Below are 55,652 nucleotides of genomic sequence, written 5' to 3' on the forward strand. Positions count from 1 at the left end.
CCGCGCTGCAGGTCCAGGGCCGTGAAGCCTGGCTGCCCGGCCGCGACCAGGCCTACCTGGGCGTGCTGGTCGACGACCTGATCACCAAGGGCGTGACCGAGCCCTACCGCATGTTCACCAGCCGGGCCGAGTTCCGGCTGCAGCTGCGCGAAGACAACGCCGACCTGCGCCTGACCGAGGCCGGCCGCGAGCTGGGCCTGGTGGACGACGCCCGCTGGGACGCCTTCAACCGCAAGCGCGATGCTGTTTCACGTGAAACAGAGAAGCTGAAGTCGAGCTTTGTTCACCCGGGCATCCTGCCGGCGGCCGACGCCGAGCGTCTGGTCGGCAAGGCGCTGGAGCGTGAATACACCTTCATCGACCTGCTGCGCCGACCCGGCGTGGGCTACGACACCCTGGCCGAGGTGGCCGCCATCGCCCGCCCGGAAATGCGGATCTCTCGCTCAGCCCTGCATGAAGAGCTGGGCCAGACCCTGGCCGATGCCGTGGTCGAGCTGGTCGAGACCAGCATCAAATACGCCGGCTACATCAACAAGCAGGTCGAGGACGTGGCCCGTGCCGCGCACTACGAGCACCTGAAGCTGCCCGAGGACCTGGACTACGGCCAGGTCAGCGCCCTCTCCATCGAGGTCCGCCAGAAACTCAGCAAGCACCGGCCCGAGACCCTGGGCCAGGCCTCGCGGATCTCGGGCGTGACGCCGGCCGCGATCTCGCTGCTGCTGATCCACCTGAAGAAGGGCCGCTTCAAGGGCTTCGACGGCGCCCCGAGTGCCGCCTCCAACGACGACGACAGCGCTGCCGCATGAGTCCCGCTCGGCCGCCCGAAGGGACTCATTCCCGCTTGGCGGGATGGCGCGCAGCGCCAAGGGTGCAAACATGACCGATTTCGACTCCCTGCGCCCGCCACTGGCGGCGGCCGCGCAGTCGCTGGGCCTGGGCCTCAGCGACTCCCAGCTGGACCAGCTGCTCGCCTACCTGGGCCTGATCCAGAAATGGAACAAGGTCTACAACCTGACCGCCGTCCGCGACCCGCAGGCCATGCTGACCCAGCATCTGGTGGACAGCCTCAGCCTGATTCCGGCCTTGCGCCGCCAGGCGGCTGGCAATCCGCTGCGACTCATGGACGTGGGTAGTGGTGGCGGCCTGCCCGGCGTGGTCGTCGCCATCTGCGAACCCAACATCGATGTCACCTGCGTCGATGCCGTCGCCAAGAAGGCCAGCTTCATCAAGCAGGTAGCCGCCGAGCTGGGCCTGAAGAACCTGCATGGCGAGCATTCGCGGGTCGAGGCACTGAAGGTCGAGCCCTTCGACCTGATCACCTCGCGCGCCTTTGCCTCGCTGCTGGACTTCACCACGCTGACCCGCCAGCACCTGAAGCCCGGGGCGATCTGGCTGGCCATGAAGGGCCAGCACCCGGCCGACGAACTGACCGCCCTACCCTCGGACCTGGACGTGTTTCACGTGGAACAACTGCAGGTGCCGGGCCTGGATGCCCAGCGCTGTCTCATCTGGATCAAACCGCGCGCCTGAGCCGCAATTGATCCACGGGCCGGGCGCCCTTCCCGGCTACCATCGCTGCCTGACAAGAATGACCAGACTGATGGCCAAGATCTTCTGCATTGCCAATCAAAAGGGCGGGGTCGGCAAGACCACTACCACCGTCAACCTGGCCGCCGGCCTGGCCCAGGTCGGCCAGCGCGTGCTGGTGGTGGACCTGGACCCGCAGGGCAACGCGACCATGGGTTCGGGCATAGACAAGCGCAAGCTGGAACTCAGCATCTACGACGTGCTGCTGGAGTCGGCCTCCATCGCCGAGGCCAAGACCCGCAACGACAAGGTCGGCTATGACGTGCTGGGCGCCAACCGCGAACTGGCCGGCGCCGAGGTCGAACTGGTCGAGCTGGAGCGCCGTGAGAAGCGGCTCAAGGCCGCCCTGGCCGAGGTCAAGAACGACTACGACTTCGTGCTGATCGACTGCCCGCCTTCGCTCTCGATGCTGACGCTGAACGGCCTGTGCTCGGCCCATGGCGTGATCGTGCCCATGCAGTGCGAGTACTTCGCGCTGGAAGGCCTGTCCGACCTGGTCAACACCATCAAGCAGGTCCACGCCAACCTGAATTCGGACCTGGAGATCATCGGCCTGCTGCGCGTGATGTTCGACCCACGCATCACCCTGCAACAGCAGGTCAGCGAGCAACTCAAGGCCCATTTCGGCGACAAGGTGTTCGACACCGTGATCCCGCGCAATGTGCGCCTGGCCGAGGCGCCCAGCTACGGCCTGCCCGGCGTGGTCTTCGACCCGGCCTCCAAGGGCGCCCAGTCCTTCGTCGAATTCGCCCGCGAGATGGTGCGGCGGATCGGCAAGTAAGCAACCCGGCACCGCAGTACCCACATGACCCTGCTCGCCACCCTCGCGAAACGTGCCGAGGAGGCGGGCCTGAATGCCAGCGCCCCGCCGCAAGAAGCGCAGATCGATGGCTGGCTCTTGAGGCTGTCGCCGGGCAAGGCCAAGCGCTCGCGCTGCGTCAATGCCCTGGCCCAGGGCAGGCTGCCCCTGCCCCAGCTGCTGGACCGCTGCGAAGCCGCCTTCGCCAAGAGCGGCCTGCCGCTGATCATTCGTATCACGCCCTACTCCCAGCCGCCCGACCTGGACCTGCAGTTGCAGCGCCTGGGCTGGTTCGAATTCGACGCCGCCGACGTGATGGTGCGCGCCTCGCTGGACCACTTGCCCCAGCGCCACTTGCTGCGCGCCATAGACAACCCGGCCTATGCGCGGCTGGTCGGCCGGTTGCGAGGCTCCAGCGAGACCGAAATCCTGGCCCATGCCGAGCGCATGCAGCATGCACCGCGGCCCTACCAGGGCTATCTGCTGGAAGGGCCCGACGGCGAGCTGCAGGCCTGCGGCCAGATCGTGGTCGACGAGGACATGGTGGGCCTGTTCGACATCTTCACGCCGCCCGAGAAGCGCGGCCAAGGACATGCCAAGGCGCTGTGCGAGGCCCTGTTGCGCGAGGCCCGGGCCCAGGGCGCCTACCGGGCCTATCTGCAGGTCGGCACCGACAACAAGGTGGCCCAGCGGCTCTATGCGAGCCTGGGATTCGAGTTCGCCTACCGCTACCACTACCGCAGCAAGGACCCGTCGGCGGCCGACTGAGTCGACCGAGACCGGCCAGGCATGCAACCGGCTCGCTCAGCCGCGCGGCTTCCAGACCTTGATCAGGATGTGGCGGGTGAAGCCCGGCAGGTAGTCGTGCACATGGGCCACGCAAGTGAAGCCCAGGCTTTCGAACCACTCGGCCGTGCGGTCGGACAGGGTCTCGACCAGGGCATCGACACAGCCCAGGCGCAGCGCCTCGGCCTCGGCCCGGCGCAGCAGGCCGGTGCCCAGGCCGCCGCCCCGCCAGTCGTCCTCGACCCAGACCTGGTCGATGAACAGTCGGTGGAACTCGGTATGGCCGGTCAGGCCGGCGATCAGGTCCTCGCCTTCGTACAGGCCCAGTGAAAAGGCCTGCGGCCGGCCACCCGCCGACTGGGCCTGGCGATAGCCATGCTCGCCTTCGGCGACCCGTGCAGCGTCTTCGGCGGGCAGGCCCAGCTGCCAGCGCCGGTTGTCGGCTGCGCTCAAAGCCCCAGGGCCTCGTCGACGCCCAGGTGCACGTTCATCGACTGCACGGCGGCGCCGCTGGCGCCCTTGCCCAGGTTGTCCAGGCGGGCCATGACCAGCACTTGCGTCTCACTGCCGAACACGAAGAGGTCGACCCGGTTGCTGTCGTTGCAGGCCTGCACGTCGAAGAAGCCCTCGGCCAGCGTGCCGGCATCGCGCAGCGGCATCACGCGGATGAAGCGCTCGCCCTCGTAGTGGCGGCTCAGCGCCTCGTGCAGATGCTCGGCCTTGGTGCCGGCCTTGAGCAGGCTCAGGTGCAGCGGCACGGTCACGGCCAGGCCCTTGTAGAAGTTGCCGACTATGGGCATGAAGACCGGCGCGGTTTTCAGTCCGGTATGGGCCATCATCTCGGGCAAATGCTTGTGCGCCAGGCCCAGGGCATAGGGCCGCGGCGACGTGAGCTTGGGCTCACTTGCTGCCTCGTACTCGGTAATCATGGACTTGCCGCCGCCGGAATAGCCGGTGATCGAGGTGGCAGAGATCAGGGCCTCGGGGCTCAAGAGGCCGGCATCGACCAATGGGCGCACGGCCAGGATGAAGGCGCTGGCATGGCAGCCCGGGTTGGCGATGCGCTTGGACTGGCGGATCGAATCGCGCTGGCCCTTGCAAAGCTCGGGCAGGCCGAAGCTCCAGCCGGCCACCGTGCGATGGGCCGTGCTGGCGTCGATCAAACAGGTCTTTGGATTGGTCACCATGGCCGCCGCTTCGCGCGAGGCGGCGTCGGGCAGGCACAGGAAGGACACGTCGGAAGCATTCAGCAATCGCGCCCGCTCGGCCGGGTCCTTGCGCTTGTCGGCATCGATCTTCAGCACCTCGATGTCGCTGCGCTGGGACAGGTATTCATGGATGCGCAGCCCGGTCGTGCCTTCCTGGCCGTCCACATACACCGCGTAAGTCATTTCAATCGCTCCAGCACAATGCCAACAAAGAGGTTGCGAAGCATAAGGCCAACACCATGTCCCACGTCCCCCGTGTGCTGATACTGCCCGGCTGGCAGAACTCCGGCCCCGAGCATTGGCAGAGCCGCTGGGAGGCCCTGTACGGCGACGAGCGGGTCGAGCAGGACGACTGGCAGCATCCGCGCCGCGGCGACTGGATGGCCCGGCTGGAGGAGGTGCTGCTGGCCGACGAGCGCCCCGCCCTGCTGGTGGCCCACAGCCTGGGCTGCCATCTGGTGGCCGGCTGGGCCGAGCATTCGCAGCACACCGGGCGAGTCCAAGGCGCGCTGCTGGTGGCGCCGCCGGACTGCGAGCGCGAGGACTTTCCGCCGCAGCTGCACAACTGGCGCCAGGTCCGCCGTGGCCGCCTGCCCTTTCCCAGCCTCGCGGTGCTGGCCACCGACGACCCCTATGGCAGCCTGGAGCGCGGCACGGAACTGGCCCAGCAATGGGGCTCGGACCTGGTCATCGCCGGCGCGCGCGGCCACCTGAACGCCGCCTCGGGCCTGGGCGACTGGCCCGAGGGCCGGGCCCTGCTCGATCAGCTCTCGCGTTCGACGTAGGCCCAGAGGATGGCCAGGCCGGTCAGGCCCAGCACGGCGGCGGCCAGCAGCGCCGGCTGGGTCGGCAGGCCGGTCACGCTCAGCTGCAAAGCCAGCAGGCCGGTGCCCATGGCTGCGCCTATCACCGGCCCGCGCCGGGCCCAACTCCAGCGCCGCTGCTGCCTGGTCAGGCGCTGCATCACCGAAGCCGTGAAGCCCTCGTCGGGCACCGGGTCCAGTCGGCCCTGGGCCAGCCAGGCTTCCAGTTCTCGTTCGTCCTTGTTGCTCATGCAACCTCCTTCCAGGCTTGCAGCCATTCGCGCAGCTTGGCTTTGCCGCGCTGCACATGGGACTTCAGCGTGCCCAGCGGCAGATCCATCACCTGGGCCGCTTCCTCGTGGCTCAGACCCAGCTCGGCGCAGTGCATCAGGGCCTGGCGCTCCATCCTCGGCAGCCGGTCCAGCGCCCGTGCCAGGTCAAGCTTGAGGCCCGGAGCGGATGCGGCTGCCGCCAGTTGCTCTAGCGCCGCCTCGTCGTCCTCGGTCTCAAGACGGCCACGGCGATGGGATTCCAGGAACACCGAGTAGGCCAGGCGGAACAGCCAGGTCGAGAAACGCGACTCGCCGCGGAACTGGTCCAGCTTGCGCCACAGCCGCAGAAAGACCTCCTGCGCCAGCTCGTCTGCCCGGGCCCCATCGCCGTGCACCAGCCGCCTCAGCTGGGCCCGGACCAGGCCCTGATGGCGCCGCACCAGCTGTTCGAAGGCACGGGCGTCGCCGCTGAGCTGCACGCGCTGGACCAGGAGGGCGTCGAGCCTATCTTCCTGATCCGCTCGCGCTTCAGCCATGCTGGCGCGGCCCCCGGCTGGCCATCCACCAGCTCAGCAGATAGCCCAGGCCGATCATGGCCGGCAGCAGGGCCAGGCCCCAGAGCTCGCCCAGGCGATGGCCCTCGGTGTACTCCAGCGGCAGGGCCACCAAAGTCAGCCACAGGCCGATGGCACCGCACAGCAGCACGAAGCCGTGGCGCCGGTCCGCCTCGGCCGGCGCGCGCTGCGTCAGCATTTGCGGCGGCAGCGGCTGGTTGCGGTCGGCCAGCTCCAGCAGAAAGGCGTAGCGCCGCTCCTGCAGTCGGGCATGGTGGCGCAAGGCCGCGATCAGCACGATCACCGGCCCCGCGGCCATCGCCAAGGCCATGGCGACAAAGCCCAGTCCCTCGAACAGTTCTCTCATGATGCTTTCTCCTTCCTCACATCCAACGGCTTCGCCTTGTAGCAGGCCAGTTCAGAGGCCCAGACGCTCGACAACCCGGTCCAGCCGCTCGAGCAGCTCGGCTCGCTCGCCCGGCATGACCGAGGGCGCCTTGGCCGCTTCCAGGTCCTTCAGGGCCAGCGCAAAGGCCTGTCGCCGCGCCGCCGACGCCTCGGCAACCAGGTCGGGCTTGACGCCCGTTCCTTCCCAGTTGCCACCGGTCACCGGGCTGACCGACCGAGCCCGCGAAACCCACAGCGCAAAGCCCGGATGGACCGGCACGAAGCCGCCCGGGTTGGCACCGCCGCCGCTGGCCTCGCCGACCACCTGCGCACGACGGGTCTGCTGCAGGTCATAGGCCAGATGCTCGGCCGCCGAGAAGGTCTGGCGGCTGGTCAGCAGGTACAGCGGCACCTGGGTCAGTTGCGGGCCGGGCAGGCCGGCCTCGGTCGTCATGGTCTCGGTCTCCTTGTCGCGGATCGAGACCACGCTGCTCATTGCGGTCTTGGGCGGCAGGAAATGGCTGGCCAGCCACTGCACCATGGCCGGGCTGCCGCCGTTGTTGCGGCGCAGGTCGATGATCAGCGCGTCGGCACCCGCCACGACCTGCAGCGCGGCGGCCATGGTGGCGGCGCACAGCCGCGGAGGCGGCATGCCATCCAGGCGCAGATAGCCGATGTTGCCGGGGTAATGCTCGACCCTTTCGACTCCGCAGTTCAGGTGCCGGTACAGCGCCTCGCGCGACGGTGGCGGGCCGTCGGGCTTCTCGTCCCGGGCCCCGGGCGGCGGTTCGCTCTGGAAGACCACGCGGGCATGGGCGTCCTGCAACGCCGGTTGCAGCAGCTGGGTCAGCGCCTGGGCCAGGGCCTCGGGCTCGGCCGGCAGCGTGGCCTGCTTGAGCGCCTTCAGCGCCGCCGGCACGCGGGCCGGATCGTGGAACTCCTTGTCCAGCTGCTGGCCGATCTGCTCGACCAGGGCGGCGCGCTCGGCCGGCTTCAGCGGAGGGGCGGCCGCAGCCAAGCCACTTGCTGCCATCAAGGCTGCGGTCGCCACCCGGCTCACTTTGTTCTTAATCATCCTGCTTCTCCTCACTACGGCCTCCTCCACATGGGAGTCCTGTCTGCTTGGATGCAGGTTTCGGCGATTTGGATGCAGGCCGGCGCAAAAAATGGGGCGCTCCGGCTGTCGGCGACAATCCCGCCCCATGGTCACCAAAAAACCCAAGGGCCTGGGCATGGGCCTGGAGGCCCTGCTCGGCCCCAAAGTCTCGGACACGCCCGCCGCCGCCCGCGAAGGCGAGCCCAGCACGCTCAAGCTGGAGCAGATGCAGGCCGGCAAGTACCAGCCGCGCACCCGCATGGACGAGGGCTCGCTGTACGAGCTGGCCGAGAGCATCAAGGGCCAGGGCATCATGCAGCCGATCCTTGTGCGCCCTCTGGGCGCACAAGGCCGGCAAGCCGGAAAGAACGAGTCGCAGGGGCCCTCCCCTGCGACGGCCGCTTCGACCAACGGTAGCGGCCTGCCGATGTACGAGATCATCGCCGGCGAACGCCGCTTCCGCGCCGCCAAGCTGGCCGGCCTGCGCGAGGTGCCGGTGCTGGTCAAGCATGTGCCGGACGAAGCCGCGGCCGCCATGGCCCTGATCGAGAACATCCAGCGCGAGGACCTGAACCCGCTGGAAGAAGCCCAGGGCCTGCAGCGCCTGGTGACCGAATTCAAGCTGACCCATGAGCAGGCGGCCCAGGCTGTCGGCCGCTCGCGCAGCGCTGCCAGCAATCTGCTGCGCCTGCTGCAACTGGCCGACCCGGTGCAGAACCTGCTGATGGCCGGCGACATCGACATGGGCCACGCCCGTGCGCTGCTGCCCCTGGATGGTGCCCACCAGATCACCACGGCCACCGAGATCGTGGCCAAGAAGCTCAGCGTGCGCGAGGCCGAGAAGCTGGTGCAGCGCCAGGGTGCCGGACGTCAGACGCCCTTGCTGCGCGTCAAGAACGCCAAGAGCCGCGATGTAACCCGGCTGGAAGACGAGCTGTCGGACCTGCTGACCGCCCAGGTCGAGATCCGCGTGAAGAAACGTACCAAGCGCGGCGAGCAGGGCGAGCTGGCGATCCAGTTCGGCTCGCTCGACGAGCTGAACGGCCTGCTCGACAAGCTCCGCGGTCCGCAGTGATCACAGGGCCTGTGGTCCCATGAGAAAAGCCGTGCAACATGCACGGCTTTCTTCTTTGCGCGCCTGGCAAGCAGCGGCCAGCATGCATCATCGTTGCACAGTCGCCAGCCCCATGAACAGGTGCCAGGTCTTGTCATCGCCGCAGGCTTCCGTTCGGCGTAGCATGGTGTCAACGGTTGAGGGATCGTTGCTGTTGAAGGGCCAGGCCTGGGCTTTTCGCCGCATCACCCGACAAGCCCTGTACGAAGCTTGAAGAGAGCCGCCTGCTGACTCCCGGAAAGCTCTGATGACGCCCCCGGCACGCCGGGTCGAGGACGCCATCAGAACTTCCCAGACGACGCCGGATCCATCCTGGCCGGTGCCGCCTCACGGGATACCCCTGGAGGTCAGCATGGATGTGATCAAGAACTTCAGCGCCCGCTACGAACGCACAAGGGTCGAGGAGCTTTCGCTCGAAGACTATCTGGCGGAATGCAAGCGCAATCCCCTCGCCTACGCCACGGCCCCCGAGCGCATGCTGCAGGCCATAGGCGAGCCGCAGATGGTGGACACGCGCAACGACCCGCGGCTGTCGCGCCTGTTCGCCAACAAGACCATCAAGATCTATCCGGCCTTCGCCGAGTTCTTCGGCATGGAAGACTCGATCGAGCAGGTGGTCTCCTACTTCCGCCATGCGGCGCAGGGCCTGGAAGAGAAGAAGCAGATCCTCTACCTGCTGGGACCGGTGGGGGGCGGCAAGAGTTCGATCGCCGAGCGGCTCAAGCAGCTGATGGAACAGGTGCCCTTCTATGCCCTGGCCGGCTCACCGGTGAACGAGTCGCCGCTGGGCCTGTTCGATGCGATGGAAGACGGCCCGGCGCTGGAGCGCGAGTTCGGCATCCCGCGCCGCTACCTGAACCGCATCATGAGCCCCTGGGCGGTGAAGCGGCTCGAGGAATACGGCGGCGACATCCGGCGCTTCAAGGTGGTCAAGCGCTTCCCCAGCGTGCTCAAGCAGGTGGGCGTGGCCAAGACCGAGCCGGGCGACGAGAACAACCAGGACATCAGCTCCCTGGTCGGCAAGGTCGACATCCGCAAGCTCGAGACCTATGCCCAGGACGACCCCGATGCCTACAGCTACAGCGGCGGCCTGTGCCTGGCCAACCAGGGCCTGCTGGAATTCGTGGAGATGTTCAAGGCGCCGATCAAGGTGCTGCATCCGCTGCTGACCGCCACGCAGGAAGGCAACTTCAAGGGCACGGAAGGCTTTGGCGCCATCCCCTTCGACGGCATCGTGCTGGCCCACAGCAACGAGAGCGAATGGAAGACCTTCCGCAACAACAAGAACAACGAGGCCTTCCTGGACCGCATCTACATCGTCAAGGTGCCCTACTGCCTGCGCGTCAGCGAGGAGGTGAAGATCTACGAGAAGCTGATACGCGGCTCGTCCCTGGCCCAGGCCAAGTGCGCCCCGGGCACGCTGAAGATGATGAGCCAGTTCGCCATCCTGACCCGGCTCAAGGAGCCGGAGAACAGCTCGCTGTTCAGCAAGATGCAGATCTACGACGGCGAGAACCTCAAGGACACCGACCCGCGCGCCAAGAGCTACCAGGAGTACCGCGACTACGCCGGCGTGGACGAGGGCATGAGCGGCATCAGCACGCGCTTCGCCTACAAGATCATCTCCAAGGTCTTCAACTTCGACTCCAGTGAGGTGGCGGCCAATCCGGTGCACCTGATGTATGTGCTGGAACAGCAGATCGAGCGCGAGCAGTTCCCCAAGGACGCTGAAGATCGCTATGTGTCCTTCATCAAGGAGCAGCTGGCCCCGCGCTATGCCGAGTTCATTGGCAAGGAAATCCAGACCGCCTACCTGGAGAGTTATTCAGAGTACGGCCAGAACATCTTCGACCGCTACGTCACCTATGCCGACTACTGGATCCAGGACCAGGAGTACCGCGACACCGACACCGGCGAAGTGTTCGACCGCTCGGCCCTGAACGGCGAGCTGGAGAAGATCGAGAAGCCGGCCGGCATCAGCAACCCCAAGGACTTCCGCAACGAGATCGTCAACTTCGTGCTGCGGGCCCGTGCCAACAACAATGGCAAGAACCCGACCTGGACCAGCTACGAGAAGCTGCGCACGGTGATAGAGAAGAAGATGTTCTCCAACACCGAGGAGCTGCTGCCGGTGATCAGCTTCAATGCCAAGGCCAGCGCCGACGAGGCCAAGAAGCACGAGAACTTCGTCCAGCGCATGGTGGACAAGGGCTACACGGCCAAGCAGGTGCGGCTGTTGTGCGAGTGGTACTTGAGGGTAAGGAAGAGTTCCTGAACCGCTGAACAAGGGCTTCCATGTCGTTGCAGCAGATCATCGACCGCCGCCTGTCGGGCAAGAACAAGTCCATAGGCAACCGCGAGCGCTTCCTGCGCCGTCACAAGGAGCAGATCCGCGAGGCGGTGCGGCGCGCGGTGGATGGCCGCGGCATCCGCGACATGGAGCGCGGCGAGGATGTACACATCCCCAAGAAGGACCTGAACGAGCCGGTCTTCGGCCATGGCGACGGCGGCGTGCGCGAGGTGGTGCGGCCGGGCAATTCCGAGCATGTGAAGGGCGACCGCATCGCCAAGCCCAAGGGCGGCCAGGGCGGTGGTGGCGGCAGCCAGGCCAGCGACTCCGGCGAGGGCGAGGACGACTTCGTCTTCCACCTCAGCAAGGAGGAGTTCATGCAGGTCTTCTTCGAGGACCTGGCCCTGCCCAACCTGGCCCGCACCACGCTGGCCGAGACGCCCGAGTACAAGACCCATCGCGCCGGCTATGTGTCCGATGGCACGCCGACCAACCTGCACATCGTCCGCTCCATGCGCGGCGCGCTGGGCCGCCGCATCGCCCTGGGCATGGACAAGCGCCGCGAGCTGCACGAGCTGGAGGAACGCCTGGCCCTGCTCAAGCGCGAGGACGCGGCCAAGCCCGAGGTCCAGCTGGCGCTGAAGGAGACCGAGCAGCGCATCGCCGAGCTACGCCGCCGGCTGGAGAACATCCCCTTCCTGGATCCGATAGACCTGCGCTTTCGCAACCGGGTCAAGGTGCCGGTGCCGACCACGCGGGCCGTGATGTTCTGCCTGATGGACGTATCCGGCTCCATGGACGAGAGCCGCAAGGACCTGGCCAAGCGCTTCTTCATCCTGCTCTACCTGTTCCTGACCCGGCACTACGAGAAGATCGACGTGGTCTTCATCCGCCACCACACACAGGCGCAGGAAGTGGACGAGCAGAACTTCTTCCATGCCACCGAGACCGGCGGCACCGTGGTCTCCTCGGCCCTGGTGCTGATGGAGCAGGTGATACGCGAGCGCTACTCGCCGAGCGAGTGGAACATCTACGGTGCCCAGGCCAGCGACGGCGACAACTGGCACCACGACAGCGGCAAGTGCCGAGACATCCTGCAGCAGCAGCTCTTGCCACTGTGCCGCTACTTCGCCTATGTGCAGGTGGCCGAGGCCGAGCAGAACCTGTGGGAGGAATACTGCAAGCTGGCCGACGAGGTGCCGCACTTCGCGATGCGCAAGGCGGTCGAGGTGGCCCAGATCTACCCGGTCTTCCGCGACCTGTTCCGCAAGGAAGGGGCCAAGTCATGAGCAGTCCGGAAAACCGCCGCAACATCGGCATCGCCCATGCCACCGGCGAATACGGCGGCCGCCGCGGTGCGCCGCCGCTCAAGCAGATGAAGCCGCTGGAGCAGCGACCGTCCCAGCCCCTGCCCTCGCCCAGCGACTGGAGCTTCGAGCTGATCGACGACTACCACGACGTGATTCGCCAGACGGCAGAGCGCTACGGCCTGGACACCTATCCCAACCAGCTCGAGGTCATCACGGCCGAGCAGATGATGGACGCCTATGCCTCGGTGGGCATGCCGGTGAACTACCGCCACTGGAGCTACGGCAAGGAGTTCATCGCCACCGAGCGCAACTACAAGCGCGGCCAGATGGGCCTGGCCTACGAGATCGTCATCAACTCCGACCCCTGCATCGCCTACCTGATGGAAGAAAACACCATGGCCATGCAGGCCCTGGTGATCGCCCATGCCTGCTACGGCCACAACAGCTTCTTCAAGGGCAACTACCTGTTCCGCATGTGGACCGATGCCTCGTCCATCATCGACTACCTGGTCTATGCCAAGAACTTCATCGCCGAATGCGAGGAGCGCCATGGCGTGGATGCGGTGGAGCAGCTGCTGGATTCCTGCCATGCACTGATGAACCACGGCGTGGACCGCTACCGCAGGCCGGCCAAGCTGTCGCTGGCCCAGGAGCGTGCCCGGCTGCACGACCGCGAGATGCATGCGCAGCAGCAGGTCAACGAGATCTGGCGCACCCTGCCCCGCGGCAAGGACAAGGCCGGTGAAGGCAAGGAGGCGCGCCGCTTCCCCGAGGAGCCGCAGGAGAACCTGCTGTACTTCATCGAAAAGAACGCGCCGCTGCTGGAGCCCTGGCAGCGCGAGGTGGTGCGCATAGTCCGCAAGATCGCCCAGTACTTCTATCCGCAGCGCCAGACCCAGGTGATGAACGAGGGCTGGGCCACGTTCTGGCACCACCGCTTGCTCAACACCATGTACGACGACGGCTACTTGAGCGACGGCATGATGATCGAATGGCTGAAGTCGCACACCAATGTGGTGGCCCAGCCGCCGATGGCCAACCTCAACCCCTATGCGCTGGGCTTTGCGATGTACACCGACATCAAGCGCATCTGCGAAAACCCGACCGAGGAAGACCGCCGCTGGTTCCCCGACATCGCCGGCAGCGACTGGCTGCCCACGCTCAACCATGCGATGCGCAACTTCAAGGACGAGAGCTTCATAGGCCAGTACCTGAGCCCGCGCCTGATGCGCGAGTTCCGGCTGTTCTCCATCATCGACGACGAGGCCGAGAGCGAGTACGAGATCTCGGCCATCCACGATGAGCCCGGCTACCAGCATGTGCGCGAGGCGCTGTCCCGCCAGTACGACCTCTCCACGCGCGAGCCCAACATCCAGGTCTGGAACGTCAACCTGCGCGGCGACCGCTCGCTGACGCTGCGTCATACCCAGCACCTGAACCGCCCCTTGCACGACAGCGGCCAGGAAGTGCTCAAGCATGTGGCCCGGCTGTGGGGCTTCGGGGTTCACCTGGAGAGCGTCAACGACAAGGGCGACACGACCAAGCGCTGGAGCGTGCCGGCCCCGGCCCACTGAGCGCACGACAGCCGATGGGCCGCCTGCTGCCCTTGCTGCTGGTGCTGCTGATGGCCCAGGCCATGGCGCAGCCGACAGCGCCGCTGCGCATGCTGGTCTCGACCAGCTACAGCCTGCCCTTTGCCGACATCGCCAACGCGCCGACCGGCCCGCAGCTGCGCGGCGGCATCCTGCTGCTCTGGGGCCAGGCCCTGGCCGAGAAGCTGGGCCGGCCCGTGCAGTTCATGCTGGTGCCACCGCGGCGCGTGGCCTCGCAGGTCCAGCAGGGCAGCTTCGACCTGCAGTGCTTCGAAAGCCCGGATTGGTTTGTCGCCAGCTCCATGCCCAAGGTCGACTGGCTGAGCCAGCCGCTGATGGACTATGAGGAAATCCTGGTCGGCGGCCCGGATGCCCCGCTGGTGCGCCAGCTCAGCGAGCTGGAGGGCCGCACCGTGGGCGTGGTCAACGGCTACAAGCATCCGCTGCTGGAGCCATTGTTCGCCAGCGGCAAGCTGATACGAAGCCTGGCACCCAGCGAAGACCGGCTGCTGCAGATGCAGCGCGTGGGCCGCACCGACTACAGCGTGCTCAACCCCCTGCAGCTGGCCTATGCCCAGTCTCGCGACGCCTCGCTGCGCAGCCTGCAGGTCTCGCCGCTGCTGGTGGCCCGCACGCCGCTGTACTGCCTGCGGCACAAGCAATCCCGGCTCAGCCTGCGCGAGCTGGCCGAGGCCCAGCAGAGCCTGCTGAGCGAAGGCCGGCTGGCCGACATCCTGCGCCGCTTCCGCTGAAGCAACGCGAGCTCAGAGCGAAAAGATCTTGCCCGGGTTCATGATGTTGCGCGGGTCCAGCGCCCGCTTCAGCGAACGCATCATCGCCACCGCCGCTTCGCCGGTTTCGTCCACCAGAAAGCCCTGCTTGTGCAGGCCTATGCCGTGCTCGCCGGTACAGGTGCCTTCGAGCTTCAGCGCCCGAGCCACCATGCGGGCGCTCAGGGCCTCGGCCAGCTCGCGCTCGGCCGGCATCGCCGGGTCGGTCAGATAGCCCAGGTGGAAATTGCCGTCGCCCACATGGCCGACGATGAAATAGGGCAGGCCGGCCTCTTCCACCTCGCGCACCGACTCGTTGATGCTCTCGGCCAGGCGCGAGATCGGCACGCAGGTGTCGGTGGTGACGCAGCGGCAGCCCGGCTTCATCTGCAGGGCCGACAGATAGGCATGGTGGCGCGCGGTCCAGAGCCGGGTCCGTGCCTCGGGCGTGGTGGCCCATTCGAAGTCCTCGCCGCCGAACTCGCGGGCGATCTCCTGCACCGTTTGCGCCTGCTCGGCCACACCACTCTCCGAACCATGGAATTCCATCAGCAGCATGGGCGCCTCGCGCAGGCCCAGCCTGTCATGGTGATTCACCGCGCGGACCGAGTTGGCGTCCAGCAGCTCGCAGCGGGCGATGGGAACGCCGAGCTGGATGATCTGTATCGTGGTCTGCACCGCGGCGTCGATGCTGGGGAAGAAGCAAACCGCGGCCGATACCGCCTCGGGCAGCGGAAAGATGCGCAGGCTCAGCTCGGTGATCACGCCCAGCGTGCCCTCGCTGCCGACGATCAGCCGCGTCAGGTCGTAGCCGGCGCTGCTCTTGCGGGCGCGTGAACCGGTGCGCACCCGCTCACCGTTCGCGGCCACCAGCTCCAGGCCCAGCACGTTCTCGCGCATGGTGCCGTAGCGCACGGCATTCGTGCCGCTGGCCCGCGTGGCCGCCATGCCGCCCAGCGTGGCATCAGCACCCGGGTCTATGGGAAAGAACAGGCCGGCGTGCCGCAGCTCCTCGTTCAGCTGCTTGCGCGTGACGCCGGGCTGCACGCTCACGGTCAGGTCTTCGGCATCGACACGCAGGATGCGGTTCATCCGCGTCAGGTCCAGGCTCAGCCCGCCCTGCACGGCGAGCAGATGACCCTCCAGCGAACTGCCGGCGCCGTAGGGGATGACCGGTACGCCATGCTCGTTCGCCAGTCCGACCACCAAGGCGACCTCGTCGGCGCTCTCGGCGAATACCACGCAGTCGGGCGGCGGCACGTCGAACGGCGACTCGTCACGGCCATGCTGCTCGCGCAGCGCCAGCGCCGTTGAGCAACGGTCGCCGAAGCGCTCGGCCAGCGCGGCCAGCATCGGCGGCGGCACCGGGCGGGTTTCAAAGGACGTGTTCATGTCGCGGCTCAGGAAAGAAGCGATTCAAGGATAACGCCACCCCTTGCCAGCCGGCCCGGCCGGTGCCAGCATGCTCGTCAGCTCAATCATTCGCCCGAGGGTGGTCGCCATGCAGCAATGGATAGAGCAGAACCTGGTCTGGCTGGCCGTGGGCCTGATGCTGGTCGTCGCCCTGCTGGGCGCGTTCAGCAAAGAGTTGCCCAGGCTGCTGAGCCGCGAACTGATGAGCAAGCTGGGCCGGCCGCGCGTCAGCGAGGCGACGCCGCCACCGGAGCATGGCAGGCACGGCCGCACCCATGGCATGCACGACGCCCCCGCGCACAAGCCGGCCTTCCACCGCAGCGGCCGGCGCCATTGACTGCCGCAAATCGGGGGCTGGCTGGCCCCGCCGCTGAAACCTAGACTTTCCAAACAAGCTGAACCCCGGCCCGGACCGCGCGCCAGACGCGGCCAGGAAGGAAAGCCGCCGATCGGCCTGTCGTCATCAAGCCTATTGCTCAAAGGAGGACTCCATGAGCATGCTGAGTCGACTGTCCATCCGTCGCAAGCTCCTCTTGCTGACCCTGCTGGTGCTCGTGGCCATCAGCATCCCGGCCGCCTTCCAGGTGCGCCAGTCGCGCGAACTGGCACAGGCCGCGCAAGGCGAGCTGGACGGCCTTGCACCGGCCCGCCAGCTCGTAAAGCTGACCCAGCTGACCCAGCAGCATCGAGGCCTGTCGGCCGCCTTCCTGGGCGGCAATGCCCAGGTGACGGCCAACCGCGAGGCCAAGAATGCCGAAGTGGCCCAACAGTTCAAGTCGGTGGACGCGCTGCTGAGCCACTCGGTGCTGACCGAGGCCATGCGCAAGACCTGGCAGGAAGCGATCGGCCAATGGACCAGCCTGTCCAGCGAAGTCGGCAGCCGCTCGCTCAAGGCCGGCGAGAGCAGCACCCGCCACGCCCGCCTGATCGCCGTCTACTTCAAGCTGCTGGACCAGCTGGTCGACAGCTCGGGGCTGATTCTCGATCCGGAGGCCGACACCTATTTCCTGATCACCGCCACCCTGGTCAAGCTGCCGCTGGCCACCGAGGCCCTGGGCCAGACTCGCGCCCGTGGCGCCGGCTTCCTGGCCGAGCGCAAGATCGGTGCTGATGGCCGCGCCACGCTGGCCGGCCTGGCACAGCAGGCCTCGGACCAGCATGTCAGCATGGTCGCGGCCTTCGACAAGTCCTTCAACGTCAATGCCGAGCTGAAGCGCCGGCTGGCCGACAAGGTCAGCGCCCTGGGCTCGCAGATCGAGGGCTCGCTGAAACTGACCCGGCAGGAACTGATACTCAAGGAAGAAGTCGACTATCCGGCGCCGGAGTACATCGGCAGCTACACGCGCACCATCGACGCCACCTTCGTCGTGGCCGAGGCCGCGATGGACGCGCTTGGCGAGCTGCTGTCCGCCCGAGTCGCCGATCTGCAGCGCGGCAGCTGGCTGGTCTTCGGCCTGCTGCTGGGCCTGCTGGTGATCATGCTGCTCACCACCCGCGGCATTGCCCGCAGCATCACCATGCCGCTGGAGAAGGCGGCCTCGCTGGCCCGCCAGATCGCCGGGCGTGATCTCAGCGGCGAGTCGACGCGCTTCAGCAGCGACGAGATCGGCCAGCTGAATCAGGCCCTGCAGACCATGCGCGACAGCCTGCGCGGTGTCATCGGCGAGGTGCGCGGCAATGCCGGCCAGCTGGCCCAGGCCTCGCAGGAGCTGGCCATGGGCAACCTGGACCTGTCGCAGCGCACCGAGCAACAGGCCTCGGCGCTGGAACAGACGGCCAGCTCGATGGAGGAGCTCTCGAGCACGGTGCGCAGCAATGCCGATCAGGCCGGCGATGCCAGCAGCCTGGCCCAGCGCGCCTGCGAGGTCGCCACGGCCGGGGGCCAGGCGGTGCAGCAGATCGTCCGGACCATGCAGGGCATAGAGAGCAGCAGCCGGCGCATCGAGGAAATCATCGCGGTGATCGACGGCATCGCCTTCCAGACCAACATCCTGGCGCTCAACGCCGCCGTCGAGGCCGCCAGGGCCGGCGAGCAGGGGCGCGGCTTCGCCGTCGTGGCCTCGGAAGTCCGGGCCCTGGCCCAGCGCAGCGCCGAGGCCGCCAAGCAGATCAAGCAGCTGATCTCGACCAGCGTCAGTCAGGTCGAGGACGGCGCGCGCCTGGTCCAGGGAGCCGGCACGACCATGCAGGACACGGTGGCCGCCATAGGCAGCCTGGCCGAACGGGTGGCACAGATCAGCCGCGCCTCCAGCGAGCAGAGCGGCGGCCTGCAGCAGATCAGCGAGGCCGTGGCCCACATGGACCAGCTGACGCAGCAGAATGCCGCCCTGGTCGAGGAGACGGCCGCAGCCGGGGCCAACCTGCAGCAACAGGCAGCGCAGCTGTCCGAACTGGTCAACACCTTCCGCATGAGCTAGCGGCACGCTGGATGGGGCAAGATGCGGTCTTTCTCGCATCTGCCCCTGCACCCCATGGCCAACCGACTTTCACAGATCGCCACCCGCACCGGCGACAACGGCACGACCGGTCTCAGCGACGGCTCGCGCGTGCCCAAGAACCATCTGCGCGTGATGGCCATGGGCGACGTGGACGAGCTCAATTCCAACCTCGGCGTGCTGCTGGCCGAGCCGCTGCCCGAGGACATCCGCGAGTTGCTGATCACCATCCAGCATGAGCTGTTCAACCTGGGCGGCGAACTGTCCTGGCCGGGCGGCCAGCTGCTCAAGGAATCGGCCGTGCTGCGCCTGGACGAGGCCCTGGCCCACTACAACGCCGACCTGCCCCGGCTCAAGGAATTCATCCTGCCGGCCGGCACCCGGCCCGCCGCCCTCGCCCATGTCTGCCGCACCGTGGCCCGGCGGGCCGAACGCAGCGTGATCACCCTGGTCGGCAGCGAGCCCATCCACGAGCCGCCACGGCAGTACCTGAACCGCTTGTCCGACCTGATGTTCGTGCTGGCCCGTGTGCTGAACCTGGGCCAGGAGGTCTACTGGAACAGCGAGCGGCTCAAGCGCTACGAAGCCGACGACAACAAGGCCTGAGACCTACAAGCGCGCGGCTGCTTCGCGCAGCCTTTTCGCGAAAGCCCCGCGCAGCGCTGCGGGCGCCAGGACCTCCACATCGCCGGCGTGGCGCAGCAGGTCCATCAGCAGCTCGGTGGCGTCGACGAAGGGCAGCTCCAGCCGCCAGCGGCCGTCATCCAGCCACTGGCTGCGCTGCTGCGGATGCCATTCCTCGTGCGAGACCCAGGCGGCGGCCTCGGCACTGAACACCAGCTCGGCCCATTGCTCCTGGCCGCCGGCGAAGATGCCGTAGCCGCGGTCCAGTTCGGCCTCAAGCTGCTTGACCGACAGGGTCTTGGCTTTCTCGTCCAGCGGCTCGGCGGCTTCCATCGCATCCAGCGCAAAGCGGCGCAGGCCGTCGCTGCGGTGGCACCAGGCATCCAGGTACCAGGTATTGCGGTAGTGCACCAGGCGCTGCGGTGAGACCTCGCGTTCGCTGGCGCTGCCTCCACCCGGACCTCGCTTGAGATAGCGCAGCTTCAGTCGCTGGCGCTTGACCACGGCGCTGCCCACGGTCTCGAAGAAGGCCGAGGGCGCACGCCGCCGGGCGGTGCTGATCAGCTTGATGCGGCGGGTCAGCTCACGCGCCTCGTCGGCATCGGTGCCCATCATGCCGGTCAGCTTGTCGAACATGGGCTGCAGGTGGCGGCTCAGCAGGCCTTCTTCGTCCAGGCCGGCCAGCAGCTGGTGCATGGTCAGCATGGCGTGCATCTCCTTCTCGCTGAACCAGACGCCCGGCAGCTCGTGCCGGGCCTGGCCGCGCCATTGCTGGCCGAAGCGGTAGCCATTGGAAGCCGCGTCGTACTCGATGGGCGCATCCATGCGCTCGCGCAGGTACTGCAGGTCGCGCTTGAGCGTGGCCGGCGAGACCTCCAGGGCCTCGATCAGCTTCGCAAAGCTGACGCAGCCCTCGTGGCGCAGCATCTTCTCGATCTTGTAGAAGCGTTCGGTGCGGTCCATGCAAACCCTTGTTTCGTTGGTGGCTCACGCCATGAGCTACCGGTCGCTCAGACTGTGCCACATGCCTGATCCCAGGCCGAAACCAGGAGACCCCATGACCCAGATCGCCGCCACGCCGTTCGCCAGCCATGCCCTTGCCACCGCCCAGATCGAGCTGGGGCTGGAAGCTGTCGTCTCCGAAGCACGGCCGGCCGAGCTGCCGGCCCACAGCCGCCTGGGCTATGAGCTCGGCTGGGATTTCGCCCACCATGGCCTGACCCCGCCCATCGACCACCTGTTCCAGGCCTCACCGCTGCTGGCCGGCTGGCAGGCGGGTCGCGCCACCTTCGGCCAGCGCACGCTCAAGGCCTCGCGCCACGTGAAGCAGTGGCTGCAGCTGCGCACCCATGCCTGGTCGCGCGGCCGCCAGTTCGAGACCCTGCTGGTGACACCCAACTACCTGCAGCAGCTGGAAGCCAGCCACTGCCCCATCCTGCGCTGCGCATTGGAGGAACAGGGCTCGATAGACCGGGTGCGTGACGACGCCGGCTACGCCGCCGGCAACCTGGTTCAGATGAGCGCGACGGCCAATGCCGCCAAGGCCAGCCATGACCACGCCAGCGCCGACGAGATGGCCCGCAGCCTGGCCCTGGGGCCGATCCAGCAGGTGGCCGGGCTGGACCCGCTGCAATGGCAGCGCATCGCCGTGCTGTGCAGCTTCGTCACCCCGCTCTCGCATGAGCAGGCGGCCCAGATCCCGCTGAAAGTGCTGCCGCCGAACCGGCTGCGGATGTTCAACCCCATCCAGGCGCTGCAGGCCCTGGTGACGCGCCAGCTGGCCACGCCGGGCTGGAGCCAGCGCCTGGCACGCCTGGAGGCCCTGCTGCCCGGCGAGGCGCTGAAGGCGGACTTCAATCGCTTCGTGCTGGCCCTGGTGCCGCGGGTGCTGAAGGTCGAGGCGCTGCTGCAGCCGCACGAGATCCGCTGGGCTTTGGAAGATGCCTGGGCCGATGCCCTGGTGATGAAGCGCTGGACACGCTTTGCGCTGGCGCTGACGGCCGAGCAGGCGGAGGCCCTGGTGCAGCGCGCCGCGGCAAAAAAGCTGGCGCCGGTCCATGTGCAGACCCATGGCGAGCAGGCCGCCACGGAGGGCTGGGCGCTGTCGCGTCGCGGCTACCGCGCCGCGTCCTGAGTGGGTGATGGGGCCGATCCGATCAGCCGGGCAGGCCCTGGCTGAGCTTTTCCAGGCCGCCGCCCTGGTCCTGCAGGGCCACGTGATAGCCCTGGTCGGCAAACCAGTCGGCCCAGGCCTTGGCCTTGGCCTTGCCGGGGAGCCAGGGCCCGGTCTTGTCCATGTGCACATGGCTGCCGCGGCGTTCGAAGAACACCACGCGCCACATGCCCCCGCCCATGGCGGTGTCGAACTTGGTCACGATGACTGAACCGGGTTGGGGTTCAGACCAGGCTGCGCTGCAAGCGCAACTCCTCAAGGCGCACGCCGCCGACCTCGGTGGTCTTGATGCTGCCCTGCTCGCGCTTGAAGCCGGCCAGCTCGAAGAAGCGCAGGGCCCGCTCGTTGCGCAGATAGGTCCACAGCGTGACCTTGGTGCAGCCTTCTTCCTGCAGCCCGTCGCGGGCGGCATCCCACAGGGCCAGGCCCACGCCCTTGTCCCAGTGCTGGGGTGCGGCGTACAGAGCCCAGATCTCGCCGGTGGTGGCCGGCGAGCCCTTGTCGCGCGAGCGGTCGAAACCGGCGAATCCCATGATCTGGTTGTCCAGATGCGCCACCAGCACCTGCGGTTCCGCATAGTCGATGGCTTCGCGCCAGAAGGCCTGACGCTTCTGCACCGACATGCCGTCCAGCGCCGAGGCGGGAAGCAGGTCCTTGTAGGCGTCCTGCCAGGCAGCAACGTGGATTTCGGCGATGGCTTTGGCATCCCGCAAGGTGGCGGGTCGGACCTGGATACTCGACATAGGGACGAAGAAAACGGGATCTGTCTGCGAACGCGAAAGGGGCGCATTGTCCTTGCAGACCCGGCGTTTCGCGCGGCTTGACAGCAGGAAATTTTTCAGCGGCCTGCCAATCGCCCGGACCCCGCCCGGCCATGACGCGCGGCACCCTGCCGATCCGGACCCGACAAGCCTCTCGCACTTGCCGGTTGTAAAGCTTTGTGGCGGGCGCTTGCCGAGCGGTTCAAGCCCTGAAAAATTGTCGCCAGCCAATTTGAGTGGCGACAAATCAGCTCTTTTTGCTGGGCTGCAACGTTGCTTTCACGCCGAATTGATGGGTTTGTCGGGGTGACAAAGGAAAGCCTGGACACGGACACTCGTCGGTCGTCGGTATGCCATGGCCGCAATTCCTGGCAAGTGGGCGCATAACGCCCATCGACTATTCATTCACGAATCGGAGAGTTTATGAATCGCAACCCTGGGGCGACCCCCCTCAACGCGACCGCCTTGCTGCGCCGTTCGGCCGTGGCAGTGGCCGTCGGCCTGGCCCTGGCTTCGGGCAGCGTCGTGCACGCGCAAACCAGCGCGACCGGCACGATCCTGGGCTCGGTCAAGGAAGCCGGCACCACGGTGGTCATCGAGAACGTCGACACCGGTGCCAAGCGGACCCTGACGCCGGGCACGGACGGCAAGTTCACCGCCACGTCGATGCCGGTGGGTCGCTACAAGGTTGTCCTGATGCGCGGCGCCGCCGTGCTGAGCACCCGCAACGACGTTGACGTCTCCATCGGTACCGGTACCGAGGTTTCGTTCACCGCCGCCGCCCTGGAAACCGTCCAGGTGACCGGCCGCAAGCAGGTCATCGACGTGTCCAGCGCCGGTTCGACCACGACCTTCAGCGCCCGCGAGCTGGAAAAGCTGCCGGTCGCCAACAACGTCGGCGCCGTGATCCAGCTGGCTCCGCAGACCGTGCGCGGCGACTCGCGCTACGGCGGTGCCGCGGCCCCGTCCTTCGGCGGCGCCGGTGCTTCCGAGAACGCCTACTACATCAACGGCTTCCCGGTCACCACCATCCTGACCCAGGTCGGCTTCTCGCAGCTGCCCTTCAACTCCATCGCCCAGGCCCAGCTGCTGACCGGCGGCTACGGTTCGGAATTCGGCCGTTCGACCGGCGGCGTGGTCAACATCGTGACCAAGAGCGGCGGTAACGACTTCGTGGCCGGCGGCGCCATCCAGCTGGAACCCAGCTCGTTCCGCGCCAAGGCCAAGAACACCTACTACGGCATGACGGGCAACAACCCGAACACCGACGGCAAGATGCAGGTGTACAACGCCGGCAACATGAACGACACCCGCACGGTGTCGGTCTACGCCGGTGGTCCCATCATCAAGGACAAGCTGTTCTTCTTCGCCGCTGGTGAAGACCAGACCGCCACCCGCAGCCTGATCCGCCAGGCCAACACCGGCGGCACCGGCACGGCCAACGCCGTGCTGGCCGGCGGCTGGCAGGAAGCCGACGTCAACAAGCGTCGCGCCCTGCTGAAGCTCGACTGGAACATCACCGACGAGCACCACCTCGAGTACACCAAGATCTTCGACCGCATCGAAGACAGCCGTCGCTACTACAGCTTCGACTACAACACGCTGCAGCGCGGCAGCGCCGTCACCGGCGGTGCCGACTACGTCAACTGGGGCCCGACCCCGGTGGCTGCCGAGCAAGGCTCGAGCGTCGACATCCTGAAGTACACCGGCTACCTCACCGACGACCTGACCGTCACGGCCCTGATCGGCAAGACCTCGTCGCCGCACAAGCTGTCGCCGCTGAACTACAACCCCAACATCCCCCAGGTGGTGTTGACCACGACGGCTCCCGGCCTGAACTACCCCGTCATTCAAACGACGACCGGCAACCTGCTGGTGCCGGGCGCCAAGGACGAGAACAAGGGTGCCCGTCTTGACTTCGAGTGGCGTGCCAACTCGCAGCACACGCTGCGTGCCGGTATCGACTACAACAAGATCAACTCGGTGGCCGGTTCGTCGCGCGCCGGCGGCTCGACCTGGACCTACAGCAAGACCGACCCGACCGTGCCGGTGGACCGCTACAGCGTGGCCCTGAACACCGTGGCCGGCAATGCTCTGGCCGCCCAGGGCTACTACGCCAGCCAGGTCTTCGTGGCCACCACGTCGACCCCGACCGTGATCCAGTCCGCTGCCTACATCGAGGACAAGTGGCAGATCACCAAGAACGTGCTGCTGGAACTGGGCCTGCGTAACGAAGCCTTCGACAACCGCAACGGCGACAACAAGAGCTACATCAAGCTCGCTACCCAGATCGCTCCGCGTCTGGGCGCCTCGTGGGACGTCAACGGCGACGCCTCGTTCAAGGTCTACACGCACGGTGGTCGCTACCACGTGCCGCTGCCGACCAACGTGGCTGTGCGCGGTGCCGGCTCCTCGCTGTTCACCACCCGCAACTACGCCTACACCGGCGTTGACCAGACCACCGGCGCTCCGACCGGCCTGACCGCGATCAGCCCGACCTTCTCGAACAACAACGAGTTCGGCCAGGCCAAGGATCCGCGCACGGTCGCTGCCCAGGACATGAAGGGCAACTACCAGGACGAAATCCTGTTCGGCTTCGACAAGAACGTCAGCAAGAGCCTGACCCTGGGCGCCAAGTTCACCTACCGTGCCCTGAAGACGGCGATCGACGACTTCTGCGACGACCGTCCGTTCCTGGCATGGGCTGCCAAGAACAAGGTTGACGCCTCGCACTGGGGCTTCAACTGCGCGCTGTTCAACCCGGGCCGTGCGAACAGCTTCATGGTGGACTTCGCCGACAACGGCACGCTGACCAAGGTGGACCTGTCGGCTGCCGACCTGGGCTTCCCCAAGGTCAAGCGCACCTACACCGCCCTGGACCTGACCGCCGAATACCCGTTCGACGGCAAGTTCTGGGCCAAGGTGAACTACACCTGGTCGAAGAACAAGGGCAACACCGAAGGCCAGCTGCTGTCTGACATCGGCCAGGCCGACGTCGCGACCACGCAGGTCTACGACTTCCCCGACTTCTCGGTAAACTCGGATGGTCTGCTGCCCAACCACCGCACGCATTCGATCAAGGCCTTCGGTCTGTATCAAATGACGTCGGAGTTCGGCATCGGCGTGAACACCCTGCTGGCTTCGGGTCGTCCGAAGAACTGTATCGGCAACGCACCTGCCGATCCGGTCAAGTACCCCAACGTGACCAACTACTCGGGTTACGGTTCGGCTTACTTCTTCTGCAAGGGCGTTCCGGCTCCGCGCGGTACCTTCGGCAAGCTGCCCTGGGATACCCGCCTGGACCTGAACTTCGTCTACAAGCCTGAAGTGCTGAAGGGCTTCGCCTTCAAGGTCGACATCTTCAACGTCTTCAACAACCAGACGATCGAGACCATCGAAGAGCGCTACAACGCCGCTGGCGGCTCGACCAACATCCGTAACACCTACGGTTCGGTCCAGTCCTACTCGGCTCCGAAGTCGGTCAAGTTCACCGCTTCGTACGACTACAAGTTCTGATCACTTGGAACTTGATGCCGGTGTCCTCCGGGGCACCGGCCCAAGACAAAGGCCCTGGGCTCGCGCTCAGGGCCTTTTTTCTTGGTGGCTGCCGGCCAGCGGCCAGCCTGCTTGTCAGGGCGCGGGGTACTTGAGCGCGTTCTTGGCCAGCTTGGCCTCGACGGCAGCGGCCATGTCCACGCCGCTGTGGTCGGCGATCTGCAGCAGATAGAGCAGCACGTCGGCGATCTCCTCGCCCAGGTGCTGGCGCTGCTCCTCAGCGAGCGACTGGCTCTGCTCCGGCGTCAGCCACTGGAAGATCTCGACCAGTTCGGCGGCTTCCACCACCATGGCCATGGCCAGGTTCTTGGGCGTCTGGTAGGGCTGCCAGCTGCGGGCCGCGGCAAACTCGCGCAGGCGGCTCTGAAGGCCCGCAATGTCCAGCAAAGTCGTCACATCTGCTCCTTCTACGGACAAGCGTCGAGTCCGTTGCAAACACCCGCTCGACCCAAGCAGCACCCGAGGATCCGGCTTTGCCGGGCCTACGGGTGTGCCCCTTGAGGGGCCGGCGAAGCCGGTACAGGGTGGTCCTAATCTATGCCGACGACCTTGTGCATCTGCACCGACAGCCGCCATTGCGGATGGGCCATGCAGTACTCGATGGCCTCGCGCGTGTGCTGGCGCTGCAGCACCGAATCCAGCGGCTGCAGGAAGAAGTGTTCAAAAGCCAGACCGGCAAAGCGCTCGGGCCTTGCCAGCGGCTGCGGATAGACCAGCTTGAGCTCGTTGCCCCGGGTCAGCACGATCTCTGCATCGGCCTTGGGGCTGACGCAGATCCAGTCCAGCCCCTTGGGCGCCGGCTGCGTGCCATTGGTCTCCACCGCCACCTCGAAGCCGCGGGCATGCAGGGCCTCGATCAGCGGCTCATCCAGCTGCAGCAGCGGCTCACCGCCGGTACACACCACATAGGGCTTGCCGTTCTTGCCCACCGGCCAAAGGGCCGCAACGGCATCGGCCAGCATCTCGGCCGTGGCGAACTTGCCGCCTCCCTGGCCGTCCGTGCCCACGAAATCGGTATCGCAGAAATTGCAGACCGCGCTCGCCCGGTCCTGCTCCCGGCCGCTCCACAGATTGCAGCCGGCAAAGCGGCAGAACACCGAGGCACGGCCGGCCTGGGCACCCTCGCCCTGCAGCGTGTAGAACATTTCCTTGACTGCGTAAGCCATGACCGTCGCCTCAGACCGGAATCAGTTCATCGATACCGACGGCACTGACGATGGACCCGGAACCGCGGGTCTCATACATGTCCACCCGGTCCAGCTGCGGCAGCGCGGCGCGGCCCTTGGCCAGCACCCAGGCCGACAGGCTGGCCGTGTCGCCATCGGGCAGGTCGGCAATCTCGTACAGCGGCCGGTGGTCTATGGCCTTGAAGATCGGATCGAACTGGGTCTTCACGTCGCCGAAGTCCACGGTCCAGCCCATCAGCTGGTCCAGCTCGGCCGCCAGGTGCAGGCGCAAGGTGTAGGTATGACCATGGATGCCGCGCAAGACATGGCCCTCGGGCGCGCGCTTGAGCTGGATGGCACTGTCCAGCGTCAGTTCCTTCCAGATCCGGTAATGCCGGCCATCGAAATTGGCGCCGCAGCTGCCGGTCTCGTAGACCGTCACCCAGGACAGCTCGGGCAGCTGCGGCTTGAGCCGCTGCCACAGCCAGGCCGAGATCACCTCGCTGGTGGGATTGGACAGGCCTTCAATGCCATTCAGGCACTGGTAGTTGAGCTCGATGTGCAAGGGCGCCCAGATCTCGTCCAGGTGGTCGTAGTCGATGCTCAGGTCGCGCTCGCCCAGGTCCTGGTTGGCATGGAGAATGACCTCGAAGCCATGGCCATGCATGCGGCCGCATTTGTGGCCGGCCGGCACGTTGGGCAGCTGGTGGGCGGCCTGGAAGCGGTAGCGGCGCCAGACATGAGCCTGGCCGGCCGCATCCAGGTCCACGCCTGAATGCTGGGTGCTTTGCACGCCGACCTGCTGGATGTCGGGAACGCCGAATTCCTTCTGGAGACGATTTCGTATCCAGCGGGCGATGTTCTCGTCGGTGGGCTGCTCGATGGTGTCGTTCAGCAGGCCGTGATCCAGCGGCGCAATGCAGGCTTCCAGGCGTCGGCGCAGCTCCTCCACCTCTCCCCCTGGGAACGGAGCCCAGCCGGCCGGCAATTGAGCCCGGACCGTGGCGAAGTAGCTGTGGCCATGCAGACCCTGGCTGCGATGCCCGGCGGGCAGCGCCGGGATCTTGCAGGCGGATTCAAAGCCGGCCGAAGCCGAGTGGAGCGTGGCGGTATTCATTGGGGAACTGCGGGCTGGGATCGCGGCTGCGTAGCCTCAGCGGAGCGGCAGTGTGACATGCCCTGGAGACCGGGCCCAGGCCTGGCAAAGGCGCTGTGGTTTGTGCACACGGCAGGGTCGGCTTGTTATTCAAGAACGATATTGTCTTTCAGACTGGTGGTCGTAGTAGAGGGCCGCTAGTCCTGTGGACAAGCGCGCTTTGGCCTTGTCCGACAAGCACTTGGCCCATACAAAACCCTGTGCGTGACCGGGCCGCAGCGGCGGGGATGAACCTACAACAACTCGGCCAAGCGGCCTCGCCCTGTGGACAAGCCCCGGCTTGTTCCGGAACTGTCCACAGACTTGTGCCTTGACAGGCCCTGGAATCAGAAAGTCTCCCAGTCGCCGTCCTCGGCCGGCGGCTTGGGAGCCGGACCGGGCGTGGGTGCCGGCGGAGGCGCGGTCAGCTTCTTGGGTGGGGCCTTGGGCGCTGCAGCAGGCGGACGGCTGACCGGCGTGGCCGCGGGCTTGGCTGCCGTTGGCTTGGCCGCAGGGCTGGCCGGCTTGTGAGTCATCGCCGGCTTGGGGGCTGCCACGGGGCTGGGAGCCCGCGCGCTGGGGTTGTAGGAGCCCGAGCCCAGCTTGAATACGGAGACCACCTCGGCCAGGCGCTGGGCCTGTTCGCGCATCGAGGTGGCTGCCGCGGCGCTCTGCTCGACCAGGGCGGCGTTCTGCTGGGTCATCTTGTCCAGCTCGGTCACGGCCACATTGACTTGCGCGATGCCGTCGCGCTGCTCGGTGGCCGAGGCGGCTATCTCGCCGATCATGTCGCTGACCCGGCCCACGCTGGCCACGATCTCCTGCATCACGTTGCCGGTCTGGTTGACCAGGGCGGCGCCCGATTCGACCCGCTCGACCGAGGCATTGATCAGGCCCTTGATCTCCTTGGCCGCCTCGGCGCTGCGCTGGGCCAGGGTGCGCACCTCGCCGGCCACCACCGCGAAGCCGCGGCCCTGTTCGCCGGCCCGGGCGGCTTCCACCGCGGCATTCAGGGCCAGGATATTGGTCTGGAAGGCGATGCCGTCGATCACCGAGATGATGTCGGAGATGCGCTTGGAGCTGGCCGTGATCTGCTCCATGTTGCTGACCACCTGCTCCACCACCGAACCGCCGCGGGAAGCGGCTTCGGCCGCCGAGGCCGCCAGCTGGTTGGCCTGGCGAGCCGTGTCGGCCGAGTTGCTGACCGTGGCCGTGATCTCTTCCATCGAGCTGGCCGTTTCCTCCAGGTTGGAGGCGGTCTGCTCGGTGCGGCTGCTCAGGTCATGGTTGCCGGTGGCGATCTCGGCCGAGGCGGTGGAGACAGACTCCACGCCCTGCCGTACCTCGCCTATCACGCTGCGTAGCTGGGTGGCCATGCGGTTCAGCGCATCGAGCAGCAGCCCGAATTCATCGCTGCGCTGGATGCTGGTGCTGGCCGACAGGTCGCCGCCGGCGATGTGCTCGGCCAGTTCCAGCGCCTCGCCCAGGGGCTGCTTGATCGAGCGCACCAACCAGACCGCGCCGGCCAGCAGGGCCGCGACGATGGCGACGACCACGACCATGGCGATGGACAGCGTCGCCTTGCGCCGCTCGGCCAGGTTGGCATCGGCCGCCTCCTTCTGCGTGGTCTGCAGGGCCGCGAACTCGGCCAGCGACTTCAGGTAGACCGAGACCGCCGGGTTGAAGGTCTGGCGCACCTCGTTGGCCGCCTCCTCACCCTTGCCGGCGCCCTTGAGTTCGCGCGCCTTGGCCAGCGAGGACAGCACCAGCTTGCGCTCGTCGGCGATGCGGGCCATCAGGGCCTTGTCCTTGTCCGTGAGCTCCATGCCCTCGATGGACTTCTGCACCTCGCTGATCTTGGCGATGGTGGCGGCGATCTCTTCCTTGTACATCTGGTCCACCGCCGGGTCGCTGCTGATGGCCGAGGCCTGGACCCGGGTCACATTGACCGTGGTGAGGTTGGCCCAGCGCTCGGCGGCGGCACGCTTGGCGCCCATCTGCTGGTCGATGGCCGCCGCCTCGGCATTGAGCTTGCCGGTGCGCGCGGAAGAGAAGCCGATCAGGCCCACCAGGGCGACGATGACCGTCGCCACGGCCAGCCAGAGCCGGCCGGCCACACCCAGTCCAGCCAGCTTGGACGCCATGGCGCCACCGCCGGGATTCCCAAATTTCATTGCTGTCTCCTGCTTGTCTCCGAACCGTCCCAGACTGCCTTTAGGGGTCGGGGTCGTCAAGCAGGGCTTACGGCAAAGGCGGCGGAATAGTCGTCAGCGGCCGCGGGCGCGCCAGAGCGGCTTCTTGCTCTTGAGCTGGCGTTCAATGCCCTCGTTGAGGCGGCTGCGCAGGTCCACGACGGCCTCGACCCGGCCGTAGACACCGGGGAAGCGCAGGTCCAGCCACAGCCACAGCGTGCAGGAGCGCAAGGCCTGCTCCATGCGGTCCAGGCGGCTGTGCTCGTCCACATCGTCCAGGAACCAGGGCGAACCCACCGAGCCGGCCAGCTGGTGCTGCTGGGCCCAGTCCAGGTATTCCTGCACCTGGCCCTCGGTGCGGCTGTCGACCGGCGCCTGGGCATAGACGAAGCGCTGGCGCAGCGGCAGCTTGGGGGCGACCCGGTCCAGTGACTCGGCCAGCTGCAGCATCTGCTCCAGCTCGGCCACGGCGAAATGCGCATCGTCCAGCCGCAGCCGGTCGACGAAGACCTGCAGCACGGCGGCCAGGCGGCTGAAGCCAAGGCTGGAGGCGATGGTCTGCACATGCCACCAGTTCGGCGCTACCGGTGCCTTGTGGTCGCGCGGCGCCCGCGGCTGGCGCGGCAGCAGCTCGCGCAAGAGCTTGCCGGCACCGGCCTCGGCCTCGCGCAGCACGCCGACGAAGCCCTCGTCATGCAGGCCGTAGCGCCCGGCCCGGCCGGCGATCTGATGCACCTCGGAGACGCTCAGCGGCCGGTCGCCGACGCCGTCGAACTTGGTCAGCGTGCTGAACAGCACGCGGCGTATCGGCAGGTTCAGCCCCATGCCTATGGCGTCGGTGGCGACCAGCACGTCGCTGGCGCCCACCGCGAAGCGCTCGGCCTCGCGCCGCCTCACCTCGGGAGGCAGGGCGCCGTAGATCACCGAGACCGGATGGCCGGCCTGGGCGATCTGGTCGCGCAGCATCAGCACCTCGCGCCGGCTGAAGGCCACGACCGCATCGCCCTTCTTCAGCGAGGTCATGGCCACCGGCGCCGACAGCATTTGCACCTCCTGCTTGCGCTCGAAATGCTTCACCGCGCAGCGTTCGCCGCACAGGCCCAGCAGCTTCTCGATCGCCGGCACCGCATAGGCCGAGCAGATGATGATCAGCTCATTGGCCGGCACGGCGACGATGGCCTGGGTCCATGCCCAGCCGCGCGAGCCGTCGAACAGCATCTGGGCCTCGTCGATCACGGCCACCTCGACCGGCCGGCCGGTGTCGACCATCTCGATGGTGGAAGAGACCACGCAGGCGTTCTCGGCCGGCTGGTTCTCCTCGCCGGTCAGCAGCGAGCAGGGCACGCCGCGCGCCACCAGGCGGTCGCGGCCCTCCAGCGCCAGCAGGCGCAGCGGGGCCAGGTAGGCGCCGTCGTGCGCCTGGGCCAGCTTTTCGAAGGCCGCATGGGTCTTGCCGCTGTTGGGCGGGCCCACGTAGAGCGTCACCGTGCGCTGCATCTGGCGCGCCAGCTCGAAGCTGTCCGGATAACCCTGGAAGGCCAGCTGGCAGTTCAGCTGGGCCAGCGTGTTGAGCTCGGCCATGCGCTGTTCCCAGCTCTCCTGGGCGCGGGTGCAGGCGGCCAGCAAGGCTTCGATGGGCTGGGGCGTCGAGCATTCGGCCTGCAGGCGCGGCCACAGCGAAGCCAGCTGGTCGGGATGGCCCGAGGCGCTGCGTTCCAGCAGACGCTGCAGATGCTCTTGCAGCCGGTAGGCCTCGGCATAGGCCGGCATGGGGCCTATGGACGTGGCGAGTTTGTCCGCGTCACCATCGCGGTAGAACTCCCAGGCCGGCGTGGCATCGGCCAGCGGCTGCAGATGGGCCACGACCAGCTTGCCGTCCAGCACCGGCTGCCGACAAAGGCGCTGCCACTGCAGTCCGGCGCGGCGCAGGCCCAGCGCATCGAGCTGGGCACTGCGCTGCTGCATCAGCGGACGCAGGGTGGGGCCCGTGCCCACCGCATCGAGATGGCGCAGGGCGATGGGGATCAGCCCCGGAGCGATCCAGCGCGCCGGCCGGCCGCCTGCGGCGGCCTTGGAGATCATCACCAGGCCCAGGGCCTCGGGGTCTTCGCCCTCGTCCAGGTCGGCGGGCGTCAGCACCTGGGGCAGCTGGTAGGCCGAATGACGGATGCGCTGCCAGTCCTCGGCCGTGAGGCCGGCCGGCAGGCGCTTCAGGTGGCGGGGGTTGGGCAGGACGGGCTGCTGGGCCGCGTCTTGAGCAGGAGGAGAGGCAGGAACTTCAGGCACAGGCGGAAGTGGAACACAGCCGCCGGCCACCGCTCTGCTTCAGCTGCCGCGGTAGAACCAGCGCCGCGCGCCCTGCGCCTCGAAAGGCTTCCACTGGCCCTGCGGCTGGGCCAGGCGGTCGGCAATCGCATACAGGGCCAGCGGGTTCAACCCCATGCCGCAGTGGCTGGCATGGACCTCGATGTTCTCGCTCAAGGGGCTGGGCTCCATCACGCTGCAGCGCCAGGCGACCACGCCGTCGCTCTTGGAGTAGAGCGATGTGGTCGGCACCGGCGGGGTTTGCTTGATCTGCTCCAGCAACTCATGGTCCTTGACTTGTTGGCCCGAGACCAGCTCGAAGAAGCGCCAGGCATTGGTGGCGCGCGGATGTCCGGTGAAGGGCGTGCCCAGCGTGATCACGCAGCGGGCATGGTCGGGCAGCTCCTTGGCCAGCTCGCGGGCATAGATGCCGCCCAGGCTCCAGCCGATCAGGCTGACCGGCTTGGCATGCTGGCGGAACAGCCGCTTCACGTCGGCCGTGCACTGTTCCAGCACGCCCTGGCGCGGCCCGAAATTGAAGCCCTGGCCCCAGGGATGGGTCACATAGCCCAGCTCGTCCAGGAAGCGCCGCAGCGGCAGCGTGGTCACGTCGTTGGCGCCTAGGCCGGGGAAGACCAGCACCGGATGGCCATCGCCGCGGGGCAGCTTGCGCAGCCAGGGCGTGGCCGCCAGCAGGGCGGCGAACTCCCAGGGCGCGCGGCCCTCCAGCATCATCAGCCAGGCGTTGGGCGCGCGCAGCTCGTCGGGATGGTCGTGGGAGACGGGCTCGGCGGCAGCGCGGCGGGAAGACTTCTGAGGCATGGCGGCATCCTAGCGCCGCGCGATGCCTGGCCTCTTGGGCGCTTGCCCTAGTCCGGTCGGTGCCCGCCGGGGCGGCATATATAGTCGTATACGTCGCATTTCGAGAAAGCACCGTGTCCGCTTGCACCCGCTGCAGTTCCCCATGGATGGCGCCTGGATCGCGCTCGCGCTGAGCCTCAAGGTTGCCGGCTGGGCGACGGCGCTCAACCTGCTGCTGGGCGTAGGCGTCGGCTATGCGATGGCGCGGCGCCGCTGGCCGGGCCGCGAGCTGCTGGACGCGCTGCTGACCCTGCCCATGGTGATGCCGCCCACGGTGCTGGGCTACTACCTGCTGGTGCTGCTGGGCTCGCACGGTCCGCTGGGCGCCTGGCTGCTCCAGCACTTCGGCATCCGTCTGATCTTCACCTGGCAGGCCGCCGTGATCGCGGCCACCGTGGTCTCGTTCCCGCTGGTGTTCAAGGCGGCGCGTGCTGCCTTTGAAACCGTGGATGCCGAGCAGCAGGACGCGGCCCGCACGCTGGGCATCGGCAATGCCGGCGTGTTCTTCCGCGTTACCCTGCCGCTGGCCTGGCACAGCATCCTGGCCGGCCTGCTGCTGGCCTTTGCGAGGGCCCTGGGCGAGTTCGGCGCCACGCTGATGGTGGCCGGCAGCATTGCCGGCAAGACCCAGACCCTGTCCATCGCCGTCTACGAGGCGGTGCAGGCGGGCCAGGACGACACGGCCAATCTGCTGGTGGCCCTGACCTCGATCACCTGCATGGCCGTGCTCTTGGCTTCCAGCCGCTTGCTGCGCAGCCCGCTGGCATCGCGGGCGGCCAGGCGATGAACTGGGAGTTGCGCGTCCACAAACGCCTGCCGCAGGGGCGTGGGCATTTCGAGCTGGACCTAGACATCCAGGCCGCCGCACCGCGGCTCGCCCTGTTCGGCCCCTCGGGCTCGGGCAAGAGCCAGACCCTGAAGATGATTGCCGGCGTCCAGCGGCCCGACCGCGGCCGCATTGCCGTGGCGGGCGAGCTGCTGTTCGATGCCGAGGCTTCGCTCTCGCTGGCGCCTCAGCAGCGCGGCCTGGGCTGCGTGTTCCAGGACCATGCGCTGTTCCCCCACCTGAGCCTGCGTCAGAACATCGCCTTCTCGCGCGTCCGCGGCTGGCGCAATCCAGCGCGGCGCTTCCATGACCCTCTCGTCGAGCAGTGGATAGCGCGCTTCGGCCTGCAGGCCGTGGCCGACCAGTGCCCGCTGGAGGTCTCGGGCGGCCAGCGCCAGCGCGCGGCCCTGGCCCGCGCCCTGGTGTCCTCGCCGCGCGCCCTGCTGCTGGACGAGCCCTTTGCCGCCCTGGACCAGGCCCTGCGCCGCAGCCTGCGCGCCGAGCTGGCCGAGCTGCAGGCGCAGCTGAAGATCCCGCTGCTGCTGATCACCCATGACGAGGACGATGTGAAGGCCCTGGCCGACCAGGTCGTGACGCTGGACCAGGGCCGCGTCGCCTCGATCACGGAGCTGGAATGAGCAGCAGGAAGAAAAGCAACCAGACCCGGCTGCGCCTCGAGGGCTCGGTCTGGATCAAGGCCGGCGAGGAAAACCTGGGCGGCCCCGGCCGCATCGCCCTGCTGCGGGCCGTGGCCGAGCAGGGCTCGATCACGCAGGCGGCCAAGGCCTATGGCATGAGCTACAAGGCCGCCTGGGATGCGATAGACGCGATGAACCGCGTGGCCGGCGAGCCCCTGGTCGAACGCAGTACCGGTGGCCGCGGCGGCGGCTCCACGCGGCTGACCGAGCGCGGCGCACGCCTGGTCGAGCGCTACACGCAGATCGAGGCGGTGCACCGCCGCTTCCTGGGCCTGGTCGATGCCGCAGCGGTGGACCTGGACCGCGAGTTCTCGCTGCTGGACGTGATCAACATGAAGGCGAGCAGCCGCAACCAGTTCCAGGGCGTGGTGACTTCGCTGCGCGAAGGCGCGGTCAATGACGAGGTCGAGATCGAGATGCCAGGTGGCCAGCCGCTGGTGGCCATCATTCCGCGCGAAAGCACGGCCGAGCTGGGCCTGCGCGTCGGTGTGGCCGTGATGGTGCTGATCCAGTCTTCCAATGTGCTGCTGGCCACCGGCCTGGACGGCGCCCGGGTCTCGGCCCGCAACCAGCTGGCCGGCAAGGTGAAGGCGCTGCGGCCCGGCGCGGTCAATGCCGAGGTGGAGCTGGAACTGGCCGGCGGCAGCCTGCTGGTGGCCACGGTCACGCAGGCCAGCGTGCAGGCCCTGGGCCTGAAGACCGGCAGCAAGGCCACGGCCCTGGTCAAGGCCTCGGACCTGGTGCTGGCCGTGCTGGCCTGAGCGGGGCCGCACGGCGCGGGTTTCCTCCCTGCTGCGGCCGGCGCGACGGCGCCAACATCGGCGTCGCGCCGATCCGGCGAGGAGACTTCGATGACCCCTTTGCTCAAGCTCGTGCTCTGCATGGCCTGCATCACCTGGCTGCTGCTCTTGTTGGCCAGCCTGATCAAGGCCAAGGGCTGGACGCCCGCCGGCTTTCTGCTGGCCCTGGGCAACCGCGACAACATGCCCGACCCCGGCGTGTTCGCCGGCCGCGCCGACCGCACGGCCAAGAACACGCTCGAGGCCTTCGTGCTGTTCACGGCCATTGCCCTGGTCGCCCATGTCTCCGGCGTGCAGTCGCCGCAGATCCTGCTGGGCGCCCAGGTCTTCTTCTGGTCGCGCATCGCCTACATCGCGCTGTACTACCTGGGCGTCGCCTATGTGCGCACCGCCGTCTGGATCGCCGGCAATGTCGGCCTGGTGATGATCATCATGGCGCTGCGCTGAGCCGCGGCTTCAGGCGCCCAGCGACTGCCACTCCGCCAGCGCTGCCCGCAGATGGCCGGCCAGCCTGGCCACGTCGGGCAGGGCCTTGCCACAGGCCATCAGGCCGAATTCCAGCGAGTCGCCATAGCTCTGCACCGTGATGTTCAGGGCCATGCCGTGGACCACGATGGAGCTGGGGTAGTTGGTGACCATGCGGGCCCCGGCCAGGTAGAGCGCCTGCTGCGGGCCCGGCACGTTGGAGATGGCCACATTGGCCAGGGCCGGCAGCTTCTCGGCGGCCCGTGCCGCACCATAGAGACGGGCCGCGCCGGCCATCAGCCAGGGCAGGCCCAGCGAAGGAAAGTCCAGCGGCATCAGCTGCTTCAGCGTGCCCAGCGAACCCTTCATCGCCTGGGAGGCGGCCAGCACATGGGCCAGGCGCTTGCGCGGATCGGCGATGTGGGTGCCCAGGGTGACGGTGCTCATCGTGGCCTGGTTGTTCGAGGCCGTATCGCCCGCCGCTCGCAGCGAGACCGGCACGGCCGCCACCAGCGGCTTGCGCGGCAGCTCGTGTTTCTCCAACAGCACTTGTCTTAGCGCCGTGCCACAGAGATAGAGCACCGCATCGTTGAGACTGGCGCCGGCCTGCTTGCGCAGCTTGTGCAACTCGGCCAGCGGCAGGCTGACGGTGGCGAAGCTGCGCGTGGCCGACACGCTCTGGTTGAAGCGGGTGCGCGGCGCCAGCTTCAAGGGGCTGCCAGCGGCGCTCTTGCCCTTGAGCAGGCCCAGCAGGGCGGCGCCGGCATCGCCGGCCGATCCACCCAGGGTGCCCAGGGTGCCGGGCAGGCTGCGGGCGATGTTCAGCACCTGCTGGGCCTGGTGCATCAGGGCACCGCGCATCAGGGCCAAGGTGCCGGCCTCGGGCCGGTGGTGCAGCGGCCGGTCCGGCAGCTCGCGCGGCACCGGGCCCAGGTCCAGGATCACCGCCGCCAGCGCCACCGCGGCCTGGCCGTCGACGGCGGCGTGATGCAGCTGCGTGTAGAGCGCGACCCGCCTGGCGCCGTCGTCGGGCGAGGGCGCCAGGTCTTCGAACACATGGAACTTCCACAGCGGCCGGTCGCGCGGCAGCAATTGCGGATGCAGGCGGGCCACGGCGTCTTCCAGCGCCAGCAGGCCGCTGCCCGCCGGCAGCTCCACCGACACCACATGCTGGTCCAGGTCGGGCTGGGCATCGACCCAGGCCGGGTTGACCAGGTTCAGCCCCACCGAGGCCAGGCGCCGGCGCAGCGCCGGCAGATGCGGCATTCGCTTCTTCAGATGGGCCCGCAGCGCATCGACGAAGCGGCCCTCGAAGCCGGCCGGCAGCTCCAGCACATGCAGGGCGCCCACATGCATGGGCATCTGCTCCGTCTCCAGGAACAGAAAGCTCGCATCCAGTCCGGCCAGTTGCTTGATTGCCGCCATCGCATGCCCTCCAGAGCTGCGGAGCATGCTAACTGCTGCGGCGCAGCCTCAGCTCGAACACCACGCCGCCCTCGACATTGCGGGCCGCGATCTCGCCGTCCATCTTGGCCAGGTAGGTCTTGGCGACGAACAGGCCTTGGCCGCGACGCTCGCCTTGGCCCTGGGGCTGGTCGGACACGCCGTATTCGAAGATCTTGTCGACGAGACCCGGGCCTATGGCCGGACCCTGGTTGTGGATCTCGACGATGGCGCCGCTGTCGTCGCTGGTAAGGCTCAGCGAGATCGGCGTGCCAGCCGGCCGGTAGCGGTCGGCATTGCGCAGCACATGGGTGACCACGTCCTCCAGCGAATAGGCATCGGCCTTGACCCAGACCGGCTCGCCGAGTGCCGCGTACCGAACATCGGCGATGTCGGCGAACTGGGCATTGGCGGCCACCTCCTTGAGGAACTGGTCCAGGTCCAGCCGACCCGCATCCAGCGTGGCCGAGGCGATGGCCTCGCTGGGCGAGGCGGCACCGTAGAGCACGCGCACCGCCTGCTGCATGCGCTGCAGGTAGCGGAAGCTGGGGTCTTCGGGCGCGCCATGCAGGACCAGCAGCGACTGCAAGGGCGACATGATCTCGTGACCCACGGCATGCCACATGTCGCGCTCATGCTCGGCCCGCAGATGCTCGCGGCGCAGGCTGTCGCGCACCCGCTCCAGCAGGTCGGCCATGGAGCCGGCCAGGATGCCGACCTCGTCGCTGCCGCGCAGGTCGGCCACGTCGAGCTGGCCCAGGCGCTGCTCGACCTGCGGATGCTGGACCTCGTAGGACACGGCCGCCGCACGCCGGGTCAGGCGCGCTACGCGCCGCATCAGGCCCAGGGTGATGATCAGCCAGGCCAGGGCGATGGCGGCCAGCATGGCGCCGACCAGCCAGGAGGCCCGCGCCGCGCTGGCGCTGAGGGCGCGGTCCAGGCTGCGCCAGTCGCCATCCAGGCGCAAGTCATAACGACCCAATGGCGTCGCCACGGAATCATCGGCCCGCAGCTGCGGTACCTGGACCTGAACCGGCAGACGGCGTATCAGCCGGGTCAGCCAGGGCGAGGGCAGCTCGTCCGGATCGACCGCGCCGCGCAGCACCGAGACCGGCTTGCCGTCGCGGCTGATGGTCAGCGTCTCGCCCGCCTGCAGGCTCGCGCCCACGCCGGCCAGCGAAACCGAGGGGGGCAGCAGCTCACCGGCATTGCTGTCGAACAGCGGCGGCGCGCCGTCCGGCGCCAGCAGCTCGACCCGTAGCGCGATGGCATAGAGGTCGACCGGCGGCCAGGCCATGGCCGGCTTTTCGAACAAGGCCTCGCGCCAGGCCTCGACCGGCAGCCGTATCGAATACAGCGTGCGGCGCGGGCAGTCCGCACCGCTGCTGCCAGCCAGGCAAGGCCCTTCGCGCCACAGCCAGCCGCGGAAGTCGCGCTGAGGCCGCGCCGAGGCGGCCAGCTTGTCGCCGCCTCCGATGAAGCCGGTCAGCCGGCCGAGCTGGCCCTCGCCCGCCGAACTCATGGCCTCGAAGGGGGCGATCCATTGCCAGTCCTGGCTGCGCATGGTCAGGGTGATGCGGGCCCGGTGCAGCTCGGCCAGGTCCAGCGCGCCGCGTTCGCGGCCTTTCAGGGGGCCGGCGTCCAGGCTGCCGACCAGGTAGATGAAACCGCCGGCCGAGGCCTTGCTGCCCACGGCCACGCAGAGGCTGGCGCCGGAGCGGAACTGCAGGGCGCAGCCCGACATCTCGACCACGCGCTGGGCCTTGGCCGGGTCGTCGAAATCGATGGCCGAGAAGGGCAGCAGCAGCGGCGTGATAGGCCGCCCCGCCTGCAGCCCCGGGTTCAACAGGGCCAGCTGGCCCGTGGGATGGCGCAGCTGGGCCGCGACCTCGCCCAGCGAGCGCTTGAAGCCCTGCTCGTAGCGCTGGTAGCTGCGCTGCTTTTCTTCCAGCAGCAGCGAGACCGCCAGCGCCAGCGTGGCTGCGGCCAGCAGCAGGAACACGCCATGGAAGACGATGCGGCTGCGGAAGGCGGCGAGGCCGAGGCGCGGCACCTCGTCCAAGCGGGGCAACTCGACGCTGCCTAGCTTCATCCCTTGGTCCAGCGGAAGCCGCGCATGGGGACGTTTTCAATGCCCTCGAACGACGGATCGATCTCCTTGAAGGCCTCGCGGATCGCGCTGACATGCTTGCGCACGTTGTCGCGGTTGCGGCCGCTCTTGACCACCTCGAACAGCTGCTCGTAGCTGACCACTTCGCCGCGGTGCTGGGCCAGCGTGGCCAGGATGCGCTGGGCGGTCAGCGGCAGATTGATGCGCTGGCCGCGCCAGGTCGGGCTGCGCTGCCACAGCGGGTCCAGGCTCAGCTCGGGGTCAGGTGTTGCCACAGGGACGGTAGCCGGCTTGCGGGCCTTGGCGGCGCGCAGCATGTCCAGGAAGGTCTCTATGAACTCGGCCTCGTCGAAGGCGGTCTTCTGCAGGTAGTCCCAGGCGTCCAGCGCCTTCATGATGCCGCGGTAGATGGCGGCCGGCATGGCCGACACCACCAGCACCGGCGTGCCTTGCTGCAGCTTGTTGATCGCATTGATCAGGGCCACGCCCGCATGGCGCTCGCGGCCCAGCTCTATGTCCAGCACCACCAGGTCGTAGCCGCCACCGGCCAGGGCGGCCTCGGCGGCATCGCGGTCGAACCACTGGTCGATCTGCAGCTCCGGCCGGGCGGCGCGTATCCAGCCGACCAGCTGGTCGCTGGTGGGGCGGTCGTCTTCGATGACGGCGACTCGATTGGTCATGGCGGCCGATTATGGGAGGGGCCAGGGCAGGCGCCTGTGAAGATTTCTTCCGCGCCCCGGAACGCAGCCACCCGCCGGCCGCCTTGTGGCTTCCACCCCTGAAATCGAATCATGCAGCCATCGCAACACGGAGGAACCCAGCGATGGACACGACGAATCTGAGGACCCAGCTTTCGCAACTGCCGGCCGCCATCCGCAGCGCCCTGCCCCCGGTCAACGGCCGCCTGCTGGCGACCCTGCTGACGGCCGGTGTGGTCGGTGGCCTGGCCTATGGCCTGGTCAGCCATCCGCCCTTCTACACGGTGCAGCGCGGCGAAGCGGCGGTGCGCACCAATCTGTTCAGCGGCGAGACCAGCATCTGGCGCGAAGGCCGGGTGCTGATGCTGCCCGGCGTGCATGAAGTCCGCGGCCTGCCGCTGCAGGACCAGAGCTACCGCGCCGTCTCCATGAGCCGCGCCGACGGCACGGCGCCGCTGCAGTCCGTCGAGGGCCTGTCGCTGGGCCTGGACCTGAGCGTGCGCTACGCCATCGATCCGGCCCGGCTGGCCCTGCTGTCGCGCAGCCTGCCCGACAACATCGAGCGCGACCTGGTCGAGCCGGCCCTGCAGGGCGTGGCCTACCGCCTGATCGCCCGCCACACGGTGCGTGAGGTGTTCTCCAGCAAGCGCGCCGAGATCCAGCAACAGCTGGAAGCCGAGCTGCGCGTGCGCCTCGCCGCCGACGGCCTGCTGCTGCGTGGCGTGCAGATAGGCAAGGTCGACCTACCGGCCGACTACCGCAAGGGCATGGACGCGCTGCTGGCCGAAGGCCTGTCGACCGAGAAGATGCGCTACACGCTGGAGCTCAAGGACAAGCAGGTCAAGCAGAGCGAGCTGGAAGGTGCGGCCGACAAGGTGCGCCGCGAACTGGCCGCCGAGGCCGCGGCCCGCGAGCAGGTGATCGCCGCCAAGGCCCAGGACGAGGCCATGAAGTACGTGATCCCGCTCAAGCAGCGCCAGATCGAGCAGCGCCAGCTGGAAGCCGAGGCCGCCAATGTGGCGCGGGTCAAGATGGCCGAGGGCTCGGCCCAGGCCCGCCGCATCGAGGCCGAGGCCGAAGCGCAGGCGCGCCAGAAGCTGGCCGATGCCGAGGCCTACCGCCTGGCCCAGCTGGGCAAGGTCAATGCCCAGCAGATGGCGGCCGAGGGCGAGCTGATCACCCGCCATCCGCTGCTGGTGCAGAAGACCCTGGCCGACAAGCTCTCGGACAAGGTGCAGGTCATCATCGCGCCCCCGCCGGCGGCCGGCGGCTTCATAGGCAATGGCCTGCTGGGTGCCAACAAGACCGAAGCCAAGGAGTAAGCCGCCATGACACGCATCCTCCGTTCCCACCGCGTCCGCCAGGTCGGCCTGGTGATGGCCCTCGCCCTTGCTGCCGCCTGGATGCAGACCTGCCAGGCGGCCGACAAGAATGAAACGCAGAAGCCACTCGGTGCCGGCCTGGTGCTGCAGGACCAGGCCTCGCTGCGCGGCGCGGCCCGCGACTCGGCGCCGCTGCAGGCCCAGCTCTGGCGCGGCGAGGCGCTGGAAATCCGCGGCGAGCGCCAGGACTTCGTCAATGTCTGGGACTACCGGCGCGAGCGCGGTGGCTGGCTGCGCAAGAGCCAGGTCTACCGCCTGCCTGCCGACCCGAACGAGATGCTGGCCGCGCTGCGCCTGGTGCGCCAGCAGGCCGGTGCCGAGGCGCTGGGCCTGGGCCTGGGCGCGGCCTATGTGCAGGCGGCCTCGCGCGAGCAGCTGAACGGCCTGGCCGGCGCCGAGGTGCTGGACGCCCTGGGCACGCTGGCCGAACGCATTGCCGACCGCGCTTCGCAGGGCAACAAGCAGAACGAAGCCGTGGTCGCGGCCCAGCTCGACGTGGCCGCCCGCTACGGCCTGCGCTTCACCGGCCTGGAGCAGGCCGATGGCCGCATCCAGCTCTGCTATGACGGTGATGCTTTCCGCCGCGTGCTGTCGCTGCCGGCCGCGCCCGAGCAGCAGGCCCGCGCCGCCCTGGCCCTGACCCGGCCCGACTGCGTCAATCCGGTGGCCACGCCGACCGAGCGCGAAGCGCATGACGGCTGGCGCGCCGAGGTGCTGGACCGGGTCGAGCTGCAAGACCTGGCCCCGCATTGGAAGAACCGCGTGCTGATGCGCCGCGCCGCGGTCCAGGCCAGCCTGGCCTTTGCCCGCAGCAGCCGCGACGCTGCCGGCTCGACCCAGTCGGCCCGCCTGGCCCTGGAGGCCATGGGCAGCATCCAGCTGCTGGAGATCGCCGAGGACGACCAGTCGGCCTGGAATGATGCGGCCATGCGTGTCAATGCCGTGCGCTGGGCCGCGCTGCCTCGGCCGGAGTCGCAAACGCTGGGCGCCGGCCTGCGCCTGCTGAGCAGCCGCGGCAGCAGCGAAGGCGAGACCTGTGTGGTTCTTCAGCAGGAAGCGAGCAAGGCCGAGCTGGCCCGCCGCTGCAGCCATGGCCAGGTCTGGCTGGCCTCGGCTTCGGCCAATCGCGAAGGCACGGCGGTGGCGCTGGCGGTGCAGTCGCTGGATGGCTGGCGCGAGCTCTGGGTGTTCTCGCGCAAGGGCCGCGAGGCCTGGCGCCTGCAGGTGCTGCCGCCGGCCGTGGCCACGCCGGGCCTGGGCTATGCCGAATTCGCCGGCTGGGTGCCGGGCGGCCAGCAGCTGCTGGTCAGCCGCGAGTCGCGGGCCGAGGGCCGCTACCTGCGCCGCAGCTTCGAGCTGCTGTCGCCGGACACGCTGACGACCGAGCGCCAGGCGCCGGAAGCCCAGCAGCTGGGCGCCTTCCAGCGCTGGCAGGACCCGGCCTGGAAGCGTGCTTCGCTGGCCCTGCGTTGATGATGAGCCGGACGGCGCTTACTTGGCAGCCAGCGCCGCCGCCACCGCGGCCTCGGCATTGACGATGCCGGCGCCGCAGCCGCTGCAGCTGGCCGGGAAGGCGCGGGCGCTGCTCTTGAGCAGGGTCGCGACCTGGTCGGGCGTCAGCTTGGGATTGGCCGACAGCATCAGGGCCGCGACGCCGCTGACCGCAGGCGCGGCCATCGACGTGCCGGCCATGTAGGCATAGGTGTCGGAGCCCGGTGTGCTGGTGCCGGTGTTCCAGGTCGAGGCGATGGCGGCGCCACTGTCGCCGCCCGGGGCGGCCAGCGTCACGCTCGTGCCGTAGTTGGAATAGGAGGCGCGGCCACCGGCCTTGGTGGTGGCGGCCACCGAAACCACGCCCGTGCAGTTGGCCGGCGAGCTGGTGCTGGCATTGGCTTTCTCGTTGCCGGCAGCCACCACGACGACCGCGCCCTTGGCGCGGGCCGCGTTGATGGCGGCCTGCGTGGTCTTGCCGCAGGCGGCCGTGCCGCCCAGTGACAGGTTGATCACCTTGGCCGGCGTGGTGTTGGTCGGCTGGCCGCTGACCGCATTGCCGGCCGCCCAGCTGATCGCGTCGGCGATGTCCGAGCTGTAGCCGCCACAGCGGCCCAACGCGCGCAGCGGCAGCACCTTGGCGCCCCAGGCCACGCCGACCACGCCGGTCTTGTTGTTGGCGGTGGCGGCGACTATGCCGGTCACATGGGTGCCGTGCCAGCTGCTGTTGGCGGCCGCGGAGCCGGTGCTGCAATAGCCGGCCGTCACGTAGTCGCCCGGGTCGGCGGCATCGGCATCGCGGCCGTCGCCGTCGTTGGAGATGAAGCTGGTCGAGACGAAGTCGCGGCCGGCCAGCAGGTTGGCGCTGAAGTCGGCGTGCTTGCGCACGCCGGTGTCGATCACGGCCACCACGACGCCGCTGCCGCTGGCCTTGTCCCAGGCGGCCGGGGCGCGGATGCCGCCGGTGGCGTCCGAGAGGCTCCACTGCAGCGAGTAGTAGCTGTCGTTGGGCGTCATCAAGGGCTTGAGCAGGTGGTCGGGCTCGGCATAGAGGATGTCGGGGTCGCCGGCGCTGATCGCCTGGGCCATGGCCTCGGCCTCCTGCGGGCTGATGGCGCGGCTGATGGCCATCACATGAGCGCCACCGCTCATGGCGCGCAGATGCCGCACGCTGACACCCTGCCGGTTGCCCGCCACGCGGATCGCCGCCTCGCCGCGTGCCGTGGCGAAGGGCTGGACGCCGTCGCGGTACTTGACGATCAAGCGGTCGGTCGGCGATTCGTCCCGGGCCAGGTCGGCCAGCGGGTTGTGCTCGCGCGCCTGGGCGGCGCAGGCGAGGCTGGCCAGGGCCAGGGCGGAGAACAGGCGGGGGAGGGAGGAGCGGTGCATGAAGAACTTGCCTCGTGTGGAGCTGCTGACGAGGCCAGGCGGTGGTGTGCCGTCTGGCAGCCCCGCTGCCCTGGCGAACCCTGGGGGGTCCGCTTTAGGCCGGTGGCTTTGCGTCGCGCGCTTTCACGCGCTTTGCCGGGCTCAACAATAGGCGGCGGGCGGTTTTCGCACCAGCGGGCGTTACACGTTGGTCCAGGCGGCGCGGGATTTGTTGGCAGAGCCGGCGCACAATCGCGCCGCCCAAGGAGGAATTGGTAACCATGTCCTACATGCTTCTGATCGTCGAGCCGCTGGGCCAGCGGGCCGAGCGCGGCCGCGAGGCCGGGGAACAGGTCTACGAGCGCATGCTGCGCTTCAGCGCCCTGCTGCAGGAACGCGGCGTGCTGGTGGCCGCCAATTCGCTGGCCTCGACCCGCCGCGCCAGCCGGTTGCAGGTGCGCGAGGGCCGCCAGCAATGGAGCGACGGCCCGTTTGCCGAGAGCAAGGAAATGGTCGGCGGCTTCTTCCTGCTGGACAAGGTCAGCCGCGAGCAGGCCATGGACTACGCCGCCCAATGCCCGGCCGCCGAATGGGCGACGGTCGAGGTGCGCCAGGTCGGGCCCTGTTTCGATGACTGAGGTCGCGCACAAGCCTGTAGATTCCGGGCCGCCTCGCCCGTCGTGTTCCTGAGCGCCCCGCCCCGGGGTGCCTTCACCAGGAGACCCCGATGCGCTTCATGATCATCGTGCTGGCCAATGCCACCAGCGAGGCCGGCGTGCTGCCGCCGCTGGACGACCCCATCTTTGCCGACATGGAGGCCTTCCACACCGAGCTGGCCCAGGCCGGCGTGCTGCTGGACGCCAACGGCCTCAAGCCCACCAGCGCCGGCTGGCGGCTGCGCTACGAGGACGGTGCCAAGCCGCGTGTGCTGGACGGCCCCTTTGCCGAGACCAAGGAGCTGATCGCCGGCTACACGCTGATCCAGGTGCGCTCCCGCGAGGAGGCGATGGAATGGTCGCGCCGCTTCCCGGCGCCGTTCCGCGGCCAGGCCTGCGAGGTCGAGGTGCGCCAGCTCTATGAGCCGGAAGACTTCGAGGCCGGCACCCAGGGCGGCCCATGAGCCTGCAGATCGAGCGCACGGTCACGGCGGTCTGGCGACTGGAGTCCGCCAAGATCATTGCCCACGTTGCGCGCATCACCCGCGACGTGGGCGTGGCCGAGGAGCTGGCCCAGGACACGCTCTTGAGTGCGCTGCAGCGCTGGCCGTCCGAGGGCCTGCCGGACAAGCCGGCGGCCTGGCTGATGACGGCGGCCAAGAATCGCGCGCTGGACCATGTGCGGGCCGAGGCCCTGCATGCGCGCAAGCATGAGGAGCTGGGCGCCGACCTCGATGCGCAGCAGGCCCACATAGTCCCGGACTTCGTCGACGGCCTCGATGCCGCACGCGCCGACGACATTGGCGACGACCTCTTGCGGCTGATCTTCACGGCCTGCCATCCGGTGCTTTCCACCGAGGCGCGCACGGCGCTGACGCTGCGCTTGCTGGGCGGCCTGACCACGGCCGAGATCGCCCGTGCCTACCTCGCTGCCGAGCCCACCATCGCCCAGCGCATCGTGCGCGCCAAGAAGACCCTGGCCGCCGCCCGCGTGCCTTTCGAGCTGCCGCCGGCGGACCAGCGCAGCGAGCGCCTGGCATCGGTGCTGGAGGTGATCTACCTGGTCTTCAACGAGGGCTATTCGGCCACGGCCGGCGAGGACTGGCTGCGGCCCGCGCTGTGCGAGGAAGCCCTGCGCCTGGCCCGCGTGCTGATGGGCCTGATGCCGGACGAGGCCGAGGTGCTGGGCCTGAATGCGCTGGTGGAGATCCAGGCCTCGCGCCTGGCGGCCCGCACCGACCGCGAGGGCCGGCCGGTGCTCTTGATGGAGCAGGACCGTTCGCGCTGGGACCCGCTTCTGATACGCCGCGGCCTGGCCGCGCTGCAACGCATTGCCGAGCTGCGCCAGGCCCTGGGGCCGTATGCGCTGCAGGCCGCCATCGCCGCCTGCCATGCGCGCGCGGTCAAGGCGGCCGACACCGACTGGGACGAGATCGTGGCGCTGTACGACGCGCTCTGCCAGGTCAGCCCTTCGCCGGTCGTTGAGCTGAACCGGGCCGTGGCCGTGTCCATGGCCGAGGGGCCGGCGGCCGGCCTGGCCCTGGTCGATGAGCTGGTTGCTGCGGGCACGCTGGACCGCTACCACTGGCTGCCCAGCGTGCGTGGCGACCTGCTGGCCAAGCTGGGCCGCGAGGCCGAGGCCCGGGCCGAGTTCGAGAAGGCTGCCGCCATGACGGCCAACGAGCGCGAACGCCAGCTGCTGCTGGCGCGAGCGAGGTCCTGACCGTCAGAGGGCGGTGCTATCGTGCGCCGCCAAGATGACCGAGCCTGCCTACGCCGCCCTTTTGATCGATGCCGCGCTGCGCGGCGCCGTGCTGGCCCTGATGGGCGTGACCGCATGGCTGATGCTGCGCGACCGCGCCGGCTTTGCCGCCGTGCGCCTGGGCGTGGCGCTGGCGGCCGGCCTGGCGGTCCAGGTCGTGTCCTCCATGCCCTGGTTCGAATGCCAGGTGCCGCGTGCCTGGCAGGCGCCGCTGGTGGGCGTCTCGGTGGCCAACGGCCTGCTGTTCTGGCTGTTCACCGCCGCCCTGTTCGACGAGGAATTCCGGCCGCGCCGCTGGCAGGCCGGGGCCTGGCTGGCCGTGGCGGCGCTGGGCACCAGCAACTGCCTGCTGGCCCTGCCCGAGGGCTCACCCTCGATGCTCTTGCAGCGCTGGTTGCCGGTGCTGTTCGCCCTGCTGGCGATACGCGCGGCCCTGCGGCCGCGGCGGGCCGACCTGGTCGAGCGCCGCCGCCGGCTGGCTCTCTACCTGGCCGTGGCGGGCTCGGTCTACACCGTCGTCCTGGTGGCGCTGCGCCTGGCCTCGCCGCAGGGGCGGCTGAGCGAAGGCGGTGCGGTGCTGGACATGGCGCTGTTGCTGCTGCTGGTCGCCGGCCTGGCCTGGAAGCTGCTCGGCGTGGCGCCGAACGAGTTGCTGCCGGCCGCACCGGCTCCCCTGCCGGCCGAGCCGCCGCCGGTCGATGCCGAGGAGCGGGCCCAGGCCGAGCAGATGCGCCAGCGGGTCGAGGCCGAGGGCCTGTTCCGCCAGGAGGAGCTCGGCATCGGCCAGTTGGCCGACCGCCTGGGCCTGCCCGAGTACCGTTTGCGCCGGCTGATCAACCAGCAGCTGGGCCACCGCAACTTCAACGCCTTCATCAACGGCTTCCGCCTGGCGGCGGCGCGGGCGGCTTTGGCCGATCCGGCGCGGCGCGAGGAGTCGATACTGGCGATTGCGCTGGAGGCCGGCTTCGGATCGATAGGCCCGTTCAACCGCGCCTTCAAGGCCGAGACCGGGCTGACTCCCAGCGAATTCCGCCGCCAGGCGCTGGCCGATTGCTGAATTCGGCCAGCCGAAACCCGCTCAGACCGGAATCGGCGAGACGGCCGGACGCCGCCTTCGCACAGTGACGCCACCGCCGGCCTGTTGCCGGCGATGAGGAGTCAAGATGGGATTCAAGAGGGGGATGGCCGGCTTGCTGCTCGGCCTGTGGGCTTGCGTCAGCGCCCAGGCCGGCGTGGCGGTGACCGAGCTGCGCTCGCAACCGGACGAGGCCGAGCCGGTCACGGTGTTCTACCCGACCGAGCTCGCCGGCCAGCCGGAGCGCCGATTGTTTGGCAGCTTCCGCATCGCCGTGGACGCGCCACCGCGGCCAGGCAATGGCCGCCTGGTCGTGGTCTCGCATGGCTCGGGCGGCTCGCCCTGGGTCCACTTCACGCTGATACGCGCCCTGGTCGAGGCCGGCTACGTGGTGGCCGCGCCGCGCCACCGGGCCGACAACAGCTGGGACGATGGCAGGCCCGGCCCCGACAGCTGGACGCTGCGGCCGGCCGAGGTTTCGCGGGCCATCGATGCGGTGGCCGCCGATGCGCGCTTCGGGCCGCGCGTCGATCTGCAGAACGTCGGGGTCTTCGGCATGTCGGCCGGCGGCCACACGGCGCTCAGCGTGGCCGGCGGCCGCTGGTCACCGGCGCTGTTCAGCCGGCATTGCGATGGCCACCTGGCCGAGGACTTCAACGCCTGCGTGGGCCTGGCCACGCGGCTGACCGGCGGCTGGGCCGACGGCCTCAAGAAGTGGATCGCGACCCGGGTCCTGCGCTTCAAGTTCGCCGATGACGGCGAGCTGCGCCAGCACAGCGACCGCCGCATCAAGGCCGTGGTGGCGGCGGTGCCGGCGGCGGCCGATTTCGATCCGGGCTCGCTGACCCGGCCCACCGCGGCGCTGGCCCTGGTCACGGCCCGGCAGGACCGCTGGCTGCATCCGCAGTTCCATTCCGACCGCATCCTGGCCGCCTGCCTGCCGCGCTGCGAGCACCTGGCCGATCTGGCGGCCGGCGGCCATGGCGCCTATCTGTCGCCGCTGCCGCCCGGCCTCAGCGGCCTGCTCGGCGAGCTGATCAACGACCCGCCGGGCTTCGACCGCGCGGCCGAGCTGCCGGCGGTGGAAGCGCGCATCGTCGATTTCTTCGAGCGCCACCTCAGGGTTGCTGGTCGGTCCTCAGCACCGGATAGAGGTTGAAGCGTTCGTCCCAGCTGCTGTGGCGGCGGGCGAAGAAGTCCAGGCGGGCCGACGCGCTCTTGGCGAAGGCGGCGTCCTCGGCGATGCGCTTCTCGAAGGCGGCCTTCAGCGCCGGGTCGGCGGCCAGCTGCTCGCGGGCCACTTCCTCGGCCACATAGCCCTCCATGTATTCCTTGCGCTCGAAGTGATTGTTGAAGAAGCCCCAGGCCACGAACGAATCGGGCGCCAGCGGCTCCAGCAGCGACATCACCAGGCGGGCGCCGGGCTGGGCAATGGGCACGAACAGCGAGCCGGCCGGCAGGTCGCGCGCCTCGGCGGCCCACTGGCCCTGCAGGTCCAGGCGCTGGTGGCTTTCGACCGACTGGGCACCGCGCTTGGCCATGGTGGCGCGGAAGGCCTGGACCGGCGCCTTGGGCAGCGGCGCTTTCAGGATCCGGTAGTTGAGGCCGTGCAGCTTGAGCTTGTCGGCCACCCAGGCCGCATGCTCGGCCGGCACCAGGTAGCCGGCCTTGGGCGCCTGGACCTGCAGGTCGGCCACGATGTCGTCGCGCAGCGGCAGCTTCCAGAGTTCGGGCTTGCTCTCGTCGTAGCGGGTCATCAGCGCGCCCGAGATATCGCTGGGCGTGCGGGTGTAGGCATAGCCGCGGAACGCTATCTCGCGCACTTGGGCACTGGCCTTCCAGCTCAGCGCCACGCTCTGGCCGGCCAGCTGCGCGGCGCGGGTATCGGCCTCGGCCGCGACCTTCTGCCAGGCCGCGCCTTCGGCCGCCATGCGCTCCAGCACCGAGACCACGATGTTGCGGGTCACGCGCACCCGGGTCGGGTAGTCCTTCCACGAATGGGTCTCGACCAGCATGGCCAGGCGGTTGCGCAAGAGCGGGTAGCCGGTGGAGAAGCGCGGCGGGGCCACGCTGTCGGTGAAGCCCGAGGCCGGATTGTCGTCCTCGTTGAACGAGGGATAGAAGACCACGGGCAGCGAGCCCTGCTTGGCGATGTCGGCCACCACGCCGTCACGCCAGGCGCGGCCCACTTCGCGCAGCGCCTCGTCGCCGGCGTGGACCGGCTCGACCTGCACCGCCACGTCATGCTCGAACTTGGCGCCGTCGGTGACGTGCAGGTCCACCAGGGCCAGCGGGTCCCAGAGGTCGATCAGGCGCAGCATGGCCTGCATCTCGGGTGCGTCGGCCTTGGCGTAGTCGCGGTTGAGGTTGTAGTTCTGGGCCGTGGTGCGCCAGCCCATCTGCTCGGGGCCGCGCTGGTTGGGACGGTTCCAGGCGGCGAAGCGCTCATGGCCGTCCACGTTGAACACCGGCACGAAGACCAGCACCTGCTTCTTCAGCGAGCCGGCCGCGGCACGGCCGTCGAGAATCTGGCGCAGGGCCAGGAAGCCGGCGTCCTTGCCGTCGATCTCGCCCGCGTGGATGCCGCCCTGGATCAGCGTCACCGGCAGCTTGCGCTTGCGGGCCTCGGCGGGGCTGAGCGCACCACTGTCCGAAGCCACCAGGGCCAGCATGGGACGGCCCTGCGGCGTGCGGCCGAACTCCCAGCAGCGCACCCGGCCCGGGTAGGCCTTGGCGAAGTCCATGCACAGGGCCTGCACCTCGTCGAAGCGGCCGGTCTTGAGGAAGCCGCTGCGCTCCGAGACCGTGGTCAGCGAAGGCGGCGCGGCCAGGCTGGAGGCGGCGAGCAGGGAGGCGGCGAGCAGCGCGGTGAGCTTGTGGGACATGGCGGGTCGTTCGGTCGGGCGGCAAAAAAGTGCCGCCGACTGTACTAGCCGCCCGCCCTCTTTGCCGGATGGCCGGCCTTGACCAGCAGCTCGGTCACGCGCTCCGCATGGTCGCCCTGGATCTCGATCACGCCGTCCTTGGTCGTGCCGCCGGTGCCGCAGGCCGAGCGCAGCTTCTTGCCCAGCAGCTGCAGCTCGGCTTCCGCCAGCGGCAGGTTCTTGACCAGGGTGACGGTCTTGCCGCCGCGGCCCTTGCTCTCGCGCCAGACCTTGGCGATGCCGTCGCCGCTGCTCGGCTTGGCCGCCTTCTTCAGTGCGGCGCAGCGGCAGTCGGCCAGCGCCTGGCGGCAGTCCGGGCAGGTGCGGCCGGTCTCGGTGGAATAGACAAGCCTGGAGCCGCTCATTGCACGGAGGCGGTCGGCTTGTCGTTCGACTGCTCGCGCAGCATGCGGCTCATCAGCGCGAAGAAGCGGTCGTAGAACTCGCCGGCCGGGATGGTCTCGCTGGCCACCTTGACCAGGGAGTCCTGCGACGAGGACAGCGGCACCGAGATCGAGCCCAGGGCGCTGACGCCTATGCTGGTCGCATTGGTGCTCTTCTTGATCGCGTAGCGGTCCTGCTGGGCCGAGACATAGGCGGTGGCGATGCCGCTGTTCTTGCCGTCGGGCACGCAGACGATGTTGAAGCTCAGCTCCACATGGACCTCGCCCTCGGGCTGGAAGCGCTTGCTGCCGTTGATCGCGCCTTCGCGGGCGCTGGTGATGATGTAGCCCTGGCTCAGCAGGGCCCGGCGGGCGGCTTCGCAGGTGTCGGCCACGCCGGCGTCGAACAATCGCGAGAAGGTCTCGTCGCTTTGGAAGCGCTCGTTCAGGTAGACCGCGGTCTTGGGCGTGGAGCTCAGCGAGGGGGCCGAAAAGCTGCAGCCGCCGAGCAGCGCCGTTGCGGCCAGCAAGGCGGCGAGCAGGCGCAGCGGATGGGGGCAGGCATGAATCAGCATGGGGCGAATTATCCCCGGGCCGGCTTGGCGGACCGGCCGGGGCGCAAGCCGCCCCACCCAATGGGGGGTGATGCTAAGCTCCCCCGGCTCTGACCCCACCGCCCATGGACGCCCGTCGACGACGCCTCCTGACCATGCTGCCGGCACTCTGGGCCGCTGGCCGTCCGCTGGCCGCGCCGCCTACGGAGCTGGAGAAGGCGGCACGGGCGGAGGGCCGCATCGTCAGTGCCGGCATGCCCGATTTCTGGGCGAACTGGCGCGAGACCTGGTCCGACATGCAGCATCTGCATGGCCTCCTCCATGAGGATTTCAACACCAGCAGCGCCGAGGCCATTGCCCGGCTGCAGAACGAAGGCCGCCAGGCCACGCTGGACATTGTCGACGTGGGCTACGAGTTCGCCGCCCAGGCCAAGGCCTTGGGCCTGACCCGGGCCCACAAGCCGGCGGTCTGGGAGCAGATCCCCGACTGGGCCAAGGATGCCGAAGGCCATTGGGCCCTGGCCTACACCGGCACGATTGCCTTCGTGGTCAACACCAGGGGCGTGACCAAGGTGCCGCACAGCTGGAAGCAGCTGTTCGAGGACCGGCAGCTGCGCGTGATGCCGGGCGAGGTCGGCCCCACGGCGCAAGCCAATGCGGTCCTGCTGGCCGCGGCCATTGCGCTGGGTGGCAGCGAGACCCGGCTGGACCCGGCCGTGGCCCGCTTTGCCGATGTGGCGGCGCGTGGTCGGCTCAATCCGATCAATGTCGGCGTGGGACGCATGAAGGCCAACCTGGCCGATGTCTACCTGATGTGGGACTTCAATGCCCTGTCGTTCCGCCACCGGCTGGCCAATGCGGCCGACTTCGAGATCCTGATCCCGGCCGACGGCTCGGTGATGAGCGGCTATGCGCCCCTGCTCAACCGCTACGCGCCGCGTCCCAATGCGGCCCAGCTGGTGCGCGAATACATCTTCAGCGACGCCGGCCAGCTGAACCTGGCGCGGGGCAATGCGCGGCCGATCCGCATCGACCAGATCGAGCTGCCCGAGGCGGTGCGCCGCCGCCTGGTGGACAGCGCCCAGTACCGCAATGCGCGGGCGCTGCAGCCGCAGCTCTGGGCGCGCGAGTCGAAGAAGCTGGGCCCGGTCTGGCAGAAGGAAGTGCTGCGCCAGCCGGCCACCCTGCCCTGAAGCAGGGCGCGCGGGTTTGCCCCGGCCCCCCGCCCTGGTGCGCCGGGCGTAGACTGGCCCGACACAGTGGTGCATCGGTGCCGCAGACAGCACCGTGAAAGTGCAGACGCTGTGAACGCCCAGGAGGACATCCACGGTGCAGCGCAGCGATATCCTTGACCCGGCCTACTTCCACAAGGTCGTCGATTGCCAGTGGGCCTGTCCGGCCCATACCCCCGTCCCCGAATACATACGCCTGATCGCCCAGGGCCGCTACGACGAGGCCTACATGGTGAACTGGCTGTCCAACGTCTTCCCGGGCGTGCTGGGCCGCACCTGCGACCGGCCCTGCGAACCGGCCTGCCGGCGCGGGCGCGTCGAAGAAAAGAATGCCGCCAAGCCCGAGGCGGTGGCGATCTGCCGGCTCAAGCGCGTGGCGGCCGACAACACCAGCGAGGAGCTGCGCACCCTGTTCCCCAAGCCCGCGGCGCGCAACGGCAAGCGCGTGGCCTGCGTGGGTGCCGGCCCAGCCTCGCTGACCGTGGCGCGCGACCTCGCGACGCAAGGCTATGCGGTCACGGTCTTCGATGGCGAGGCCAAGGCCGGTGGCTTCATCCGCACCCAGATTCCGCGCTTCCGCCTGCCGGAGTCGGTGATAGACGAGGAATGCGGCCATGTGCTGAACCTGGGCGTGGAGCTGCGGGCCGGCGAGCGCATCGCCTCGATGAAGGCGCTGCTGGCCGAGGGCTATGACGCGGTCTTCGTCGGTTGCGGCGCGCCGCGTGGCCGCGACCTCCATCTGCCGGGCCGCCAGGAGGCCGGCGCCAAGATACGCATCGGCATCGACTGGCTGGCCTCGGTTTCGTTCGGCCATGTGGACAAGGTGGAGCCGCGGGTCATCGTGCTCGGCGGCGGCAACACGGCCATGGACTGCTGCCGCTCGGCGCGGCGCCTGGGCGCCCAAAGCGTGACCGTGGCGGTGCGCAGCGGCTATGCGCAGATGAAGGCCTCGCCCTGGGAAAAGGAGGACGCCGAGCACGAGGGCATTCCCATCCTGGACTTCCATGTGCCGCTGGCCTTCGAGCATGAAGACAACGGCAAGCTGACCGGCATGCGCTTCAAGAAGGCGCAGACCGGCGAGGAAGTCGTGATTCCCTGCGACGAGGTGCTGATCGCCGTCGGCCAGGAGAACGCCTTCCCCTGGATAGAGCGAGACGCCGGCATTGCCTTCGGCGAGGACGGCCTGCCGCAGCTGGACCGGGTCACGTTCCAGTCCAGCCTGCCCCAGGTCTTCTTCGGCGGCGATGCGGCCTTCGGCCCCAAGAACATCATCACGGCCGTGGCCCATGGCCATGAGGCGGCGGTGTCCATGGACCGCCATCTGCACGGCGAGTCGGTGGCCAAGCGGCCGCCGCCGCATGTGAACCTGCTGTCGCAGAAGATGGGCATACACGAATGGAGTTATGACAACGCCATCGCCAACGATGCCCGCTACAAGGTGCCCTGGGCCAAGGCCGAGAAGGCGCTGGCCAGCATCAAGGTCGAGGTAGAGCTGGGCTTCGATGCCGCCACCGCTTTCAAGGAGGCGCAGCGCTGTCTGAACTGCGACGTGCAGACCGTGTTCAGCGACAAGCAGTGCATCGAATGCGATGCCTGCGTGGACATCTGCCCCATGGACAGCATCACCTTCGTCGAGAACGGCGAGGAGGCCGAGCTGCGCCAGCGGCTCAAGGCGCCGGCCCTGAACCTGGAGCAGGCGCTGTACGTGTCCGGCGACTTGAAGACCGGCCGCGTGATGGTCAAGGACGAAGACGTCTGCCTGCACTGCGGCCTGTGTGCCGAGCGCTGTCCGACCGGGGCCTGGGACATGCAGAAGTTCCTGCTGGTCACGACCAAGGCCGGCGCCGCCTGCCGGGACCATGAGACGCGGAGGGCGATGGCATGAGCCGTATCGAAGCGGTCAACGACTTCGTCGTCAAGTTCGCCAACGTGAACGGCTCGGGCTCGGCCTCGGCCAACGAGTTGTTCGCCAAGGCCATCCTGCGCATGGGCGTGTCGGTCAGCCCGCGCAACATCTTCCCCAGCAATATCCAGGGCCTGCCGACCTGGTACGAGGTGCGGGTCAGCGAAGCCGGCTGGCTGGGCCGGCGCGGCGGCGTGGACCTGATGGTGGCGATGAACCCGCAGACCTGGGACGCCGACCTGAAGGAGATCAGCCCCGGCGGCTACCTGTTCTACGACTCGACCCGGCCGCTGCCGCCCAGCGCCTTCCGCGAGGACCTGCATGTGATCGCCATGCCGGTCACGGCGATCTGCAATGCCACCTACGAGGACTCGCGCCAGCGCCAGCTGTTCAAGAACATCATGGTGCTGGGGGCGCTGTCGCAGCTGATGGGCATTGAGCCGGCGGTCATAGAAAAACTGTTCGCCGAGCAGTACCGCGGCAAGGAAAAGCTGCTGGACTCGAACGTGCGCGCCCTGCATGCCGGCCGCGAGTTCGCGCGCGACCACCTCGGCGGCCTGCTCGCCCTGCAAGTCAGGCGCGCCGACAGCGTGGGCCAGCGCATCTTCGTGGACGGCAATGCGGCCACGGCGCTGGGCATGGTCTACGGTGGCGCCACGGTCTGCGCCTGGTACCCGATCACGCCGTCCTCATCG

52 protein-coding genes and 1 riboswitch (2 of these 53 only partly in view) are annotated in these 55,652 nt (G+C 68.4%); of the genes, 29 read left to right on the plus strand and 23 right to left on the minus strand.

The genetic code is table 11. The features are described from left to right. The 4 genes from mnmG to QT382_RS20550 form a co-directional block, all read left to right on the plus strand. A protein-coding gene (gene mnmG / locus QT382_RS20535) for a tRNA uridine-5-carboxymethylaminomethyl(34) synthesis enzyme MnmG (protein ID WP_289255989.1) crosses the window boundary here: on the plus strand, window positions 1-806 show its final stretch. 1,174 nt of this gene lie to the left of the window's left edge; only the last 806 of its 1,980 coding nucleotides appear in the window; its start codon lies beyond the left edge, outside the window; its stop codon occupies window positions 804-806. Window positions 807-876: 70 nt separating this feature from the next. Continuing rightward, entirely contained in the window at window positions 877-1,530 is a 654-nt protein-coding gene (gene rsmG / locus QT382_RS20540) for a 16S rRNA (guanine(527)-N(7))-methyltransferase RsmG (RefSeq protein WP_289255990.1), read from the plus strand. A gap of 70 nt (window positions 1,531-1,600) precedes the next feature. Next, the gene (locus tag QT382_RS20545) at window positions 1,601-2,368 is read left to right on the plus strand and encodes a ParA family protein (protein ID WP_289256086.1); all 768 of its coding nucleotides are present in this window, start codon (window positions 1,601-1,603) and stop codon (window positions 2,366-2,368) included. A gap of 24 nt (window positions 2,369-2,392) precedes the next feature. Beyond that, a complete protein-coding gene (locus tag QT382_RS20550) occupies window positions 2,393-3,154 on the plus strand; it encodes a GNAT family N-acetyltransferase (protein WP_289255991.1) in 762 nt (253 codons plus the stop codon). Window positions 3,155-3,190: 36 nt separating this feature from the next. On the opposite strand, the gene QT382_RS20555 is transcribed toward QT382_RS20550, so the two are convergent. Continuing rightward, the gene (locus QT382_RS20555) at window positions 3,191-3,625 is read right to left on the minus strand and encodes a GNAT family N-acetyltransferase (RefSeq protein WP_289255992.1); all 435 of its coding nucleotides are present in this window, start codon (window positions 3,623-3,625) and stop codon (window positions 3,191-3,193) included. After that, the gene (gene argC / locus QT382_RS20560) at window positions 3,622-4,563 is read right to left on the minus strand and encodes an N-acetyl-gamma-glutamyl-phosphate reductase (protein ID WP_289255993.1); all 942 of its coding nucleotides are present in this window, start codon (window positions 4,561-4,563) and stop codon (window positions 3,622-3,624) included. Before argC ends, QT382_RS20555 begins: the two co-directional genes overlap by 4 nt. 56 nt (window positions 4,564-4,619) lie before the next feature. On the opposite strand from argC, the gene QT382_RS20565 reads away from it, so the two are divergent. Further along, on the plus strand, window positions 4,620-5,165 hold the full coding sequence (locus QT382_RS20565) for an RBBP9/YdeN family alpha/beta hydrolase (protein WP_289255994.1): 546 nt from the start codon (window positions 4,620-4,622) through the stop codon (window positions 5,163-5,165). Here the strand turns inward: QT382_RS20565 and QT382_RS20570 are convergent. From QT382_RS20570 to QT382_RS20585, 4 genes are read right to left on the minus strand one after another with little or no spacing between them, the layout of a single operon-like run. After that, entirely contained in the window at window positions 5,144-5,434 is a 291-nt protein-coding gene (locus QT382_RS20570; protein ID WP_289255995.1) for a hypothetical protein, read from the minus strand. The genes QT382_RS20565 and QT382_RS20570 overlap by 22 nt on opposite strands. Continuing rightward, a complete protein-coding gene (locus QT382_RS20575) occupies window positions 5,431-5,991 on the minus strand; it encodes an RNA polymerase sigma factor (protein ID WP_289255996.1) in 561 nt (186 codons plus the stop codon). The genes QT382_RS20570 and QT382_RS20575 overlap by 4 nt, the downstream gene beginning before the upstream one ends. Then, complete coding sequence (locus QT382_RS20580; RefSeq protein WP_289255997.1) at window positions 5,984-6,376, minus strand: DUF6249 domain-containing protein; 393 nt, start codon at window positions 6,374-6,376, stop codon at window positions 5,984-5,986. Before QT382_RS20580 ends, QT382_RS20575 begins: the two co-directional genes overlap by 8 nt. A gap of 51 nt (window positions 6,377-6,427) precedes the next feature. After that, the gene (locus QT382_RS20585) at window positions 6,428-7,471 is read right to left on the minus strand and encodes a S41 family peptidase (protein WP_289255998.1); all 1,044 of its coding nucleotides are present in this window, start codon (window positions 7,469-7,471) and stop codon (window positions 6,428-6,430) included. A 127-nt stretch (window positions 7,472-7,598) separates the two neighbouring features. Between QT382_RS20585 and QT382_RS20590 the strand changes: the two genes are divergently transcribed. The 5 genes from QT382_RS20590 (at window position 7,599) to QT382_RS20610 (ending at window position 14,550) form a co-directional block, all read left to right on the plus strand. Next, a complete protein-coding gene (locus tag QT382_RS20590; RefSeq protein ID WP_289255999.1) occupies window positions 7,599-8,567 on the plus strand; it encodes a ParB/RepB/Spo0J family partition protein in 969 nt (322 codons plus the stop codon). A gap of 391 nt (window positions 8,568-8,958) precedes the next feature. Beyond that, window positions 8,959-10,881 carry a PrkA family serine protein kinase gene (locus QT382_RS20595; RefSeq protein ID WP_289256000.1) on the plus strand — a complete coding sequence of 641 codons (1,923 nt, stop codon included), beginning with the start codon at window positions 8,959-8,961 and terminating at the stop codon, window positions 10,879-10,881. Window positions 10,882-10,901: 20 nt separating this feature from the next. After that, window positions 10,902-12,185: a YeaH/YhbH family protein gene (locus QT382_RS20600; protein WP_289256001.1), complete on the plus strand. Its 1,284-nt coding sequence runs from the start codon at window positions 10,902-10,904 to the stop codon at window positions 12,183-12,185. After that, complete coding sequence (locus tag QT382_RS20605) at window positions 12,182-13,780, plus strand: SpoVR family protein (RefSeq protein WP_502929932.1); 1,599 nt, start codon at window positions 12,182-12,184, stop codon at window positions 13,778-13,780. Before QT382_RS20600 ends, QT382_RS20605 begins: the two co-directional genes overlap by 4 nt. A gap of 14 nt (window positions 13,781-13,794) precedes the next feature. Beyond that, window positions 13,795-14,550 carry a substrate-binding periplasmic protein gene (locus QT382_RS20610; RefSeq protein ID WP_289256002.1) on the plus strand — a complete coding sequence of 252 codons (756 nt, stop codon included), beginning with the start codon at window positions 13,795-13,797 and terminating at the stop codon, window positions 14,548-14,550. A 12-nt stretch (window positions 14,551-14,562) separates the two neighbouring features. Here QT382_RS20610 and QT382_RS20615 read toward each other — a convergent pair whose 3' ends face one another. Next, on the minus strand, window positions 14,563-15,960 hold the full coding sequence (locus tag QT382_RS20615) for an FAD-binding oxidoreductase (protein ID WP_289256003.1): 1,398 nt from the start codon (window positions 15,958-15,960) through the stop codon (window positions 14,563-14,565). Window positions 15,961-16,030: 70 nt separating this feature from the next. On the opposite strand from QT382_RS20615, the gene QT382_RS20620 reads away from it, so the two are divergent. From QT382_RS20620 to QT382_RS20630, 3 genes are all read left to right on the plus strand, one after another. Beyond that, window positions 16,031-16,318, plus strand: coding sequence for a hypothetical protein (locus tag QT382_RS20620; RefSeq protein WP_289256004.1), 288 nt, complete (start codon window positions 16,031-16,033; stop codon window positions 16,316-16,318). A gap of 154 nt (window positions 16,319-16,472) precedes the next feature. After that, a complete protein-coding gene (locus QT382_RS20625) occupies window positions 16,473-18,398 on the plus strand; it encodes a methyl-accepting chemotaxis protein (protein ID WP_289256005.1) in 1,926 nt (641 codons plus the stop codon). Window positions 18,399-18,452: 54 nt separating this feature from the next. Then, on the plus strand, window positions 18,453-19,022 hold the full coding sequence (locus tag QT382_RS20630; protein WP_289256006.1) for a cob(I)yrinic acid a,c-diamide adenosyltransferase: 570 nt from the start codon (window positions 18,453-18,455) through the stop codon (window positions 19,020-19,022). A gap of 3 nt (window positions 19,023-19,025) precedes the next feature. On the opposite strand, the gene QT382_RS20635 is transcribed toward QT382_RS20630, so the two are convergent. Further along, window positions 19,026-20,003, minus strand: a complete 978-nt coding sequence (locus QT382_RS20635) for a helix-turn-helix transcriptional regulator (RefSeq protein ID WP_289256007.1) — start codon at window positions 20,001-20,003, stop codon at window positions 19,026-19,028. Window positions 20,004-20,097: 94 nt separating this feature from the next. Here QT382_RS20635 and QT382_RS20640 point away from each other — a divergent pair, with 94 nt between their 5' ends. Further along, complete coding sequence (locus QT382_RS20640) at window positions 20,098-21,174, plus strand: hypothetical protein (RefSeq protein ID WP_289256008.1); 1,077 nt, start codon at window positions 20,098-20,100, stop codon at window positions 21,172-21,174. A gap of 22 nt (window positions 21,175-21,196) precedes the next feature. Here the strand turns inward: QT382_RS20640 and QT382_RS20645 are convergent, their stop codons facing one another. Together QT382_RS20645 and QT382_RS20650 are read right to left on the minus strand one after the other, a co-directional pair. Beyond that, a complete protein-coding gene (locus tag QT382_RS20645; RefSeq protein WP_289256009.1) occupies window positions 21,197-21,415 on the minus strand; it encodes a hypothetical protein in 219 nt (72 codons plus the stop codon). Window positions 21,416-21,437: 22 nt separating this feature from the next. Then, window positions 21,438-21,956: a GNAT family N-acetyltransferase gene (locus tag QT382_RS20650; protein ID WP_289256010.1), complete on the minus strand. Its 519-nt coding sequence runs from the start codon at window positions 21,954-21,956 to the stop codon at window positions 21,438-21,440. Between the two features lie 441 nt (window positions 21,957-22,397). Between QT382_RS20650 and QT382_RS20655 the strand changes: the two genes are divergently transcribed. Further along, a complete protein-coding gene (locus tag QT382_RS20655) occupies window positions 22,398-25,490 on the plus strand; it encodes a TonB-dependent receptor (RefSeq protein ID WP_289256011.1) in 3,093 nt (1,030 codons plus the stop codon). A 114-nt stretch (window positions 25,491-25,604) separates the two neighbouring features. On the opposite strand, the gene QT382_RS20660 is transcribed toward QT382_RS20655, so the two are convergent. The 6 genes from QT382_RS20660 to QT382_RS20685 form a co-directional block, all read right to left on the minus strand. Further along, window positions 25,605-25,913 carry a nucleotide pyrophosphohydrolase gene (locus QT382_RS20660; RefSeq protein WP_289256088.1) on the minus strand — a complete coding sequence of 103 codons (309 nt, stop codon included), beginning with the start codon at window positions 25,911-25,913 and terminating at the stop codon, window positions 25,605-25,607. Between the two features lie 146 nt (window positions 25,914-26,059). Beyond that, window positions 26,060-26,695 (minus strand): 7-carboxy-7-deazaguanine synthase, encoded by a 636-nt coding sequence (queE, locus tag QT382_RS20665; RefSeq protein ID WP_289256012.1) that lies wholly within the window; start codon window positions 26,693-26,695, stop codon window positions 26,060-26,062. 10 nt (window positions 26,696-26,705) lie between these two features. After that, on the minus strand, window positions 26,706-27,812 hold the full coding sequence (locus QT382_RS20670; RefSeq protein WP_289256013.1) for a 6-carboxytetrahydropterin synthase: 1,107 nt from the start codon (window positions 27,810-27,812) through the stop codon (window positions 26,706-26,708). A 365-nt stretch (window positions 27,813-28,177) separates the two neighbouring features. Next, window positions 28,178-30,004: a methyl-accepting chemotaxis protein gene (locus tag QT382_RS20675; protein ID WP_289256014.1), complete on the minus strand. Its 1,827-nt coding sequence runs from the start codon at window positions 30,002-30,004 to the stop codon at window positions 28,178-28,180. 93 nt (window positions 30,005-30,097) lie between these two features. Next, window positions 30,098-32,308 (minus strand): helicase-related protein, encoded by a 2,211-nt coding sequence (locus QT382_RS20680; protein WP_289256015.1) that lies wholly within the window; start codon window positions 32,306-32,308, stop codon window positions 30,098-30,100. Window positions 32,309-32,347: 39 nt separating this feature from the next. Continuing rightward, on the minus strand, window positions 32,348-33,148 hold the full coding sequence (locus tag QT382_RS20685; RefSeq protein WP_289256016.1) for an esterase/lipase family protein: 801 nt from the start codon (window positions 33,146-33,148) through the stop codon (window positions 32,348-32,350). A gap of 142 nt (window positions 33,149-33,290) precedes the next feature. Here QT382_RS20685 and modB point away from each other — a divergent pair, with 142 nt between their 5' ends. The 4 genes from modB to QT382_RS20705 all read left to right on the plus strand — a co-directional run bounded on the left by modB (window position 33,291) and on the right by QT382_RS20705 (window position 35,958). Then, window positions 33,291-33,974, plus strand: coding sequence for a molybdate ABC transporter permease subunit (gene modB / locus QT382_RS20690; protein WP_289256017.1), 684 nt, complete (start codon window positions 33,291-33,293; stop codon window positions 33,972-33,974). Next, on the plus strand, window positions 33,971-34,651 hold the full coding sequence (locus QT382_RS20695; RefSeq protein ID WP_289256018.1) for an ATP-binding cassette domain-containing protein: 681 nt from the start codon (window positions 33,971-33,973) through the stop codon (window positions 34,649-34,651). Before modB ends, QT382_RS20695 begins: the two co-directional genes overlap by 4 nt. Further along, window positions 34,648-35,472 carry a TOBE domain-containing protein gene (locus tag QT382_RS20700; protein ID WP_289256019.1) on the plus strand — a complete coding sequence of 275 codons (825 nt, stop codon included), beginning with the start codon at window positions 34,648-34,650 and terminating at the stop codon, window positions 35,470-35,472. Before QT382_RS20695 ends, QT382_RS20700 begins: the two co-directional genes overlap by 4 nt. 90 nt (window positions 35,473-35,562) lie before the next feature. Beyond that, a complete protein-coding gene (locus tag QT382_RS20705) occupies window positions 35,563-35,958 on the plus strand; it encodes an MAPEG family protein (protein ID WP_289256020.1) in 396 nt (131 codons plus the stop codon). A 9-nt stretch (window positions 35,959-35,967) separates the two neighbouring features. Here QT382_RS20705 and QT382_RS20710 read toward each other — a convergent pair whose 3' ends face one another. The 3 genes from QT382_RS20710 to QT382_RS20720 are packed head-to-tail and all read right to left on the minus strand — an operon-like array spanning window position 35,968 to window position 40,209. After that, a complete protein-coding gene (locus QT382_RS20710) occupies window positions 35,968-37,401 on the minus strand; it encodes a wax ester/triacylglycerol synthase family O-acyltransferase (protein WP_289256021.1) in 1,434 nt (477 codons plus the stop codon). A gap of 28 nt (window positions 37,402-37,429) precedes the next feature. Then, entirely contained in the window at window positions 37,430-39,511 is a 2,082-nt protein-coding gene (locus tag QT382_RS20715) for a sensor histidine kinase (protein WP_289256022.1), read from the minus strand. After that, entirely contained in the window at window positions 39,508-40,209 is a 702-nt protein-coding gene (locus QT382_RS20720) for a response regulator transcription factor (protein WP_289256023.1), read from the minus strand. The genes QT382_RS20715 and QT382_RS20720 overlap by 4 nt, the downstream gene beginning before the upstream one ends. A gap of 143 nt (window positions 40,210-40,352) precedes the next feature. Here QT382_RS20720 and QT382_RS20725 point away from each other — a divergent pair, with 143 nt between their 5' ends. Both QT382_RS20725 and QT382_RS20730 read left to right on the plus strand, forming a co-directional pair. After that, on the plus strand, window positions 40,353-41,549 hold the full coding sequence (locus tag QT382_RS20725; RefSeq protein WP_289256024.1) for an SPFH domain-containing protein: 1,197 nt from the start codon (window positions 40,353-40,355) through the stop codon (window positions 41,547-41,549). An 81-nt stretch (window positions 41,550-41,630) separates the two neighbouring features. Further along, a complete protein-coding gene (locus tag QT382_RS20730; RefSeq protein WP_289256089.1) occupies window positions 41,631-43,082 on the plus strand; it encodes a hypothetical protein in 1,452 nt (483 codons plus the stop codon). An 18-nt stretch (window positions 43,083-43,100) separates the two neighbouring features. On the opposite strand, the gene QT382_RS20735 is transcribed toward QT382_RS20730, so the two are convergent. Next, the gene (locus tag QT382_RS20735) at window positions 43,101-44,489 is read right to left on the minus strand and encodes a S8 family peptidase (protein ID WP_289256025.1); all 1,389 of its coding nucleotides are present in this window, start codon (window positions 44,487-44,489) and stop codon (window positions 43,101-43,103) included. Between the two features lie 52 nt (window positions 44,490-44,541). After that, window positions 44,542-44,636, minus strand: a riboswitch (cyclic di-GMP riboswitch). A 113-nt stretch (window positions 44,637-44,749) separates the two neighbouring features. On the opposite strand from QT382_RS20735, the gene QT382_RS20740 reads away from it, so the two are divergent. The 5 genes from QT382_RS20740 to QT382_RS20760 all read left to right on the plus strand — a co-directional run bounded on the left by QT382_RS20740 (window position 44,750) and on the right by QT382_RS20760 (window position 49,120). Further along, window positions 44,750-45,106 (plus strand): YciI family protein, encoded by a 357-nt coding sequence (locus QT382_RS20740; protein WP_289256026.1) that lies wholly within the window; start codon window positions 44,750-44,752, stop codon window positions 45,104-45,106. Window positions 45,107-45,195: 89 nt separating this feature from the next. After that, window positions 45,196-45,588, plus strand: coding sequence for a YciI family protein (locus QT382_RS20745; protein ID WP_289256027.1), 393 nt, complete (start codon window positions 45,196-45,198; stop codon window positions 45,586-45,588). Then, window positions 45,585-46,847, plus strand: coding sequence for an RNA polymerase sigma factor (locus QT382_RS20750; protein ID WP_289256028.1), 1,263 nt, complete (start codon window positions 45,585-45,587; stop codon window positions 46,845-46,847). Before QT382_RS20745 ends, QT382_RS20750 begins: the two co-directional genes overlap by 4 nt. Window positions 46,848-46,881: 34 nt before the next feature. Beyond that, window positions 46,882-47,943, plus strand: coding sequence for an AraC family transcriptional regulator (locus QT382_RS20755; RefSeq protein ID WP_289256029.1), 1,062 nt, complete (start codon window positions 46,882-46,884; stop codon window positions 47,941-47,943). Window positions 47,944-48,049: 106 nt separating this feature from the next. After that, a complete protein-coding gene (locus QT382_RS20760) occupies window positions 48,050-49,120 on the plus strand; it encodes an alpha/beta hydrolase family protein (protein ID WP_289256030.1) in 1,071 nt (356 codons plus the stop codon). On the opposite strand, the gene QT382_RS20765 is transcribed toward QT382_RS20760, so the two are convergent. From QT382_RS20765 to QT382_RS20775, 3 genes are read right to left on the minus strand one after another with little or no spacing between them, the layout of a single operon-like run. After that, window positions 49,080-50,846, minus strand: coding sequence for a M14 family metallopeptidase (locus QT382_RS20765; protein WP_289256031.1), 1,767 nt, complete (start codon window positions 50,844-50,846; stop codon window positions 49,080-49,082). The two genes, QT382_RS20760 and QT382_RS20765, sit on opposite strands and share 41 nt — an antisense overlap. Before the next feature lie 44 nt (window positions 50,847-50,890). Then, window positions 50,891-51,250, minus strand: coding sequence for a translation initiation factor Sui1 (locus QT382_RS20770; protein WP_289256032.1), 360 nt, complete (start codon window positions 51,248-51,250; stop codon window positions 50,891-50,893). Further along, window positions 51,247-51,843 carry a DUF2242 domain-containing protein gene (locus QT382_RS20775; RefSeq protein ID WP_289256033.1) on the minus strand — a complete coding sequence of 199 codons (597 nt, stop codon included), beginning with the start codon at window positions 51,841-51,843 and terminating at the stop codon, window positions 51,247-51,249. The genes QT382_RS20770 and QT382_RS20775 overlap by 4 nt, the downstream gene beginning before the upstream one ends. 104 nt (window positions 51,844-51,947) lie before the next feature. Here QT382_RS20775 and QT382_RS20780 point away from each other — a divergent pair, with 104 nt between their 5' ends. The 3 genes from QT382_RS20780 to QT382_RS20790 all read left to right on the plus strand — a co-directional run. Next, the gene (locus QT382_RS20780) at window positions 51,948-53,015 is read left to right on the plus strand and encodes an ABC transporter substrate-binding protein (protein ID WP_289256034.1); all 1,068 of its coding nucleotides are present in this window, start codon (window positions 51,948-51,950) and stop codon (window positions 53,013-53,015) included. Between the two features lie 136 nt (window positions 53,016-53,151). Beyond that, window positions 53,152-54,939 carry an FAD-dependent oxidoreductase gene (locus QT382_RS20785; protein ID WP_289256035.1) on the plus strand — a complete coding sequence of 596 codons (1,788 nt, stop codon included), beginning with the start codon at window positions 53,152-53,154 and terminating at the stop codon, window positions 54,937-54,939. Beyond that, window positions 54,936-55,652, plus strand: partial view of a 2-oxoacid:acceptor oxidoreductase subunit alpha gene (locus tag QT382_RS20790; protein WP_289256036.1) — the start only. 1,107 nt of this gene lie beyond the right edge of the window; the window shows 717 of its 1,824 coding nt (coding positions 1-717); the start codon lies at window positions 54,936-54,938; the stop codon falls past the right edge of the window. The genes QT382_RS20785 and QT382_RS20790 overlap by 4 nt, the downstream gene beginning before the upstream one ends.

It is taken from the genome of Pelomonas sp. SE-A7 (assembly GCF_030345705.1).
Classification (GTDB): domain Bacteria; phylum Pseudomonadota; class Gammaproteobacteria; order Burkholderiales; family Burkholderiaceae_C; genus JAUASW01.

Coding starts and splice junctions, on each gene's coding strand:
- rsmG (WP_289255990.1), top strand. CDS start 877: ATGACCGATTTCGACTCCCTGCGCCCGCCACTGGCGGCGGCCGCGCAG.
- QT382_RS20545 (WP_289256086.1), top strand. CDS start 1,601: ATGGCCAAGATCTTCTGCATTGCCAATCAAAAGGGCGGGGTCGGCAAG.
- QT382_RS20550 (WP_289255991.1), top strand. CDS start 2,393: ATGACCCTGCTCGCCACCCTCGCGAAACGTGCCGAGGAGGCGGGCCTG.
- argC (WP_289255993.1), bottom strand. CDS start 4,563: ATGACTTACGCGGTGTATGTGGACGGCCAGGAAGGCACGACCGGGCTG.
- QT382_RS20565 (WP_289255994.1), top strand. CDS start 4,620: ATGTCCCACGTCCCCCGTGTGCTGATACTGCCCGGCTGGCAGAACTCC.
- QT382_RS20570 (WP_289255995.1), bottom strand. CDS start 5,434: ATGAGCAACAAGGACGAACGAGAACTGGAAGCCTGGCTGGCCCAGGGC.
- QT382_RS20575 (WP_289255996.1), bottom strand. CDS start 5,991: ATGGCTGAAGCGCGAGCGGATCAGGAAGATAGGCTCGACGCCCTCCTG.
- QT382_RS20580 (WP_289255997.1), bottom strand. CDS start 6,376: ATGAGAGAACTGTTCGAGGGACTGGGCTTTGTCGCCATGGCCTTGGCG.
- QT382_RS20585 (WP_289255998.1), bottom strand. CDS start 7,471: ATGATTAAGAACAAAGTGAGCCGGGTGGCGACCGCAGCCTTGATGGCA.
- QT382_RS20590 (WP_289255999.1), top strand. CDS start 7,599: ATGGTCACCAAAAAACCCAAGGGCCTGGGCATGGGCCTGGAGGCCCTG.
- QT382_RS20595 (WP_289256000.1), top strand. CDS start 8,959: ATGGATGTGATCAAGAACTTCAGCGCCCGCTACGAACGCACAAGGGTC.
- QT382_RS20600 (WP_289256001.1), top strand. CDS start 10,902: ATGTCGTTGCAGCAGATCATCGACCGCCGCCTGTCGGGCAAGAACAAG.
- QT382_RS20605 (WP_502929932.1), top strand. CDS start 12,182: ATGAGCAGTCCGGAAAACCGCCGCAACATCGGCATCGCCCATGCCACC.
- QT382_RS20610 (WP_289256002.1), top strand. CDS start 13,795: ATGGGCCGCCTGCTGCCCTTGCTGCTGGTGCTGCTGATGGCCCAGGCC.
- QT382_RS20615 (WP_289256003.1), bottom strand. CDS start 15,960: ATGAACACGTCCTTTGAAACCCGCCCGGTGCCGCCGCCGATGCTGGCC.
- QT382_RS20620 (WP_289256004.1), top strand. CDS start 16,031: ATGCTCGTCAGCTCAATCATTCGCCCGAGGGTGGTCGCCATGCAGCAA.
- QT382_RS20625 (WP_289256005.1), top strand. CDS start 16,473: ATGAGCATGCTGAGTCGACTGTCCATCCGTCGCAAGCTCCTCTTGCTG.
- QT382_RS20630 (WP_289256006.1), top strand. CDS start 18,453: ATGGCCAACCGACTTTCACAGATCGCCACCCGCACCGGCGACAACGGC.
- QT382_RS20635 (WP_289256007.1), bottom strand. CDS start 20,003: ATGGACCGCACCGAACGCTTCTACAAGATCGAGAAGATGCTGCGCCAC.
- QT382_RS20640 (WP_289256008.1), top strand. CDS start 20,098: ATGACCCAGATCGCCGCCACGCCGTTCGCCAGCCATGCCCTTGCCACC.
- QT382_RS20650 (WP_289256010.1), bottom strand. CDS start 21,956: ATGTCGAGTATCCAGGTCCGACCCGCCACCTTGCGGGATGCCAAAGCC.
- QT382_RS20655 (WP_289256011.1), top strand. CDS start 22,398: ATGAATCGCAACCCTGGGGCGACCCCCCTCAACGCGACCGCCTTGCTG.
- queE (WP_289256012.1), bottom strand. CDS start 26,695: ATGGCTTACGCAGTCAAGGAAATGTTCTACACGCTGCAGGGCGAGGGT.
- QT382_RS20670 (WP_289256013.1), bottom strand. CDS start 27,812: ATGAATACCGCCACGCTCCACTCGGCTTCGGCCGGCTTTGAATCCGCC.
- QT382_RS20675 (WP_289256014.1), bottom strand. CDS start 30,004: ATGAAATTTGGGAATCCCGGCGGTGGCGCCATGGCGTCCAAGCTGGCT.
- QT382_RS20685 (WP_289256016.1), bottom strand. CDS start 33,148: ATGCCTCAGAAGTCTTCCCGCCGCGCTGCCGCCGAGCCCGTCTCCCAC.
- modB (WP_289256017.1), top strand. CDS start 33,291: ATGGATGGCGCCTGGATCGCGCTCGCGCTGAGCCTCAAGGTTGCCGGC.
- QT382_RS20695 (WP_289256018.1), top strand. CDS start 33,971: ATGAACTGGGAGTTGCGCGTCCACAAACGCCTGCCGCAGGGGCGTGGG.
- QT382_RS20700 (WP_289256019.1), top strand. CDS start 34,648: ATGAGCAGCAGGAAGAAAAGCAACCAGACCCGGCTGCGCCTCGAGGGC.
- QT382_RS20705 (WP_289256020.1), top strand. CDS start 35,563: ATGACCCCTTTGCTCAAGCTCGTGCTCTGCATGGCCTGCATCACCTGG.
- QT382_RS20710 (WP_289256021.1), bottom strand. CDS start 37,401: ATGGCGGCAATCAAGCAACTGGCCGGACTGGATGCGAGCTTTCTGTTC.
- QT382_RS20715 (WP_289256022.1), bottom strand. CDS start 39,511: ATGAAGCTAGGCAGCGTCGAGTTGCCCCGCTTGGACGAGGTGCCGCGC.
- QT382_RS20720 (WP_289256023.1), bottom strand. CDS start 40,209: ATGACCAATCGAGTCGCCGTCATCGAAGACGACCGCCCCACCAGCGAC.
- QT382_RS20725 (WP_289256024.1), top strand. CDS start 40,353: ATGGACACGACGAATCTGAGGACCCAGCTTTCGCAACTGCCGGCCGCC.
- QT382_RS20730 (WP_289256089.1), top strand. CDS start 41,631: ATGCAGACCTGCCAGGCGGCCGACAAGAATGAAACGCAGAAGCCACTC.
- QT382_RS20735 (WP_289256025.1), bottom strand. CDS start 44,489: ATGCACCGCTCCTCCCTCCCCCGCCTGTTCTCCGCCCTGGCCCTGGCC.
- QT382_RS20740 (WP_289256026.1), top strand. CDS start 44,750: ATGTCCTACATGCTTCTGATCGTCGAGCCGCTGGGCCAGCGGGCCGAG.
- QT382_RS20745 (WP_289256027.1), top strand. CDS start 45,196: ATGCGCTTCATGATCATCGTGCTGGCCAATGCCACCAGCGAGGCCGGC.
- QT382_RS20750 (WP_289256028.1), top strand. CDS start 45,585: ATGAGCCTGCAGATCGAGCGCACGGTCACGGCGGTCTGGCGACTGGAG.
- QT382_RS20755 (WP_289256029.1), top strand. CDS start 46,882: ATGACCGAGCCTGCCTACGCCGCCCTTTTGATCGATGCCGCGCTGCGC.
- QT382_RS20760 (WP_289256030.1), top strand. CDS start 48,050: ATGGGATTCAAGAGGGGGATGGCCGGCTTGCTGCTCGGCCTGTGGGCT.
- QT382_RS20765 (WP_289256031.1), bottom strand. CDS start 50,846: ATGTCCCACAAGCTCACCGCGCTGCTCGCCGCCTCCCTGCTCGCCGCC.
- QT382_RS20770 (WP_289256032.1), bottom strand. CDS start 51,250: ATGAGCGGCTCCAGGCTTGTCTATTCCACCGAGACCGGCCGCACCTGC.
- QT382_RS20775 (WP_289256033.1), bottom strand. CDS start 51,843: ATGCTGATTCATGCCTGCCCCCATCCGCTGCGCCTGCTCGCCGCCTTG.
- QT382_RS20780 (WP_289256034.1), top strand. CDS start 51,948: ATGGACGCCCGTCGACGACGCCTCCTGACCATGCTGCCGGCACTCTGG.